Source organism: Janthinobacterium darwini, from assembly GCF_051380905.1.
Classification (GTDB): Bacteria; Pseudomonadota; Gammaproteobacteria; order Burkholderiales; family Burkholderiaceae_D; genus Janthinobacterium.
In genome coordinates this window covers 513778-569918 of the sequence record NZ_JBNYXX010000001.1, presented here as the reverse complement: position 1 = coordinate 569918, position 56141 = coordinate 513778, and the positions used below count along the sequence as shown (strand labels likewise).

Genomic DNA, 56141 nt, shown 5'->3' with positions numbered 1-56141 from the left:
TCGCCGCGCACGGCCTCGACGGCATTGAAGCTGGCGACGATCTGTTCGTCGCTGGCCATCTCGCCCAGCACGCGCGCGCGCTCATTGAAGTCGAGGAAATGCGGCTTGATGTACAGCCCCACTTTGTAGCCAGCACGCAACAGTACGGATTCCAGCATAGCGCAGGTGGAACCCTTGCCATTCGTGCCCGCCACCATGATCACGGGGCAAGTAAAAGCCAGTTGCATGCGCGCCTTGACGGCTTGTACGCGGTCCAGGCCCATGTTGATCTGGGTTTCCGAATGGCGGGTTTCCAGCATGGCGAGCCAGTCCGGCAATGTGGTGAGGAGCTTGAGCATGGGAGACTTCTTGATGAGGAGACAGTGCGCGAGGCGCGGAGATGGTGTGACATGGCAACCAGGCGGGTCCGCAGGACACCGCCCGGCCTGTTACTCTGGCGGATTACGCCAAGACTTCGACGGCCTGGTTTTGCAGCAAGGCCAGCAAGCGGGCGATTTCTTCGCGCATCTTGCGGCGGTCGACGATCATGTCGACGGCGCCCTTGGTGACGAGGAACTCGGCGCGCTGGAAGCCTTCCGGCAATTTTTCGCGCACGGTGTTTTCAATCACGCGCGGGCCGGCAAAGCCGATCAGCGCTTTCGGTTCAGCAATCACCACGTCGCCCATGAAGGCGAACGAGGCGGACACGCCGCCCATGGTCGGGTCGGTCAGCACGCTGATGAATGGCAATTTCTTTTCCGACAACTTGGTCAGCATGGCCGTGGTTTTCGCCATCTGCATGAGCGACAGCAAACCTTCCTGCATGCGCGCGCCACCGGTGGCGGTGATGCAAATGAACGGCACCTTCTGTTCCAGCGCGATTTGTGCGCCGCGCACGAAGCGCTCGCCCACGACGGAACCCATGGAGCCGCCCATGAATTCGAATTCGAAGCACGCCACGACCACTGGCAGGCTCATGATGGCGCCGCCCATGACGACCATCGCATCCGTCTCGCCCGTCGCTTCCATGGCGGATTTCAGGCGGTCCGGGTATTTCTTGCTGTCCTTGAACTTCAGTGTATCGACAGGCAGGATTTCCTGGCCGATTTCATAGCGGCCGCCCGCGTCGAGCAGGCTGTCGAGGCGTTCACGCGCGCGGATGCGCATGTGATGATCGCATTTCGGGCACACGTGCAAATTCGATTCCAGGTCCGTGCGGTACAGCACGGCTTCGCACGATGGGCACTTGACCCACAGGCCTTCCGGCATGGTCTTGCGCGCGGCAGCATCAGAACGCTGTATGCGCGGTGGCAGCAGTTTTTCCAACCAACTCATATTTTCTCCTTGGGCCCTTGTAGGGGTAGCGTCGGTGGACGCCCCCGGCAGACGGTAAACGGCGACACCCCCGTAGGGCGCCACCAAAAATTTTATCTATTGCACAATAACAGGAAAATCAGTGGCCGAAGTGTAGCCGTTTATCGCCGGGCTGTCGAACTTTGCCGTCAACGTATCTTGCGTAAACGGCAAGCTTGCTCAGGCGTCCAGTGCGGCGCGGATGCCTGCCGTAAAGCTGCGCACGGCATCGACGGCGCCACCTGGCGGGGCGTTTTCAATCTCCTGGATGATGCGGCTGCCGATCACGACGGCATCGGCCACCTTGGCAACGGCCTTGGCCGTGGCACCATCGCGGATGCCGAAGCCCACGCCGATGGGTAATTTTACATGCTGGCGGATGGCCGCAAGGCGTTCCGCCACCTGTTCCGTATCAATGTTGCCAGCTCCCGTGACGCCCTTGAGCGACACATAATAGCTGAAGCCGCCGCCAACCTTGGCCACTTGCGCGATGCGCTCTTCGGTCGAGGTGGGCGCCAGCAGGAAAATCAGGTCGAGGCCCGCTGCACGCATGGCGGCCGCGAATTGCTCGCACTCCTCAGGGGGATAGTCGACGACGATGGCGCCATCGGCGCCGGCCGCTTGCGCTGCATCAATAAACGCGGCGCTGCCGATGCGTTCGATGGGGTTGGCGTAGCCCATCAGTACCACGGGCGTCGCCTGGTTCGTTTCACGGAACTGGCGCACATAAGCGAACACATCGTGGATGCCGACATTGAATTTCAAGGCCCGCTCGCAGGCGCGCTGAATGACGGGACCTTCGGCCATGGGGTCGGAAAACGGCACGCCCAGTTCCAGTATGTCGGCGCCGCCCTCGACAAGCGCATGCATCAGGGGCACGGTGGCGTCAGGACCGGGATCGCCGGCGGTGATGAAGGTGACCAGGCCGGTCTTGTTGTTCGATTTTAAGTTGGCAAAGGTGGTGGCGATACGGGACATGGGGAGCTTTCTTTATCAGTGGAGGATGTCGGATTACGCGCTGACGCGCTAATCCGACCTACGCAATACCGGGATTATCAGTTGATTAACTGAAATTCAATCCCATGCGCTCCGCCACGGTATGCATGTCCTTGTCGCCACGGCCCGACAGGTTGGCCAGCACGATCTGGTCTTTCGGCAAGGTGGCCGCCAGCTTGGCCGCGTAGGCCAGCGCGTGCGACGATTCCAGCGCCGGGATGATGCCTTCGATATGGCAGCAGTCGTGGAAGGCCTGCAAGGCCTCGTCATCGGTGATCGACACGTATTGCGCGCGGCCCAAATCCTTCAACCACGCGTGTTCCGGGCCCACGCCGGGATAATCGAGGCCGGCCGAGACGGAATGCGTCTCGATGATCTGGCCGTTTTCATCCTGCAGCAGATAGGTGCGGTTGCCATGCAGCACGCCCGGGAAACCGGCCGCCAACGAGGCCGAGTGCTTGCCCGTATTCAATCCCTCACCGGCCGCTTCCACACCGATCAGTTTGACATCCTTCTGGTCGATATACGGATAAAAGATGCCCATGGCATTCGAGCCGCCGCCGATGCAGGCCACCACGTAATCAGGTTGGCGACCCGTCATTTCCGGCATCTGCACCAGGCATTCCTCGCCGATCACGGACTGGAAATCGCGCACCATCATCGGGTAAGGATGGGGGCCGGCGACGGTGCCGATGATATAAAAGGTGTTTTCGATGTTGGTGACCCAGTCGCGCATGGCTTCGTTCAGCGCATCCTTGAGGGTCTTCGAGCCGGATTCGACGGGCACGACAGTGGCGCCCAGCAATTTCATGCGGTACACATTCTGCGCCTGGCGCTTGACGTCTTCGCTGCCCATGTAGACCACGCATTCGAGGCCGAAGCGGGCACAGATGGTGGCCGTGGCCACGCCGTGCTGTCCGGCGCCCGTCTCGGCGATGATGCGCGGCTTGCCCATGCGCTTGGCCAGCAGGGCCTGGCCGATCACGTTGTTGATCTTGTGCGCGCCCGTGTGGTTCAAGTCTTCGCGCTTGAAATAGATTTGCGCGCCGCCGGCCATTTCGGACCAGCGCTTGGCGTGATAAATGGGCGATGGACGGCCGACGAAATGTTTCAGCTCATAGCGAAATTCTTCGAGGAATTCCGGGTCGGCGCTATAGCGGGCGTAGGCGTCTTTCAGCTCGGCCAGCGCATGGGTGAGCGTTTCGGCAACAAATGCGCCGCCATAAGGGCCGAAATGGCCGCGCAGGTCGGGAAAAGGGTAATCGGTGGCGTGGAACAATGCGGCGGCTGCGCCGGGCGCGGTGGCATGGTCATTCATGGTGGTTTCCTCTGGCAATGATGGCATCGGCATCCTGTACCGCGGCGATGAACGCGCGGACTCGGGATGCGTCCTTGATACCCTTGGACGCTTCGACACCACTGCTGATGTCGACGGCGTAAGGGCGTACGCGCACCACTGCGTCAGTCGCGTTTTGTACGCTCAAGCCACCACTTAAAACGACCCGAGGCGCGAGTTCTTCTGGAATGAGGGACCAATCAAATACCTTTCCTGCACCGCCGTAGGCATCCACATAGGTATCGAGCAAGAGGCTCGAGAACAAGGGACTGGCGGCGCGATAGCGCTGTTCGTATTCTAGCAAATCTTCGCCGCGGGCGTCGGGTTTGACGCGGAACACTTGCGTAAACGGTGTCTGCACGGCGCCAGCGAGGGCGGCGCTGTGCTCCGGCGTCTCGTCGCCATGAAATTGCAGCAGGGACAAGGGCGCAACGGCCTTGGCCGCCCGCACTTCTTCCACGGTGGCATTGACGAACAAACCCACCGTCGTCACGTACGGCGGCATGGCGGCGATCAGGGCCGCCGCTTGCTGCGGCGTGACGTAGCGGGGGCTTTTCGGATAGAACACGAAGCCGATGGCGTCGGCGCCCGCCGCCACGACAGCCTGGATGTCTTCGGCGCGGGTCAGGCCGCAGATCTTGATGCGTGTGCGTGGCATGTTACTCCTTGATGTTATTGCTTGATGCGAAACGTCAGAACCAGGGCAAGGCGCTGCTGCTGTCTTGCGGTAACGCCCATTTCGGGTCGTAATCGATCTGCGCCAGGTACAGGCCGTCCGGCATGAAGGTGGGCGCGGCCGCGTGGCGATCCTTACTTTCCAGCAAATGCCCCAGCCATTCCGGCTTTTCCCGTCCCGTGCCTATATAGACGAGCGAACCGACCAGGTTGCGCACCATGTGGTGCAGGAAGGCATTGGCCGTGATGGTGAAGATGACGCAATCGCCGCGCCGCTCGATGCGGATGTCATGCATCAGCTTGACGGGCGACTTGGCCTGGCATTGCGCGGCGCGGAAGGCCGTAAAATCGTGCCAGCCCAGCAACGGCTGCACGGCCTGGCGCATCAGTTCCACGTCCAGCGGACGGAAAAAGAAGCCGGCACGCCCTTCCACCAGCGGCGAACGGGTGGCGTTGTTGTACAACACATAATGATAGGTGCGCGCGCGGGCGCTGAAGCGGGCGTGGAAGAAATCGTTGACGGTGGGATCGCCTTCGAGTTCTTTGGCCCAGCGCACGGCGATGGATTTCGGCAGGAAGGCGTTGACACCGCGCACCCAGGAATGCACGTCGCGGTTCAATTCCGTATCGAAATGCACCACTTGCTCAAGCGCATGCACGCCCGTATCCGTGCGGCCGGCGCAGGTGGTGGCCAGGCGCACGCGGGCAAACTGCTCCAGCGCGTTTTCCAGCTGGTCCTGCACCGTCTGCCCGTCTTCCTGTTTCTGGTATCCATGCCAGGCCGTGCCGTCATACTGTAGGCCGAGGACGATACGCTTCAATGGCGTTGCTGTCGTAATATTTTGCATCGAAGCATTATACCGGCGCGCAGGCGGCCCTGCCCTCCGACCACACAAGCGCCTGAGACGGCGTTCAGGGCAAGGCGCACGGTCGAAGACAGTACGAATGTACGGCGAGGCCGTGCAACGCAGCCATGGACGTCGTATCGACGCTTAGGTTAGCCGAGCAGCGCGCGCATGGTATTAGCCTTGGCGATCTGCTCTTCGCTGCCACCCTTGATGACCTCATCGATCAGCTCGCGCGCACCTTCCTTGTCGCCGATTTCCTGGTAAGCGATCGCCAGGTCCAGCTTGGTATCCATTTCCATGTGGATGGCCGACAATGGGTCATCCACGCCCACGCTGGCCGTCTTGCCATCGTTGAGATCCAGGTCGATGCCGGACAGGTCAAACTCTTGCGCGGCCGGTATGGCGTCCGGCAAGCTCGCTGGCGTTTGCGCATCGTCAAACCGGCTGTCGCTGGCAGCGTCGGCCGCCGCCACCGTCGCGGCGGCTGGCGCCACGGGCTCGTCGAGGTCGAAATGGGCCAGGTCGACATCCTTCAGAGGGTCAGGCAATGGCGTCACACCGGCGCCTACGCCATTCACGGGGCCGGCTGGCGGCTCCAGGTCGAGGCCGAAATCCATGCTGGCGTCATAGTGCACATCGTGCGCGCCCTGCGTGGCGGACAGCGGCTTGCTTTCCGGTCCCGGCATGGCGATCGGGTCGCTGGTGGAGACGGGCTCGAAATCGAGGCTGTCGAGGTCAAAATCGAGGGGGGCGCGCGCATCGCGGGCGCTCACCGAAGTAACCGGCTCGGCCGGCGCCAGGTCGGCAAGCGCTACGGGCGCAGCCAGATCGTCGGGCAAGTCCATGCTCTGGCCGTGCAAGTCGTCGCCGGCACCCTTGCTCAGGCTGACAACGGCGTCGTCTTCCGTATCGCCATACAGGGGGTTGGAAGGATCGAGCGCCAGGCCCAGTGCAGCCGCTTGCGGCCACTCTTCGCCCTGTCCCCGCGTCAGGCTGTAGAGCTCACTAGCCTGGTCTTCAAACGCGCGTACATCGTTGCGCGCCGAATAGATTTCCAGCAATTTCAGGCGGGCCGCATGGCGCTCGGGGTGGATGCGCAAGGCTTCCTTGAGGATATCTTCCGCCTGGCCATCGCGGCCGTAAGCGATATACACATCCGCTTCGGCGACGGGGTCCGTTTCATTGCCTTCAAGCATGCTGGCACCCGCTACCGCAGCTACGCCGGCAGCGGCGGCGGCACCCGTACCGAACAGCTGGTTGCTCGCCTCGGATTGCTGGTCTTCCGGCGCCAGGCCGGCCGGCGGCGCCACGGGCGCTTCCGGCTCGAATACGGGGGCGGCATCTTCTGCGGGCGGCGGCGTTTCCTTGCGCCGGCGCGCGATTACCAGCGCTGCCACGGCCGCCAGCAAAGCGGCCAGGCTGATGCCGATGGCGCCCAGGTGATCACTGATCTTATCGGCGAGGGTAGGCTCCAGCGGCGACGGTTTCTTGATCAGCGGCACCGGTTTCGCTTTGGGCACGGGAGCTTGCGCTTCAGCCGGCGCGCTGGCAATGGCGCTGGCCGAGGCACTGGCCAATGCGCTGGCAGCGGCCTCGGCCGGCTTGGCGGGGGCGGGAGCGCTCTTGTCGGCCATGGCCTTGCTCTTCACCGCCATCAATTTTTCCAGGTCGCTGACGTTCTTTTCCAGCTCCTTGACGCGCGCGGCCGCTTCATCGACCTGCTTGGCCTTGGCGATCTTGTCTTCCTCGCTGGCGACGGCACTCTTGCCCGCCGACTTGGCTGCCGGCTCCGCCTTCGACAGTTTCAGCTTGTCTTGCGACTCGCTCACGGCCGTCGGTTTTTCCTGCACCTTGGTCGCGCCGATCTTGCCAGCCGTGCTTTGCGTCGCCTGCGCGGCCTTGGCCGGCTTGCTTTGCGACACCTGGCCCGCCAGCTTGTTGCGGTAGGCTTCGAAATCGATGGCGTGCGCCGTCACGACGCCCTTCGCTTCGGCCGCGTCGGTGGCGCGCACGGCATCCGCGCCTGGCACGGCCAGGATGCGCCCGGCCTGCATGCGGTTCATGTTTTCGCCCCTGAAAGCATCGGGATTGGCGCGGTACAGGGCGACAAGCATCATGTCGAGCGAGACGCCCGATGGCTTCAGTTCGCTGGCGATGCGGCTCAGGGTGTCGCCCGCCTTGACCTTGTACTCGCCTGCCGCCTTTTTCGCCAGCGCAGTATCAGCAGTAGCTGCAGCCGGCTTGCTCTTGCCTGGCTGCACTGGCGCCGTCACTTGCGCGCCGCGCGTCTGCCGCGCTTCGGGTGTGTCGAGCACGAATGCATATTCGCGTACCTGGCGCCCGCTCTTGCTGCTCAACTCCAGCAGCAGGTCGACCATGGGTTCGGCCACCGGCTGCGCCGAGCTGATGCGGATGAAAGACTTGCCGTTGCGCATTTCCACGGCAAACGTCAGCGCGTTCAGGGCGGGATTGAATTCCACGTTCGCCTGGCGGTAGGCGTCCGGCGGCGCCAGCTTGGCCAGCAGGCTAGATGCCTCGCCTGGCTTGACGGCCGATAATTCGACCTCGGCGCGCAGCGGCTGGCCGGCGGCGGACAGCACCGTGATCTTGCCCAGCTCGGCCGCGGATACCGCCGGTGACAATAACACCGCGCAGGCAACAGCGCTGCTGAGTGTCTTGATGGCAAGGGAGGCGACCCGGGGACGAGTGTGTACAGGCATAATTGGCGGCATCTTAGTTGACGTGGGAAAACAGTTACTTTTCCAGAGGTATCAACATATCATCATGCCCAGAGCTATGCAAGCTCCGCATGGTTGCGCCTTGACGGGCTCAGGATGGAAAAAAAGCCGGGAAAACAGCCCCGGCTTGATCTTGATCAGCAATTTATTGCCGTTATGCGTCCAGCAGGATACGCAACATGCGGCGCAGCGGCTCGGCCGCGCCCCACAGCAATTGATCGCCCACCGTAAAGGCGGACAGGTATTCGCCGCCCATGCTCATCTTGCGCACGCGGCCGACAGGAATCGTCAGGCTACCCGTGACGGCTGCCGGCGACAGGTCGCGCACGGACGCTTCGCGCGTGTTCGGCACCAGCTTCACCCATTGATTGTTGCTGGCGATGATGTCGTTGATTTCATCGAGAGGCACGTCTTTTTTGAGCTTGATGGTCAGGGCTTGCGAATGGCAGCGCATGGCGCCGATACGCACGCACAGGCCATCGACAGGAATTTCCCTGGTGCCAAAATCGATGCCGCGGCCCAGGATCTTGTTCGTTTCAGCGCCCGCCTTCCACTCTTCCTTCGACTGGCCATTGCCCAGGTCCTTGTCGATCCACGGGATCAGGTTGCCGGCCAGCGGCGCGCCGAATTGCTTGATTTCATCCGGGGAATAGCCGTGCTGGGTGGCCAGCACCTGGCGGTCGATTTCCAGGATGGCGGAAGCGGGGTTTTCCAGCAGCGCCTTGACGGAGCTGTTGATGGTGCCAAATTGCGTCAGCAGCTCGCGCATGTGCTGCGCGCCGCCGCCCGATGCCGCCTGGTACGTCATCGACGTCATCCAGTCGATCAGGTCGTGCTGGAACAGGCCGCCCAGGCCCATCATCATGCACGATACGGTGCAATTGCCGCCGATGTAATTCTTGACGCCTTTGCCCAGCGCATCCTTGATGACGTGCAGGTTGACGGGATCGAGCACGATGACAGCGTCTTTTTCCATGCGCAAGGTCGATGCCGCATCGATCCAGTAACCATTCCAGCCCGCTGCGCGCAGCTGCGGGAAGACAGCGCTCGTGTAGTCGCCGCCCTGGCAGGAAATGATGATGTCGCACTTGGACAGTTCGGCGATGCTGTTGGCATCCTTGAGGATGGTTTCATTTTTCGCCATGGCCGGCGCCGCGCCGCCCGTGTTCGAGGTGGTAAAAAACACCGGTTCGATGTGGGCGAAGTCGCCCTCTTCCTGCATGCGCTGCATCAGGACCGAACCGACCATACCGCGCCAACCTACCAAGCCAACTAATTTCATTACCATTCCTCAAGATGAGACGGCGACTGCCGTCATTAGACTATTTTATCCCAGTGCTTTTACAACTGCATCACCCATCGCCTCGGTACCGACCAAGGTCGTGCCCGCTTCGTGGATATCGGCCGTGCGCAGACCCTGCGCCAGCACTTTCTTCACGGCCGCTTCGACCCGGTCCGCCTGCTCTTCGCGGTTCAGCGAATAGCGCAGCATCATGGCCGCCGACAAGATCGTCGCCAGCGGATTGGCGATGCCCTTGCCCGCGATATCGGGCGCCGAACCGTGCGAGGGCTCGTACAGGCCCTTGTTGTTGGCGTCGAGCGAAGCGGACGGCAGCATGCCGATCGAGCCCGTCAGCATGGCGGCCGCGTCCGACAAGATATCGCCGAACATGTTACCCGTCACCATGACGTCGAATTTCTTCGGCGCCCGCACCAGTTGCATGGCCGCGTTATCGACATACATATGGTCGAGCGCGACATCCGGGTATTCCTTGTGCACGTCGATGACGATGTCTTTCCAGAACTGGAAGGTTTCCAGCACGTTCGCCTTGTCCACACTGGTCAGACGCTTGTCGCGCTTTTGCGCCGCCTGGAAGGCCACATGGGCGATGCGGCGGATTTCACCTTCCGCATAGCGCATGGTGTCGTAGCCTTCGCGCTGGCCCTTGAACGGACCGTCCGGGCACTCGCGCACGCCGCGGGGCTGGCCGAAATAAATGTCACCCGTCAACTCGCGGATGATCAGGATATCCAGGCCGGACACCACTTCCGGCTTCAGGGTCGAGGCGCCCGCCAGCTCCGGGTACAAAATGGCCGGACGCAGGTTGGCGAACAGGCCCAGGTTCTTGCGCAAGCCCAGAATCGCCTGCTCGGGACGGAACTGGCGCTCCAGCTTATCGTACTGATAATCGCCAACGGCGCCGAACAGCACGGCGTCGGCCGCTTTTGCCAGGGCCAGGGTGCCTTCCGGCAAGGGGTGGCCATGGGCCGCATAGCCGGCGCCGCCCACAGGTGCCGTTTCCAGCTCGAATGATTCGCCCAGCACATTCAAGACCTTGACGGCTTGCGCGACGATTTCAGGACCGATGCCGTCGCCGGGTAAGATTGCAATTTTCATGGAATGATCTTTAGATAACGTTGGCGAGCCAAGGCTGATTGGTCAAATGACGCTCTTCGAAGGCGCGGATATCGTCCGCATGGCGCAGGGTCAGGCCGATATCGTCAAGGCCATTCATCAGGCAATATTTGCGGAAGGCATCGATTTCGAACGGATACGAGACGCTACCATTGCTGGTTCTCACGCACTGCTGTTCCAGGTCCACCACCAGCTTGTAGCCGGGGAAAGCCTTGACTTCATTGAACAGGTGCTCGACCTGGCTTTCCGACAGCACGATGGGCAGCAAGCCGTTCTTGTAGCAGTTATTGAAGAAAATGTCGGCAAACGAGGGCGCGATGATGGCGCGGAAGCCATACTGGTCCAGCGCCCACGGCGCGTGTTCGCGCGAAGAGCCGCAGCCGAAATTCTTACGTGTGAGCAAGATAGAAGCCCCCTGGTAACGCGGCTCGTTGAGCACGAAATCAGGGTTCAGCGGACGGCGGCTGTTGTCCTGGCCCGGTTCGCCATGGTCGAGGTAGCGCCATTCGTCGAACAGGTTGGGGCCGAAACCGCTGCGGTGGATCGATTTCAGGAATTGCTTCGGGATAATCGCGTCGGTGTCGACGTTGGCGCGGTCCAACGGCGCTACCAGGCCTTCGTAAATCGTAAATTTATCCATGCTATGTCTACTCGGTAGGACGCGCGGCGCTGTGCGCCGGCACGTCACGGTTTATTTTCCGCCGGCGCCAGTGACGACCTGGCCGACTTTCTGCACATCGCGGCCGATGCCGGAGACGGTGTTGCAGCCAGACAGGATCACGGTGGCGATGAGGAGGGCGAAGAGTTTTTTCATGATGATTTCTTGATAGTAAATAAGGGACAGGGAACGCTAGTGTACGCCAGCGCCGCCCGTCCCTGCCGTCATCGCAAGCCCCGCACGTCGACAAAGTGGCCGGCGATGCCTGCCGCCGCCGCCATCGCGGGCGACACCAGGTGGGTGCGGCCGCCCTGCCCTTGCCGGCCCTCGAAGTTGCGGTTCGAGGTCGAAGCGCAGCGCTCGCCCGGCTCCAGGCGGTCCGCATTCATGGCCAGGCACATGGAACAGCCCGGCTCGCGCCATTCGAAACCGGCATCCTTGAAGATACGGTCCAGCCCTTCGCGCTCGGCCTGGTCCTTGACGAGGCCGGAACCGGGCACCACCAGCGCCAGGGTGACGTTCGAGGCGCGGTACTTGCCGCGCACCACGGCGGCGGCCGCGCGCAAATCCTCGATGCGCGAATTGGTGCAGGAACCGATGAAGACCTTGTCGATGCGGATGTCCTCGATGGCGGTGTTGGGTTTGAGGGCCATGTAGACCAGCGCCTTTTCCATCGCATCGCGCTTGACGCTGTCTTTTTCATGGTCAGGGTCGGGCACGCGGCCATCGATGCCGATCACCATCTCGGGCGACGTGCCCCAGGTCACTTGCGGCACGATGTCAGCGGCGTTGAGGGTAACGACCAGGTCAAAGCGGGCGCCCGGGTCCGAATGCAGGGTGCGCCAGTAGGCCACGGCGCGTTCCCAGTGCGGTCCGGCCGGCGAAAACGGACGGCCCTTGACGTAATTGATGGTGGTGTCATCCACGCCGATGATGCCGGCGCGCGCGCCAGCCTCGATGGCCATGTTGCACACCGTCATGCGACCTTCCATCGACAGGGCGCGGATGGCCGAACCGCCGAACTCGATACAGTAGCCCGTGCCGCCGGCCGTGCCGATCTTGCCGATGATGGCCAGTACGATATCTTTTGCCGTCACGCCAGCCGGCAGGGCGCCGTCGACTTGCACCAGCATGGATTTGGATTTCTTTTGCAGCAAAGTTTGCGTGGCCAGCACATGTTCCACTTCGGACGTGCCGATGCCATGCGCCAGCGCGCCGAAGGCGCCGTGCGTCGACGTGTGCGAGTCGCCGCACACGACCGTCATGCCGGGCAGGGTCGCGCCCTGTTCAGGGCCGATCACGTGCACGATACCCTGGCGCTTGTCGTTCATGTTGAAGTAAGTCAAGCCGTAGTGCCTGGCGTTCTTGTCCAGCGTTTCCACCTGCAGGCGCGAGACCGGATCGGCAATGCCGTCGATGCGGCTGGTGGTGGGCACGTTATGGTCGGCCACGGCCAGGTTGGCGGAAATGCGCCACGGCTGGCGGCCCGCCACGCTGAGGCCATCGAAGGCTTGCGGGCTGGTGACTTCGTGCAGCAGGTGCCGGTCGATGTACAAAATTGTCGTGCCATCATCTTCGGCCCGAACAACGTGGGATTCCCAGAGTTTGTCGTAAAGCGTCTTCATCATGATTTATGCAGCGTTGCCACAGCCTGTAGTAAGTGATCTGTCGTACTGATCGAAGGGATCGGCAATGATTATGCCATATATTGTGCAATGCAGAACCAAAAGCCGCCCCAGCGTGGGATGGGCGATACAAAATTCGGCATGCCTTGCGGATATGGTTAAAAAATTGCTGATACGAAAATCCGCCAAAATGCCGGCGGGGCGAATAAAAATCGAAAAAAGCCGAAAAAAAAGCCCGCTGCAGAGGTCTGCAGCGGGCTGGATGTGAACTGGCCAATGTTTCTAGGCAGCCATGCGCACACTTCCCCTGCAACCATCCATCAGGAAAGATAGGCCCACGACTAGCACCAGCTCGCCTTCGGCCGAGCGAGCGGTACCGGTAATGCCTTCCACGGTGATGGCCGTCATCGGCTTGATCACCAGGTCAGCCGTGCCATCGACGGCTTCCACGGCGAGAATGTACGGCTGTGGCGCAGCGACAACAATGCCCACGCGCTCGCTGCACGATTCGTAGCCCAGGGCGCCGGCCAGCGAACGCACGGGCAATGGACGGCCCTGGTCTTTCAGCACGGGCGCGCCGCCCACTTCCATGAAGGTTTCCGGCAATTCGACGACGCGCTGCACCACCGCCATCGGCAGCGCCAGCGCGGCGCCCGACGTCGACACCAGCATGGTCGGCACGATGGACAGCTCGATTGGCAGGCGGATGGCAAACTTGGTGCCCTTGCCCAGCGAGGACTCGATGTGGATGGCGCCGCGGTTTTTCTCCACGGCCGTCTTGACCACGTCCATGCCCACGCCGCGTCCGGAGACGCTGGAGGCCACTTCCTTGGTCGAGAAGCCCGGCAGGAACACCAGCTGGAAGCATTCGTCGTTGCTCAACTGCGCGTTTTCGCTGATCAAGCCCTTTTGCTGGGCCTTGCTGCGCAGGAAGGCCGGATCCATGCCCTTGCCATCATCCTGCAGCACGATCATGACACTGTTGGCTTCCTGCCAGGCCTTCAGCGAAATATACGATTTGGCGGGCTTGCCGGCAGCCAGGCGCGCTTCCGGCGATTCGACGCCATGGTCGAGCGAATTGCGCAGCATGTGCACGAGCGGATCGTAGAGGCTGTCAACTACCACGCGGTCGACTTCCGTCTCCGCGCCCTCGATGGTCAGCTCGACATCCTTGCCCAGGTCTTTCGCCAGTTCGCGCACCAGGCGCGGGAATTTCTGGAACAATCGGCCCACGGGCTGCATGCGCGTGGCCAGGGTGGCACGCTGCAGTTCGGTCGAGTAGCGCGAAGCGCGTTCCAGGGTTTCCGCCAGGGTCGCCATCAAGGTGGCGGCCTGGCCTTCGAATTTGAATTGCAGCAAGCGCTCGAGCAGCACGGCAGCCTGATTGGCAGCCTGTACCGATTCGCCAGCCACTTCCAGCAGAGCGTCGAGCTTGACGGCGTCGACGCGGATGCTGTCTTCCTTGACGGGCGCGGCATGGCGCACTTCCGGGCGCTCTTCGCGGCGTTCCGCGCCATCCCAGGCTTTGGCGGCCGGCTTGGCGGCAGCGGCAGCAGCAGGCGCGGCGGCCACGACGGCAGGGGCAGCGGCCACGGCGGACACCGGCGCGGCAGCGACCTGGCTGCCCGCCGGCACGACGGCGTTATACATGCCTTCCCAGTCCAGGCCATCGGCACTGGCGGTGGAAACAGCGGCGGCTGGCGCCACCACGACCACTTCGGCAACGGGCGCGGCGGCTTCCGCCACCACTGCGGCGGCCGGCGCGGGTGCGTCCATGCCCTTGCCTTCGATGGCGTTCGTGAGGATGTGTTCCAGCTCTTCCGGCATGGCCGGCAAGCTTTCCGGCGCGGCACCGTTGGCCAGTTCCGTCAGCTGGTCGGCCACGAAACCGGACGCCTGCAGCGCCGCTTCGATGGCGATCGGGGTCACCGGCGCGGCGCCCGTGCGCAAGGCGTCGAACAGGTTTTCCGTCAGATGGCAGGCCGCCACCAGTGCGGGCAGACCCATGAAGCCAGCCCCACCCTTGATGGTGTGGAAGGAACGAAACACGGCATTCAGTGTTTCCTTGTTGTCAGGATCACGCTCGAGGCGCAATAAGTGCTCTTCAACATTAACCGCAAGATCCATCGCCTCAACGACGAAATCCTTGAGCATATCGTCCATTAGAATCCCAAATCCGCAAGAAGGTCGTCTACATTATCCTGGTCCAGCGCCACCGACGGCACGGACGGGCCCTGCATCAGAGGCACCGGCTTCTGCGCCAGTTTTTCGCGCACTTCGGCCGGTGCGTTGTCGCGCAGCAGCTGGGCAAGCTCGTGCTCCACCGTCTTGGTGATGTTGACCACTTTTTTGATCAGCTGGCCCGTGATGTCCTGGAAGTCCTGCGCCATCATGATTTCCAGCAAGCGCGCTTTTTCTGCTTCCGTGGCCTCGGCAACGGCTTGCGCGAACTGGCGCGAATCGCCGGCCAGGGCCTTGAATTCTTCCAGGCTCAGCTTGCCGTCGAACAACGCCGTCCAGCGACTGTCCATGTCCTTGGCTTTCTTCGACAGCACATCTTGCGCCGGCATCCCTTCATCGAGCGTATTCAGGACCTTGTTGGCGGCCTGTTCCGTCAGCGTGGCGACATATTCCAGGCGGTCCTGGGCGTCGACAATCTGCGACGACGCTTCCGTCAATGCCTTGTCGTAGCCCAGTTCGCGCAGCGAATCGTGCAGCAGGCGCACGATGCCACCCAGGCGTTCGAACATCGGCTTGTCGGACTGGTCGACCGGATCGGCCGCTTCGCCAGGCACGCCTGTAGCAGCCGCGGGGGGCGCTTCGGGTGCGGCGGCGACTGGCGCTTCCGCTGCGGCTGACGGCACGGCGGCGCTGGCCGACACCGAGTCGAACAGCGCGTCAAAATCGTCGTCCGCGATCACGGCTGCGGGCGCTGCGGCAGGCGCGGGCTTGGGAGCGGCCGCACTTTGCGCAGATACTTCATCGAATAATGCATCGAAATCATCAGCGGCGTTGGTCATATCCCTGCTTCTCCATAATTTGTCAAAATTCCGCCTGAACTGTGCGTTTTACAGACTGATACCCACAATTTCTCGATTAAGATGATTTGAGGCAATACCGCTGCGATGGTGCGAGTGTAGCAGGGCGCCGCCCTGTTGGTAAATCTCAAAACGCGCTTCCTGGTGCAAAGCAGGTCCACAAGAGCTTTTCCACCAGGAAATAAGTGTTCCTGCTGTTGTATTTTGAAATACTACCATTGGCGTGCGTGCAAGACCACGCGCCAGACAAGAAATCCTGCTTTCGGGTGCCTGCGCAACAGTACCCAATGGCTGTCGTTACGGCTCAAACACGATCTTTCTGCCAATGTTGTCTATACTGAAGGTGCAATAGTATTGATAATTATCAAGTCTTTACATGAATACCATGCTGCCGCCGCGTCTACAATAAGGGGCGTTGCGCGCGCTGAGTCACTGCCAAAGGACCTGCCATGTATAAGAAAATTCTGATCGCCACGGACGGCTCCGCCGTCTCCAACCTGACGGCCTGTGCTGGCGTTGCCTTTGCAGAGCAGATGCAAGCCGATATCCTTGCCGTGTACGTGGCGCCCGAATACCAGTACCCGGTGTACATCGAAATCATTCCACCAAGCTATCCCAGCGAGGAGGAATACCGCATCGCCATGCGCAAGGCGGGCGCCGACCACTGGCAGCCCATCCTCGACGCGGCCGCCAGGCGGGGCCTGGAAGCGACGGGCCTGACGGCCTTTTCCGACAGCCCGGCCCTGAAAATCGTGGAAGTGGCGCAATTGCAGAACTGCGACTTGATCTTCATGGGCTCGCATGGCCGCAGCGGCTGGGGACAATTGCTGCTCGGCAGCGTGACCAACAAAGTGCTGTCGCACTCGAAATTGCCGGTGCTCGTGCATAGGCTGATCAAGGAACCACCCTCCAAATAAGTGGTCACATGGCCACGGGGGCCGCCGCTGCCGGCATAGTAAGTAAAAGGCAAACTTGCGGCCATTTCGGTTAAAATGACAATGTTTCTCGTTTATTAATACCCGGCCGGCCGCCACGAGGCGGCCCGGGCACATTTCACGCCTCCTGATTGCGCGCCTATGATACGTATTGTGATTGCCGACGACCACACCATCATGCGAGAAGGATTGAAGCGCATCCTCGACGGCGCGCCGGACATCGACATCGTGGGCGAAGCCATCGACGGCTTCGAGGTACTCAACCACGTACGCCAGGGCGGCTTCGACCTGTTGCTGCTCGACCTGTCGATGCCGGGCCGCAGCGGCGTCGACCTGATCCGGCAAATCCGCAGCGAAGCGCCCAAGCTGGCCATCCTCATCCTCACCATGCACGAGGAAGAGCAATATGCGGTGCGCGCCATCCGCGCCGGCGCGCAAGGCTATCTGACCAAGGAAAGCGCGGGCACCCAGCTGGTGGGTGCCATCCACAAGGTGGCGTCGGGACGTCCCTACATCAGCGCCGAGGTGGCGGAGCAGCTCGTGCTCAACATCATGATGCCGAATGAAAGCTTGCTGCACAAACAGCTGTCGGACCGCGAGTTCGAAGTCTTTTCCCTGCTGGTGGCAGGCAAGTCGATCACGGAAATCGCCAACAATCTGCATCTGAGCGTGAAAACGGTGAGTACGCACAAGACGCGCATCATGCAAAAGATGGGCATGAGTTCGCTGTCAGAGATGGTCCAGTATGCCGTGGCACACCGTCTGCTGTCTCCCTTCAAGACCTGAACCTGCCCACGCGCGCCAACCCGTAGGAACAATCCTACATCAACTGCCACAGCTCCTACTGCCATATTCAGCCACCGCTGATATTAATTGCAGACGGTTGTTGGCATACTGAAACCAGTCATCAAGTTGCTGGGAAGTTATTTCATCACACAGCAAGTCTTCAGCGAATCGAGATTCACACGCCTGGACGCGCGCCGCCCTTTCCCTGCCCGCCGTCCTGTGCACCTTGTCATTCAACTCTGAACTACCTGTCACCAGGAGATGAACATGCTGTCCACGCAAACGCCTGAAACCCGCGCTGCCGCTCCATCACTGCCCCCCTCCTCTTCAATGGAAGCGGGGCGCCAGCGCCAGGGTCGGCTCTGGTCGAACCTGAAGGAGGTGTGCGACCTGCTGCATATCTCCAGCGCCTGCACCATCGCCGCCGATGAACTGCTGTTCCAGCATGTGCAATTCAAGACTGGCCAGCGCGTGCACACCATCGGCCAGCCCTTCGACACTCTGTACATCGTCAATTCGGGCTTCCTGAAAACCGTACTCATCGACGAATTTGGCAATGAGCAGGTCCTCAGCTTTCCCATGAAGGGCGACATGCTGGGCGTCGACGGCATCCACTCGCGCCAGTACTCCTCGGAAGCAGTGGCCCTGTCCGACTGCGATCTGATCCTGCTGCCGTTCAAGAAATTGACGGCGCTGGGCAGAGTCCACCTGGAACTGGAAAATGTCATGTATGGCGTAATGAGCCGGGAACTGGTGCGCGAGCAAGCGATGATCGGCATGCTGGGCGCCCTCAGCGCAGAAGCCCGCGTGGCGCGCTTCCTCGTCTCGCTGGCCGAGCGCTTCGCGCAGATGGGCTACTCGAGCAAGCTGTTCAACCTGCGCATGACGCGCCATGAAATCGGCAGCTACCTGGGCCTGACCCTGGAAACGGTCAGCCGCACCCTGTCTGCCTTCAATGAAATCGGCCTGATCTCGGTCGACCAGCGCACCATCGGCATCAAGGACCCGGATGCCTTGAAAACCCTGCGCCGCCTGCCGCCCTCGCGCTCACGGGCCAAGCAGCTGGCCTCCGCCAAACTCAAGGCCAACACCACCGCAGCGGCCACCGCCTCCGCGCAATTGCTGGCCACCATTTAACGCCATCCCCACTCCTTCAAGCTTGGCACAGGCTTGACCCGGTCAAGGCGCGCACCGCCTTACCGGGTCTTTTTTGCTGCCGCGCCGCGCCTGCGGCCGCCTTTGCCCAGCGCTAACCTCCTCGCTGCCATCCCATCGTAAAAAAAGCGCGGATTGCACATAAATAAGCCTTGCTTTTCGGGCCACATTCAACAATAATGCAAATACGAATCATTCTCAACTGAGACAAAGAAAGCCCAACATGCAAAGCTCAAAACCAGCCTTGATCCAGGATGCCGCTAGCGCCCACGTCCGTCCTCCCGTCAGCACGGCGCAAGCGGCGCGGCGCATTACCAGCGAAGCGCTGCTGCAGCAGGGCCGCGAAGTGGAAATTGAGCACAGCGGCAAGATCTATCGCCTGCGCGTCACCCAATTGAACAAGCTGATCCTGACTGCCTGAAGCAGCACGGCAGCCAGTCACCATACTCGCCAGCCAGTCGCGCTCCGTGCGCGTAGCCAGCCAAACCACCCGCACAGGAGTGTTTGATGGCGAACGACCGACCTTCCCCGATGTTTCCTTCCCCGCAAGGCCCACAGCCTGAATTGCTGCTGTCGGCCGTGCTGCACCTGATGTCGCACTACCATGCGGGCACTCCATGCGAGAAACTGGCGGGCGTCATCGAACGCCATCTGCAAGTGCTGTCCAGCTCACCCGGCCTGGGTCCCGTGCTGCAAGCGACCTGCCAGCAACTGTCGCAGCAATGGGCCGCCCTGGTGGCGCTGCACCGACCTGCACCGCCGAGACCCACTTTGTTTGAGCGCCTGGTACGCGTGCTGAACGCCAAGCGCCCTGCCTCGCCCCTGCCGCAATAAATCCCCCCCCCACCGCCCAACAGGATATCGCCATGTGTGACAAAGACCAGTCCCTGCCCGTCATCAGCAATTGTGCCCCCGCCGACGTGGAATCGGCCGCCCTCGCTTCGCGTCGCCGCCGGCTGTGGGAACTCTCACACACCTGCCATTGCCCGCTGGTCGGCGTGGGCTTGCCGCTGGGATACCTGCGCAAGCTGGTGGGCAAGATGACGGGCGGGCGCGTGCTGGCCGACGACTACGAAGTCCATGTGGGTGCCGTGACGGAATGTGGCGCGCGCAACCGCCTGTCCGAAGCCCTGCAAAAGGAACTCGAACGCCGCTACGCCCCCGTGATCCTGCGCTTTCGCGGTGCCAAGACGACGCAGCAGGTGGCCGAATTGTGGCGCACGGCCGTCGCCAACGGCGACGTGTCGGGCGCCTTCTGGGCCGGCCTGACGCATCCGCGCTGCGACGCGGAACTGGAAGAGCAGATGTGCCGCGACCTGCACATGATCCAGCACCAGGCGGGCGCCTGCGTGCGGGCCGACATGGGAAAATTTACCGCCTTGCAGGAAGAAAATGCGCGCCTGGCACACGAACTAGCCAAGCTGCAACAGCGCAGCCAGACCGCACTGATGGAAAAAACGGGCGAACTGGAACGCCAGGAAGCCGTGCTACTGCGCGCGCGGGCGGAATCGATCGGCAAGGATAGCGTGATCGAGGGCTTGCGCTTTGACCTGGCGCAATTGCAGGCCGCCATCCCGGCGCTGGAATCGCGCACGCGCCTGGTCGAACGCCTGGCGCAAATGGATGAGCGCGAAAAAGAATTGCGCCAGCAAATCGCGGAATTGAAGCAGGCCCAGCCACGTCCAAGCGCCGCCCTGCCGGCACCGGCACCGAAGCTGGAAGTGCCGATGGGCGGCAAGCTGAAAATGCCGATCCGCCTGGTCGATCAAAGCGTCTTGTGCGTGGGCGGGCGCAGCGGCAATGTCGCCACCTACCGCGCCCTGATCGAGCGGGTCGGCGCGCAGTTCGCCCACCACGACGGCGGCCTGGAAGACAATGCCAACCTGCTCGATTCGAGCCTGGCGGCAGCCGACCTGGTGATTTGCCAGACCGGCTGCATCAGCCACAGCGCCTACTGGCGCGTGAAGGATTACTGCAAGCGCACGGGCAAGCGCTGCGTCTTCATCGACAACCCCAGCATCTCCAGCCTGGCGCGCGGCTTGCAGGAAGTGAGCGGCGAAATGGAACCAGCCACGCTGAACACGGCCGAGTAACAAAGGCGGCGCGGCAAGCGCCGCCGACACGCTCAGGCCTGCAGCTCGCGCGCGATGGCCTCGCGCAAGATCGCATCGTCGACCGTGGTATCGGGCGCAAAACGTCCCACCACCCTGCCATCCTTGCTGATCAAAAACTTCTCGAAATTCCACAGCACGTCGCTGGGCTGCTCCTGCGTGATGCCGTAGCCGGCCAGCTTGGCGCGGAAATCGCTGCCCGGCTTTTCCTGCGCCCGCGGCTGCTCCTGCACCAGGCGCTGGTACAGCGGATGCTGGCCCGGCCCCTTGACGACGATTTTTTCAAACAGGGGAAATTGCACGCCGTAGGTGCCACGGCAAAAGTCGGCGATTTCGGCATTGCTGCCTGGTTCCTGTGCGCCGAATTCATTCGCGGGGAAACCGGCCACCACCAGGCCCTCGGCCTGCTTGTCGGCGTAGAGTTTTTCCAGTCCTTCGTACTGCGGCGTCAAGCCGCAGGCGGAGGCAACGTTGACCACCAGCACTACCTTGCCGCGATACGCGTCCAGGCTGCCAGGTTCGCCATTGATCTGGCGCAAGGGAATGTCGTAAATACTGTCGCTCATGATGCCTCCCTGGATGAATCAGTGAAACAGCCATGATAGCCGCCCGCGCGCGAACGCGCTGGCGGCGCAAGAATCAATACACGTCGCGCCGGTAGCGCCCTGCGGCCGCCAGTGCGTCGAGCGCGGGGCGACCCAGCATCTCTTGCAGGGCCTGGTCGACGCCACCCGCCATGCCGGCGAGGCTGCCGCAGATGTAGATGGCCGCACCCTGCTCCAGCCACAGCCTGACTTCATCGGCATTGCCGCGCAGGCGGTCCTGCACGTACATCCGCTCGGGCTGGTCGCGCGAAAACGCCAGGTCCAGGCGCGGCAGGTCGCCACTGGCGTGCCAACCTTCAATTTCTTCACGGTAATGGAAATCGCGGGCCGCATTGCGTTCGCCAAAGATCAGCCAATTGCGCCGCTGCCCTGCCAGCACGCGGCTTTTCAGGTGGCCGCGCAGGCCGGCGATGCCGCTGCCGTTGCCGATCAGAATCAAAGGCCGTTGGGCATTGTCTTCCAGGCGGAAACGTTTGTGCTGGCGCAAGCGCAGCTGCACCACGTCGCCGACAGCCGCCTGCGCCGTCAGCCAACCAGAGGCCAGTCCCAGGCTGCCGTCGGGATGCGCATGCTGGCGCACCAGCAAGTGCACGCTGCCATCATGCGGAATCGATGCGATCGAATATTCGCGCGGTTGCGCGGGGTCGAGCGGCGCGGCCACCTGCACCAGGTCGCCCGACTGCCAGTCAGGCAAGGCACCCGCCACGGGCGCCAGTTCCACATGGTAGATGGCGCCGCCCGCGCTGCCAGGATTAAGCAAATGCCGGCCCGTCATGCGCCAATCGCCGAAGGCGGGCGCGCTCCAGTCCGGTGCGTCGCTGGTACCGGCCAAATGGCTCAGATGCTGGAACCATTGCTCGATGGCGGCGCTGGCGCTGCGGTCTACCTCGATGCGCTCGAACAGGCGCGCGGCGCCCTGCGCCGCAAGCCAGGCATCGAGCGCGCGGCCGAAGCCGCAAAATTGACTATAGCTGCGGTCGCCCAGGGCAAGCACGGCGTAATGCAATTGCGCCAGCGCCAGCTCGCCCGTCATCAGCCGGCCCATGAAGGCGGCCGCATTGTCGGGCGCATCACCCTCGCCATACGTGCTGACCAGGAACAGGGCCCGTTCCGCCTGTTGCAGATCAACGGCTGCGAGTTCGGCCAGCGCGCACAGGCGCACGGGGATACCGGCCAGCTGCAGGCTCTGCGCCGTTTGCGTGGCCAGTTCCTCGGCATTGCCCGTCTGGCTCGCATACGCCACCAGCCAGGCGGGGCTATTCTCCAGCGCTGCCTTGGCGGCGTCGGACGCGCGGCGCTTGGCGCGCGCGCGCAGCCAGGGCGCCAGACACACGCCCGCGTAGCTGAGGGACAGGGCGGCCAGCAAGGCCAGCCGAGTCGTATCGTGCGTAAAAATCATGGAATTAATGGTTCATTCGTCGAGCATGGCCAGCATCTGGCTGCTCAGCGTTTCGTGGTAGCCATGGCCGTCGCGTTGCAGGAAGCGCGCGGCCAGGCCCTGCTCTTCGGCCAGCGCCATGCCGGCATCCACGCCCAGTACGGTCAGGGCCGTCGACCAGGCGTCGGCTGCCATGCACTCGGCGTGCACGACGGTGACGGAAGCGAGTTGATTGGCGATTGGCATGCCGCTGCGCGGATCAATGGTGTGCGAGAAACGAACTGTGCCGTCTTCAAAGAAACGCCGGTAGTCGCCCGAAGTGGCCACGGACAAGCCGTGCAGCGCCAGCAGCATTTCTGCCGGATGCTGTGTATTATCGGCACTATCGGCGGCGCCATCGACCTGTTCCAGCACCACCCACCACGGCTGGCCGTCCGGCTTGCTGCCGGCGCCGCGCAGCTCGCCGCCCACTTCCACCAGGTAATGGTGGATACCCTGGCCGTCCAGGTAGCGGGCCAGGCGGTCCACGCCATAGCCCTTGGCCACGGCGGACAAATCCAGTTGCAAGCCGCCCGGCTGGCGCGCGCGGCGGGCCGGCAAGTCCAGCTCCAGGCGGCGGCGCTGGCGCTGCGACAGCAACAGGGCCACGGTATCGTCTTTCGGCGGCAGGAAGCCGGGCTCATCGTAGCGGTTGCGGGGACCGAAGCCCCACAGGTTGACGAGGGCGCCAGCGCAAGGGTCGTACGCGCCGCCGGATACCTGCGACACATGCATCGCAAACCCCAGCACCTCGCAAAAGGCGGCGGGCAGGCTGTGCCAGCTACCAGGCTCGGCCCGGTTGAAGCGGCCCAGGTCGGACTCGTCGCTCCAGTGGCTCATTTGCGCCACGACCAGGTCCAGCTGCTGCTGCAAGCCCTGCTGCAAGTCGGCGCTGCCCACGCGCCCCGGCATGGCGGCCTCCAGCAGGCGCACCGACCAGCTGGTACCCATGGACAGGCCGCGCAAGTCCCGGACCACGGCGCCCGGCGGCGCGGCCTGATCGGAAATATGCTGGGGCAGCAGGACCCGGCGCATTGGCACTCTCGTTGCTGAAAATGCGCCGCTTACTGCGGCAGCACTTCCACCGTGGCCGCGTAGGTCATGCGGCGTTCCGGCATCGCCGGCGGCTGGCCGGCCACGGCCGGTGCGGCCGCTGGCCAGGTGCTGCTCAGGTAATACATGCCTGCCGCCGGCACCGTAAACGTGATTTCGCCCTTGGCATCGGTGCTCTGGCGAATTTCCCCCAGCACGCCACGGTAGCGCACGCCACCGGGCACGAGGCTGAACGCCTGGTTGGCCGCCGGCTTGCCGTCGACCAGGAAGCGCCACGTGGCTTTCTCGCCCGCACGCAAGTCATTCGGATGGGTCACCGGCACGAATTCCAGGCCCACGCCCGTGGGTTTGAACACTTCCGTGCTGGTTTCGCCATTGCTGAAGAAGGTTTCCAGGCGGCTTGCCGTGCGTGTGACTTTCACGTCCTGCGCATCGGCCGGCATGTCTTTCTTGAAGGTTTCCTCATTGCCACGGAAACGTTTCTGTTCACCATTTTGCTTGTAGCTGGCCATCACGTTTTGCGACACGATGGCCGCTTTATACGTGCCCGGCTTTTCCATCTTCACGTCGAAGACACTGCGCAAGCGGCCCGTGACGGTGTTCGCCGGCGTCACTTTCGCGCCATCCGGACCGATGACTTGCAGCGCGTCCAGGCGCAGCGGCTGGTGGTCGATCTCGAACAGGCCATCGGAGACGGCCGCATCCACCGTCACCCAGGCATCCTTGCTTTCCACCATCGTGCTCGAAGGCACCATCCAGCCGCGGTGGGCGTGGGCGTTCATGGCCAGGCCGGCAAGGGCCAGGGCGATCAGCGGTTTATTGAGTTGCTTCAACATGGTAGAGGCGCCTTAAGGTTTGAGTTGGACGACGACATTGCCGAGTTCTTCCTTGCCTTTGGCAGGAACGGACTGGGCCGATTTCAGCGGCCACTGGAACGGCACGCGCACCAGTTCGCGTCCGCCCGCTTCGCGCGCCGCTTCCACCACCACCTGGTATTCGCCGGCCGGCAGCTTGTCGAGCAAGGCCTTGGCGCCCGGGAAGGTCAGGGTATGTTCGCCTGGCGCGCGCGTGGCGCCGCTGACGCCGTCTACGGGCATGGAAAGATCGCGGCCGCTCTTGCGCCACCATTGGCGCATATCCTTCAGCCATTTTTCTCCCGCCTTGTCCTTCTTTTTCACGTCATACAGCACAGTCAGGTTGCCGACGACCTTTTGATCGGCCGTTTCCAGCCACGCCGCCACGTACGGACGGTGATATTCCGCTACGTTCAATTGCGGGATTTCAAGCTTGAGGGCCAGGTCAGCCGCCATCGCCGAAGTGCCGATCAGGGGAAGGCCAAGCGCCAGGGAGTAGCGTAATTTCATGGTGTGCCTGTAAAAAGAAAAGTAAAAACGATCAGTGAATAAACAGCAAGGCGATCGCGCAAGGTATCAAGATACCGAGGCCAACCATCGGCCAGGTAAATGGGCGGTTGGCAGCGTGGAATTTCAAAATCAATAAACCCGTCAGGCAAAACACGATGCAGGCGCCGGCAAAAATATCGATGAACCAGTTCCAGGCCACGCCCGTGTTGCGGCCCTTGTGCACATCGTTGAGCCAGGATACCCAACCCCGGTCCGTCAACTCATATTCGGCAGCGCCGTCTTCCAGGCCGATGCGCACCCAGGCATCGCCGCCCGCCTTGGGCAACGGCAGGTAGACTTCATCGACGCTCCATTCGGCTGGACGGCCGCCCGCATTGAGCGACCATTGCTGCTTCAACCAGGTTTCGGCGGCGGCTGGCATGGGCGCGTTGGCACCATCATGCTGGGCAGCATACGCGGCCAGTTCGGTGACCAATGGCGCCGGCAGCTGCGCCTTCTGGCGCGTGATCGACGGCTTGGCTTCGATCTGGCTGGCGTGGTTCAGGGTGATGCCGGTGATAGAGAACAGAAACATGCCCAACAGGCAAAGTGCCGAGCTAATCCAGTGCCATTGATGCAAATTCTTCAGCCAGACGGCGCGGCCGGCATTGTTTCTGGCCTTGTCTGCGGTGCCCGCCTTACCCATCGAGGGCTCCCGGCAAGGAGCGAGCCAGGTGGCGCGACAAGTCAGTGTGCTTCATTCCCATCCTTCAATCAAAGTTCATGCTCATGGCTTCAAACAAATGATAATGATTATCATTTATTAAGTCAATACATGGGCGCACCGGCCGGGCCAGCGTTTTGTAACAGCTTTGAAACAAAGCACCCCCCACTACGTAAGCTGCCGCACAGAGCCATATGCAGCATCCACCTATGCTGGTGTTCAGGACAACCATCAAGGGAGCACCCCATGCAATCGTATTCCAGCGAACAACTGGCCAGCATCGCGGCCAGGATCAAGGACGTCAAATTCGGCATGCTGACCACCAGCGACGACATGCGCACCCTCACCAGCCGGCCTTTGACGCAGCAGCAGGTGGATAACGACGGGCAGATCTGGTTTTTTGTCTCGGACGAGGCTGCTTATACGCGCGATTTACTGAACAATCCGCAAGTCAATGTCAGCTTTGTCGACACCGGCGACAGCGTGTACGTATCCGTCTGCGGCCATGCACAGCTGCTGAAGGACCGCGCCAAGGCGGAGGAATTGTGGAATCCGCTGATAAAAGCCTGGTTCCCGGGTGGGCTCGACGATCCGAAACTGTCGCTGATCAAGGTGACCATCCAGTCGGCCGAATATTGGGATAGCAGCGCCAGCAAAATGATGCAATTCTATGAAATGGCCAAGGCCGCCATCACGGGCGAGCCGCCGAAAGACCTGGGTGAACACGGCCGGGTCGACCTGTAGCACGCCCCAATATTTTACCCGGGTGATATTGACTTTTAGTTTAACCCGGGTAAAATTGCCTGCCTAATGACTCATTGGAGGCAAGACATGCACGCACCCACCCAGCTCACCGCCTTTGCGGGTCCACACAAAGTTGCCTCCGGCACATTGCATGCCATAGCGCATACATTGAAGGAACTGGTGACGCGCGATCCCGCTGCGCAAATCCTGATATTCGACGATACGAGCGGCAGTCAGGTGGACCTGAACCTGCACGGCAGCCTGACCGAGGTGCTGCAGCGCCTACCACGCGAACCCGCGCCGGCACCGAGAGAAGACGCACCACCACCCGCGCGCACGGCAGGCCGCCCGAAGCTCGGCGTGGTGGCGCGCGAAATCACCCTGCTGCCCCGTCACTGGGAATGGCTGGCGACCCAGCCGGGCGGCGCCTCCGTGGCCTTGCGCAAGCTGGTGGAACACGCGCAGCGGGGCAACAGGGCGCACGATGAACAACGCCAGGCGCGCGAAGCGGCCTATAAAGTCATGAGCGCGCTGGCCGGCGATGCGCCGGGATTCGAAGAAGCCAGCCGCGCCCTGTTCGCCGGCAAGCAGCCAGCATTTCTTGGCTGCATACAGGAATGGCCATCCGACGTGCGCGAACACGTCTTGCAGCTGGCCCAAGGTGGATGGTCAGGAAGTCAAGAACGATAGGCGACCCTATCAGACGCCCGTGCTGCCCGTGGTGTCAGGCGCATCGTCAGCGCTCTGCCGGTTCTGCCCGGCGGCGCCGGACTGACGATGGGGCAAGCGGTCAGCGCGCCGTACTTCGCCGATGGAAAACAGATCGTCGCCGATATCGAGGCCTTGCTCGCTATCGACCAGCACAAAGCTCTCGGCCGATTCGGCCGTGCTTTGCTTGCTGCCTACCGTGGACGGCGTGCCACCCTGGCTATTGCCGCGCTGCGGCGTAGTGGAGTTGCCCATCATCTTCTCCCTGATCGTGAATGCGAGTTGGTCGCGGATTGACTGCACCTTGGCCGTGGCCGGCGCAGCTATTTCATCATAGTCCATGCCTGCTGCATTGCATCAAAATTTTGCTACTGCGGAGTAGCGCCGCGACTGGCCAGCGGGAATGCGCGATTCCCGCTGGCCAGACCTGCCTTGCTACCGCTGCCGCCTACTTGTTGCGCGAACCGGACGAGCCCGCCCCAGAACCTGGACCTGCGCTTTGCTTGTTGCCACTGTCGCGCTTGCTATCCTGCTTCATGCCGGGATTCTCACGCCCACCGCTGGAGCTGGCGGCACTTTGCCGGCTGGCATCGTTTTTGTGGCTCTGGCTGCCCGCGCGGCGCGCTTCTTCCGACGTGAATTCATGGGCCGTGCCCTTTTCATGCGCGGCACGTCCGCCTTCGCTGGCGATTTCGCGCTGCTGGGCGGGGTCCATGGAAGCGAAGCCACGTTTGCTGGTATCGCTTTGCTTGTTGCCAGCGCTGCTGCCGCTGCTACTGGTTTTATTACTCTGCTGTTTATTGTCGCTTGATGTGGCCATGATGATCTCCTTGATCGATGGAATGAGAAAACAGTGCAAACTATGCAATTCTTCCCCTTCGCACGGCAAGGGAACCATCATCTTAGTGCGCACATGGGGCGCAAGAAATAGGAGGATGGCAGGAGCGCATGTAGGATGAGTCCCGCCCACGGTAGCGCAGTTACTTTCAGTTTTCCACCAAAAGTACCAGACACTCAGCAGTTAGCGGGTAGCGGGAAAATCGCCGCGTCCGCCGTCACATACACGCGCTCGCCAGCGGCTGGCTGCACCGCATGGCCGCCCGTAAAGGCGCCAAACGATGGCAAAATGGCACGCTGCCGGCCCAGCAGGAAACATGGCAGGCGCAAGCCCTTCCTGTCCGCACGCAAGTGAAGCACGGGATGCACGTGACCAGCCAGCACATAGCCAGGCGCGACGGTGTCCGGGTGATGGCAGAAGGAAAGATTGCCCACGCTGTGCGGTTCGTCCACCAGGCTGATACCCAGTGCGCTGGCCGGATCGCCCGCATGCGCATCGTGGTTGCCACGCACCACCGTCAGGCGCACGTCCGGATGGCGCGTGCGCCAGGCCAGCATGGCCGCCACGGTGGCGTCCGCATGCGCGGCGCGCGCGTGCAGGAAGTCGCCGAGAAAGACGATTTCCTCGCAAACATGGCTGGCCAGCAAGGCGTCCAGCGCCAGCAGGTTTTGCGTGGTGGTGCCGCGCGGCACGGGCACGCCCAGCGCGCGAAACGCGGCCGCCTTGCCGAAATGGATGTCGGCGATAATCAGCATCTTGCGCGCCGGCCAATACACGGCCTTGTCCGCCAGCAGCCACACCAGCTCGCCAGCCAGTTCCACCACGCAATGCGCTGCGCGCTGGCCATTCATGCGGCCGCCTTTTCCAGCGCGCTCACCAGGCGCGCCACCCGGTCCGACAGTTTTTCCGTCGTCAGCTGTTCGCGGAAACGCTCGACCATGAGACCGAAGGCAAACGGCGAGGCGCGCTCCAAAGGCTGCAGGCTGATGCGCCGGCCGTGCAGCTCGCGCAAGGTGGCGCGCAAGCGCGTCAGTTCCAGTTCCTGCTCCAGCACTTCGCGCTGCGCCTGCGTGAGCAGCAAATTGGCCGCGTCGTGCTTGCGGAACACTTCAAAGAACAGCGAGGACGAGGCCTGCAACTGGCGCGCGCTTTTCGGCTGGCCCGGATAGCCCTGGAATACGAGGCCGGCGATGCGGGCGATTTCACGGAAGCGCCGCTGCGACAATTCCGTCGCGTTCAGGCTGGCCAGCACGTCCTCGAGCAAGTTGTCCGTGCTGAACAGGGCAAGATCGGCGCCGCTGTCGGCAGTCAACAGTGGCGCAAAATCAATGTCGTCCCCGCCCAGCAATTCAAAGCCGTAATCGTTGACGGCGATCGACAAGGTTGCCGGCTGCACGCGCGCGATGCGGTAGGCCAGCAGGGAAGCGAGGCCGAGGTGCACCGAGCGGCCCGCAAACGGATACACGAACAGATGCTGGCCTTCGCGGCTGGACAAGGTTTCCATCAGCAGACTGGCGCGCGTGGGCAGGCTGGACCATGTCTGCTGGATGGCCAGCAGCGGCGCCAGCGCGCGCATTTCCGGCCCGCTGGCACGGCCTTCCTGCGCCAGCTGCAACTGGTCCAGCACGGCATGCGCCAATTCCGACGACAGCGGCATCTTGCCGCCCTGCCAGCGCGGCACGGCGCCCCGGCTGCCTGTTGCGCGCCGCACATACGCCGTCATCTCGTGCACGCGCACGAATTCCAGGATGCGCCCGCCAAACAAAAAATGGTCGCCCTGCTTCAGGCGCGCAATGAACGATTCCTCGATGCTGCCGATGCGGGCGCCGCCGAGGAACTTGACCTGGATCGCCGCCTCCGACACGATGGTGCCGATGCTCATGCGGTGGCGCCGCGCCAGGGCTGCATCCGGCACGCGGTACACACCGTCCTCATCGGGCAGCACTCTCCGGTATTCCGGATACACGGTCAGGCTTTGCCCGCCGCGGGCGACGAAATCGAGCGCCCATTGCCACTCGTCTGGCGTCAGGTGGCGATACGACCAGGCGCCGCACACTTCGTCGTACAGGGCCGGCGACTCGAAGCCGCCGCCCAGGGCGATCGTCACCAGGTGCTGCACCAGCACGTCGAGCGGCTTGTCCGGCACGGGGCGTGCTTCCAGGTGGCCCTGCGCCAAGGCAGCGCGGGCAGCGGCCGCTTCCAGCAATTCCAGGCTGTTGGTGGGCACCAGGGTGACGCGCGAAATACGTCCCGGCGCGTGGCCGCTGCGCCCGGCCCGCTGCACCAGGCGCGCGATGCCCTTCGCGCTGCCCACCTGCAGCACCCGCTCGACGGGCAGGAAATCGACGCCCAGGTCCAGGCTGGACGTGCATACGACGGCTTTCAGTTCGCCCGTTTTCAAATGCTGCTCGACCCACTCGCGCACTTCGCGGTCCAGCGAACCGTGGTGCAGGGCGATCAATCCCGCCCAGTCCGGCCGCGCATCGAGCAGGTGCTGGTACCACAGCTCGGCCTGCGAACGCGTATTTGTAAACACAAGGGTGGTGGCGCTGGCCTCGATCTCGGCAATCAAAGGCTGCAGCATCTGGATGCCCAAATGCCCGCCCCAGGGAAAGCGCGTGGGGTTCACAGGAATCAGGCTGTCGACGAGGATGCGCTTCTTGACTTTACCTTCCACCAGCACGCCGGCGTTTTCCTCGCCCAGCAAGACATCCTGCGCCTGCTGCAAATTGCCCAGGGTGGCCGACAAGCCCCACGTCATCAGGTTTTCCTGCCAGCGGCGCAAGCGGGCCAGCGCCAGCTGCACCTGCACGCCGCGCTTGCTGCCCATCAATTCATGCCACTCGTCGACGATCACGGTTTCCAGCAGGCTGAAGCGTTCTTGGGCGTCCATCTGGCTCAGCATCAGGGACAGGCTTTCCGGCGTGGTGACGAGCACCTCGGGCCAGGCTTTCGCCTGGCGCGCCCGCTGGGCGGCGCTGGTATCTCCCGTGCGCGCCTCGATGCGCCAGCCGGGAGCAAGATCCGCGCCCGATGCTTGCAATGCGCGCACGGTGTCGGCCGCCAGCGCCCTCATGGGCGTGATCCACAGCACGCGCAAACCCTGTTTTCGACTCTTGCGCTCCATCCGCCCCGCGCGTAGCAAGGCGCCGAACCAGACGGCATACGTCTTGCCGGACCCCGTGCTGGCATGCAGCAGGCCGGAGCGACCCTGTGCGGCGGTGCGCCAGACGGCGCGCTGGAAGGGAAAGATCGTCCAGCCGCGCCCGGCAAACCAGGCATCGATGCGCTGCGCCAGCGTGCTTTTGCTCATCGCTTGCTCATGCAGCGGTCGCCAGCATGGCCTTCAGGGTGGCCAGGGTATCCGCGTCGGCGATGGCCTTGTCTACACGCCGGCGCAGGATGCGGGGAAAGCGCACGGCGATGCCCGCCTTGTGGCGGCTGGAGGCGGCGATGCCTTCGAAACCGATCTCGAACACCATGGTTGGCTGCACGCTGCGCACGGGGCCGAATTTTTCTATGGTGGTCTTGCGGATGGCCGCGTCGACTTGGCCGATTTCCGCATCCGTCAGGCCCGAGTACGCCTTGGCGAAGGGCACCAGCTTGCGTTCCTCGCCATGCTCGCCATCCCACACGGCGAACGTGTAGTCCGTGTACAGCGACGCGCGCCGGCCGTGGCCCGCCTGGGCGTAGATCAACACGGCGTCGATGGCATACGGGGCTATCTTCCATTTCCACCAGGTGCCCACGTTTTTCGTGCGGCCCACGCCATATGCGGCCGAGACGGCCTTGAGCATCAAGCCTTCCACGCCGCGCGCCCGCGATTCGCTGCGGATGGCCGCCAGCGCGTCCCAGCTTGCCGCGGCGATGCGCGGCGACAGACGCAGCGTCGGCGCACCCACCTGCGCCACCAAGGTTTCCAGCAACGCACGCCGTTCCAACTGGGGCAGCTGGCGGACATCCACGCCATCCATTTCCAGCACATCGTAGGCGACCAGCACGGCCGGCAATTCGGCCAGCAGCTTGGCAGGCAGCGTCTTGCGGCCCATGCGTTGTTGCAAATCGGAAAATGGTGCCGGCACGTCGCCCGCCTGCCAGATGAGGATTTCGCCATCGAGCACCGTACCCTCCGGCAAGGCCAGCTGCGCCAATTCGGGAAACCGCTCCGTGATCAATTCTTCGCCGCGCGACCACAGCCAGTTGACGCCATCGCGGCGCAGCAGCTGCGCGCGCATGCCGTCGTATTTCCATTCGACCAGCCAGTCGGCAAGGTCGCCCAGTGTCTCCGGTGGCGCCTGCAAGGGGTGTGCCAGGAAGAAGGGGTAAGGCTGGCCGCCGCGCAACGCATGTTCGTCATCCGACTGCGCGCCGGTCAGCTTGAGGAAGCCCGCGCCCGTGGGGCTGACCTTGCCATCGGTCCAGCCCATCAGGCGCTGCGCGATCAGCTTGCTGTCCACGGCGGCGATGCTGGCGAGCGCGCGCGTCACCAGCAGTTTTGAGACTCCCACGCGAAAGCCGCCGCCGATCAGCTTGATCAATAGAAAACGTTCGCGCGTTTCCAGCTCGTCCCAGTACGCCAGCAGGGCCGCGCGGATGGTCTCGGGCGCCGCGCCGCGCAAGGGCGCGATGCGCTGCTCGACCCACTCGGCCAGGCCGATGTCGCTGCGCCTGGCGGGCGCGGGCAGGATCAGGGCGATGGTTTCGGCCAGGTCGCCCACGGCGTGGTAGGCCTCGTCGAACAGCCAGGCGTCGAGGCCCGCGCGTTCGGTCGCGTATTCGCGCAGTAACTTGGTGGGCACGGCCTGGCGCGGCTTGCCGCCGGCCAGGAAGTACACGGCCCAGGCCGCATTCTCGGGTGATGCGTCCCGAAAATAGGCTTGCAGCGCCGCCAGCTTGCGGCTGGTGGACGTGGTTTCATCGAGTTCCGCGTACAGCCGGGCAAATTCACGCATGGGTGACGTCCTCCGCCGCCGTGGAAGCACCAGGCGCACTGTCATCGGCTTCGTCATCGCCATACTCCGTCTCAAAGCCGCCCGCCTGCCAGCCATTCTGCTGCAGCCAGCGCACCATCACGGGTATCGAGCCGTGCGTGACGATGATGCGTTCGGCCTGCGTGGCCTGGATGGCTTGCATCAGGCCTGGCCAGTCGGCATGGTCGGACAGCACGAAACCCCGGTCCACGCCGCGCCGCCGGCGCGCTCCGCGCAGCAGCATCCAGCCGCTGGCGAACGCATCGCTGTAGTCGCCGAAGCGCTTCATCCACGGCGAGCCGGCGGCCGACGGCGGCGCGATCACCATGGCCATCTTCAAGGCCGCCTTGTCGTTGGCATCGCCCACCATCACGGTGGCCGGCAAGGCCACACCGGACTCGCGGTAGACCTGCGTCAATGCCTGCGCCGCGCCATGGCAGATAATGGGACCGATGGTGGCGTCCAGACCCGCCAGGATGCGCTGCGCCTTGCCAAAGGCATAGCAGAACAGCACGCTGGTGCGTCCTTCGGCCGCATTCCTGCGCCACCACTGGTTGATGTCGTCATGGATTTCCTGCGGCGCCTGCCAGCGGTAGATGGGCAGGCCGAAGGTTGATTCCGTGATAAACGTATCGCAGCGCACGGGCTCGAACGGTGCGCAGGTAGGATCGGGCTGCAGCTTGTAGTCGCCGGACGCCACCCAGACCTGGCCGCCGTGCTGCATGCGCACCTGGGCAGAACCGAGCACGTGGCCTGCGGGATGCAGCGAAACCTGCACGCCGTGGTGTTCGATGGTCTCGCCATACGCGAGACCCTGGATGGAAACGGCGCCCAGGCGCGCCTGCAGCACCTTGACGCCGTCGCTGGCGCACAGGTAATGCCGGTGGCCCACGCGCGCATGGTCGGCATGCGCATGCGTGATGATGGCGCGCTCGACAGGGCGCCACGGGTCGATGTAGAACTGCCCCGGCACGCAATACAAGCCTTCCTTGCGCACCACTACCATGTCCGCCATGCCCAGCTCCCTACGTTAAAAAAAAACCGCGTTGGAATGGGCTGATTCTAGCGCTCTTTCGCTCGATCACTGTTCGACAGCGCACAATGGATTCAAGCCGGCGCGACAAACTCGGCCATGAAGGTGCGCGTGGTGTTTTCCGGAAACGCAATCGTGACCTGGTCGCCCGCCACCAACAGGACGGTGCCGACCTGGTAACGGGGCACGCGCACGCGGCTGCCCACGGCGAGCAGGGGAGACGTCGACTGCGCCTGAGCAGGCGCTGGCGGCAACTCGTCCAGGGTGATGGGTGCGGCCAGCGCGGGCGGCGACTGGCAATTATCGCAAGTGCAACAGCGTTTGAAATCATCCGCATCACCAAAATACTCGAGCAGCAATTTCCAGCGGCAAAAGCCGCTTTGTGCATACGCCACCATCTGCTCGAGCGCCTGCCTGTCGCGCTCCTGCTTGTCGACATAGATGTGCGCCAGTTGAGCGTATGACAGCGACTTGGCCGTGGGCGCTTTCAGGCTGTAGCCCAGCTTGCGGTCCTGGCGCAGCAACTTGCCGTCTTTCAACAGTTTCAGGCAGACCTTCAAGTGGCCATCGGAAAACTCCGGCAAGCCCGATGCCAGCGCAGCAAAAGCGAAGGTGGCCGGCAGCTCTTGCGCTGCCGCGACGATGGCGGCCAGTTCGCCTTCCGTGGGATAGTGCTTGGCCAGGAAGAATTGCTGGACCCGCTTGTCTTGCTGGAAGTACAGCAAGGTACAGTCGGCGGGCAAGCCATCTCGCCCCGCCCGGCCCGATTCCTGGTAGTACGCTTCCAGGTTGGCCGGCACCTGCAAATGGATCACGAAGCGCGTGTCGGGCTTGTCGATGCCCATGCCGAAGGCGTTGGTGGCCACCATGATGCGGCGTTCGCCGCCCATGAACAAGTCCTGGTGGAGCTGGCGCTCGCGCGCCGCCAGCTTGCCGTGGTAGCACGTGACGCTCTCGCCCACATCCTCCAGCCGCGCCGTCAGATCCTCGACGGCCTTGACGGTGGCCGCATACACGATGCCCACGCCGGGTGTCTCGCGCAGCAGACGCAAGACTTCATCCTGTTTTTCTCCGGCATTGGTGACCTGGATCACGCGGTAGCGCAAATTGGCGCGGTAGATGCCCGTATTGATGATCTGCAGCTTGCGCGCTTCCAGTTGCGCGTCGATATCGGCCATCACTTCCCCTGTGGCCGTGGCCGTCAACGCCAGCACGGGCGGGCGGCCCAGCGCGCGCAGGACGGCGGCAATTTCCAGGTAGGCGGGACGGAAGTCGTGGCCCCACCGGGAAATGCAATGGGCTTCATCGATGACGACCAGGCTGGGCGGCGCGGCGCCCAGCAGGGACAGGAAGGCGGGATTGGTGAGACGTTCCGGTGTGCAAAAGATGATGAGCCGGCCACCCTGGGCTATGCGGGCGATGGCGGCATCGTCCTCGGCGCGCGACAGGCTGCTGTTGAGCTGCACGGCCGTGATGCCCAACTGCTGCAGCTTTTCCAGCTGGTCTTTCATCAGCGAGATCAGCGGCGACACCACCAGGGTCGCGCCGGGCAACAGCGCGGCGGGCAGCTGGTAGCACAGCGATTTGCCGCTGCCGGTGGGCATGATGGCCAGGGTGTCCCGCCCGGCCAGCACGCTGTCGATCACTTCCTGCTGGCCCGCGCGCAGCCGCGCCACGCCAAATACGGAGCGCAGCAGGCGCTGGATCTTGCGCTGCCGGGCGCTGCCCGACTCTTGCGTTGCGGAAGTGGTGCTCGTCATCATGGTCCGGTCCCTGACATGCCGGCGCCAGCCGCCAGCTTGCCCTCACTTTATGGCCGGGCCCGGCGCACCGCCATAGGACGGCTGCTACAGCCCGCGTAGGACTTCAGGAAGCGAACAGGATGGCCCAGAAGACCATCAGCAAGCCGGCAATCGACACGCACCACACCAGCGTGCGCACGACGGGCACGCCAAACGCGTACAGGGGCAGGTAGAGCACGCGGGCGGCAAGGTACAAGGCCGCGCCGTACAGTGTCAGCGCGCTTTCCTGCGCCGTGACATGGGCGATCAGCACGGCGGCAGCAAACAGGGGCAGGGTTTCAAACAGGTTCGCCTGGGCCCGCTGCAAGCGGCCCGTGATCTTGCCCACGGGAGGCCCGTCGCCGTCGCGCGCGCTCACGTTATACGCCGTGCCGGTTTCGCGCGTGCGGAACAGCGCGGGCAGCAGGATTTGCACCAGCGCCAGCACCAGAGTACAGCCCAGCATGGTCAGTTCAGGAGTCATGTGTGTCTCTGCAGGTAAGACAGGCAGGCCGTGCCCGTCAGGGTTGGTCGAGTGCTGCTTGTAATTCCGTCAAATCATAGGGTTTGCGCAAGACACTGGCGGAAAAGCCCAATTCATCCATTGACTCCTTGCCATAGCCCGTGGAAAAGATGATGCGCATGCCCGGCTTATCGCGCAGCACCATGCGTGCCAGCGCGATGCCGGACATGCCGGGCAAGCTGACATCGGTAAACAGGATATCGAAGTCTTGCTCGTTGAGCAATTCCCACGCCGCCTCGCCATCGGAGACGCCGCTGACCGTGTGGCCCAGCATGCCCACCAGCTCGCACACCATCAGCTGGGAATCGAGATTGTCTTCCACCACGAGTATTTTCATCGATGTCGGCATGTCACCCTGCGGTACCAAAGCGTGGCCCGTCAAATCGAGCCCTGGCGTGCCGCTCCCCAGCACGCTGGCCGCCGTGCTGCCGTTTGCCGCAGAGCTGGCCACCGGCGCGCCGGACCGTTCAAACTGGCGCGCACGCATTTGCTGCTGGCGGTTGGCCAGCACATGGCGCAGCTTGCGCGCCAGCTCTTCGCGCCGGTAAGGCTTGCTGAGCAATTCCACCCCCGCGTCGAGCCTGCCCTCGTGCACGATGATGTCTTGCGCATAGCCCGAGGTGAACAATACGGCGATGTCGGGCTGCAACTCGCGCGCCTGGCGCGCCATTTCCGTGCTGCTGACGGGACCCGGCATGATCACGTCCGTAAACAGCAAGTCGATCTGCGCACCGCTGTGCAGCACGGCCAGCGCGCTTTCGCCATCCTCGGCTTTCAGCACCGTATAGCCGAGCGCGCCCAGCATGTCGACCACGGTGGTGCGCACGCCCACGTCGTCTTCCACCACCAGCACCGTTTCCGTGCCGCCCGTGACGACGCCGCTCAATTCCAGTTCCTCGTCCGCTTCGGCCATGAGGGAGCGGGGCAAATAGATTTTGACTCCCGTGCCCACGCCAGGTTCACTGTAAATGCGAATATGGCCGCGGCTTTGCGTGACGAAACCATATGCCATCGACAGGCCCAGGCCCGTGCCCGCGCCTTCCGGCTTGGTGGTAAAAAACGGCTCGAACGCGCGCTGCAGCACGGGACCGCTCATGCCGCGGCCTGTGTCCGTCACCGACAACATCACGTACTGGCCCGCCGGTACGTCAACAAGCTTGTGTACATACTGTTCGTCGAGCACCACATTGCCCAGCTCGATGGTCAGCTTGCCCACGCCATCCATGGCGTCGCGCGCATTGATGGCCAGGTTGAGGATGACGTTCTCGATCTGGCTGCGGTCGACCAGGGTATTCCACAGCCCGCCGCCGCCCACCAGCACGATGTCGATCGCTTCGCCCAGGGCGCGCCGCAGCAGCGCATCCATGTTGCGCACCACGCGCGCCAGGTCGGCCACCACGGGTTTCAAAGGTTGACGCCGCGCAAACGCCAACAGGTGCGACGACAGCTTGGCACCCCGCTCGACGGCGGCAATCGCCGTGTCCAGGCGCTGGCGCATCAAGCCATCCGTGCCCGTCAGGTGCTGCAGCAAATGCAAATTACCGGAGATGATTTGCAGCACATTGTTGAAATCGTGCGCGATGCCGCCCGTCAACTGGCCCACGGCTTCCATCTTTTGCGCCTGGCGCAAGGCATCTTCCGCCTTGGTGCGCTCACCCACTTCCTGTTCGACACGGTGTTCCAGCGTTTCGTTCAACTCATGCAACGCCTTTTCCACGCGGCGCCGGTCCGTGATGTCCGTCTTGACGGCGATCAAGGAGCGCGTTTGCCCCTGCTCGTCCAGCAGGCGGCTGACATTGCTCGACACCCACACTTGCGAGCCGTCGGGCTTCAAATAGCGCTTTTCCAGCGAGAACGACTCGCCCGTTTCCACCAGGCGCTGGAACAGCACGCTGTTGCCAGGCACGTCCGCCGGATGCATGATGTCGTTCATGTTTAGGCTCAGCAGCTCTTCTGCGGAACGCCCCAGCATGCGGCACAGGGCCCCGTTGACGCGCTGGAAACTGCCATCGAGGCCCAGCTCGGACAAGCCCACGGAGGCCTGGCCGAAAATGGCCGACATGCGCTCCTGGCTGGCGTTGAGTTCATCCTCGATCTGGCGCCGCTCCGTCACGTCGAACGACACGCCCACGTAGCGGCGCTGGCCCGGCACGCGGCCAGCCACCACCTCGCCCTGGCGCGCAATCCAGCGCAACGCACCATCGGCAGGGCGGCGGATGCGATATTCCACGTATTCGAGAGGATTGGGCGCCAGATCAAGCTTGCTGGGTCCGACCTTTTGCTGGTCGCGCGCATCGACCAGGCTCACCAGCAGGCGTTCCGTCACTTCCTCCTCGTCGGCAAGGCCCCACAGGCGGCGGAAGGTAGGCGACACCAGCATCGCGCCCGTCTCGGGGAACCATTCGAAGGTACCGATGCCGCCCGCCTGCTGGGCCAGGCGCAGCCGTTCCTCGGCTTCCATGCGCTCGGTGACATCGATGCCCTCGACGAGGATGCCCGTCACCACGCCCTCGTCATCCTTGATGGGCTGGTAGATGAAATCGATCTGGCGCTGGCCCGTGCGCCCGTCCGCCGTCTGCAAATCCACCTTCACCTGCCGCCCTTCGTAGGGCTCGCCCGTGCGGTAGACCTGGTCGAGCAGTTCGATGAAGCCCTGCGACTTGACTTCGGGCAAGGCCGATTCGACGGTTTTTCCCAGCAGGTCCAGTTCGAGGCGCCCCACCAGGCGCAGATAATGTTCATTCGCCAATTCAAACACGTGCTGCGGCCCGCGTAGCAGGGCCATGAAACTGGGCGCCTGCTGGAACAGGGCGCGCAGCAGCGCGCGCTCCTCGCCCAGGCGGCGGTTGGCCGCGCGCACGGCCTCGCTCTCCTTCTGCAAGGTGGTGTTGAGTTGGCCCAGCTCGGCAGTGGCCAGCTTCAGCTGGCGCCCCTCTTCCATGCGCGCCGTCAATTCCAGCGCCGTGCACAGCACGCCGTCCACCTGGCCCTCGGCGCCATGCACGGGCGCATAAAACAGGTCGAAGCAAACATCCGTCGCTTTTCCATCACGCAACAGCGGCAAACAGCGCTCGCGGTGCACCTGCGTCTCGCCACGCAGTCCCGCTTCGAGGATGCGCGCGTTCCAGTCCCAGATTTCGGGCCAGACGGCGGGCACCGTGCCGCCCAGCGCCGCCGGATGGCGCTCCCCGGCGATCTGGATGTAGTCGTCGTTGTAAATCATGACGTGCTGCGGCCCCCACATCAGCACCATCGCCATCGGCGAATTGAGCATGATGTCGACGCTGGTGCGCAAATTGGCCGGCCAGTCTTCAAGCGCGCCCAGGCTGGTGGCGGACCAGTCATGCTGGCGCACCAGCTCGCCCATACTGCCGCCGCCGCGCGGCCAGGCTGGCGCGCTCATGTGGCCAGTCCCGCTTGCACGCGCACCTGGCACTGGCGCGGGATGCGCACCGTCGCCACCGTGCCCTGCGTGGCCGTCGAACTGAGCTCGACAGTGCCACCATGCGCCTTGACGAACATGTTCACCGTGTACAGGCCCAGTCCCAGGCCCTGCCCCGTCCTGCGCTTCTCGCCCGCTTGCTGGAACGGTTCGAACAGGGTCGGCAGCAAGGCGGCGGGAATCACGCCACGATTGGCAATGCGCAACTCAATACTGTCGGCGGCGCGCCCATCTATCGACAGCTGCACCGGCGTGCCCGCCTCGCCATGGGTGAGGGCATTGCACAAGAGATTCGAAATGACTTGCGATAGCAAGCCGGCATCGCATTGGCCGTGCAGCTCGCCAACACTGCTGACTTCGACAAGCGGGGCCTGGCCGGCCGTCTCGAATTCCTCGACGATGGCGCGCGCCAGCACCTGGTAGTCGTGCGTGCTGCTGCGCAACTCCATCGTGCCGGAACGGATGCGCGCCAGGTCCAGCAGCTGGTCGACCATGCGCGCCATGCGCTTGGCGCTGCTTTCGATGCGCTGCGCCGTGACGATGACCTTCGGGTGGTCGCTCATCATCGGCAACAACATGGCGCCATTCATTACCACCGACAGGGGGGTGCGCAAGTCGTGGCCCAGCACGGCCGTGAACAGTTCATTGAGGTGCAGCGCATGCTTGAGTTCGTCGAGCTGGGCCGACAATTCGCGTTTCTGCTGGTACAGCTGCACCAGCACCGCCACCTTGCTTTGCAAGGCTTTCACGTCGATGGGCTTGTACAGGAAATCGACGGCACCCGCCTCGTAGCCACGGAAACTGTAGCTCGGTTCGCGCGATGCGGCCGTGAGGAAAATCAAGGGTATGCCGCGCGTGCGTTCGCTGCCGCGTATCAGTTCGGCCAATTCAAAACCATCCATCTGCGGCATTTGCACGTCGATCAGGGCAAGTGCAACTTCATGCGTCAACAGCAATTCCAGCGCCTGCGCGCCCGAATCTGCTTTCAGGATGACAATACCGGGCCTTGCCAGCACGGCTTCGGCGGCGACCAGGTTTTGCGCAATGTCGTCAACGACGAGGATATGGATAGGGGCGGTCACGGAATCATCTTCAGGCATCGCAACGGCAAGATGCCATCGTGTTTCGATATAGACATCAACATTGTTTCACTTTTCACATATATTACACGCACTGCTCCACTCCCACTCACTTGTGTTCGCCATCAACGAGCAAGGCCAGGCTGGCGGCCATCTGCGGCAAATCGAGCACCCGGTCGGCGCCGGCCCGCTTGAGCGCGGCGGCCGGCATGATGCCACAACTGGCCCGCTGCGGATCTTGCACCCAGGCGCTGCCGCCCAGCTGCCGCACGCGCGCCAGTCCCGCCGCGCCATCGGCCGAAGCACCCGTCAGGATGATGGCCAGCATGGCGCGCCGGTAGGCATAGGCAGCCGTTTCCAGCAAGACATCGATGGACGGGCGCGAAAAATACACGGGTTCTTCCTGCGACAGGGAAAAACAGCCATCGGGTTCGATTTGCAGGTGGTAGTCGGGCGGGGCAAAATACACAGTGCCGCCTTGCAGGGGCTCCTTGTCTTGCGCTTCGCGCAAGGGCAGCGCACAGCGCTCCGCATACAGCTGTGGCAAGCGGCTGGAGCGGCCGGGCGCCAGGTGCAGCACCACCACCACGGCCGCGCCGCAGGTGGCGGGCAAGGCGCGCAGCACGGTGCCCAGCGCTTCCACGCCACCGGCCGAGGCACCTATGGCGATCAGGCGCAGGCCGGCAGGGGGTGGCGCCACTTCGCAGGTCGGCAACATATCAGGCACGCTGGAAGATGCGTTCAGCCGGGCTCAGCTCGTTGAAGCTGGACGCATGGCGGCTAAAGTGCAGGCTTTCCTTCATGCCCAGGCCCAGGAAACCCCGGTTCACCAGCGCTTCGTGGAACAGGCCCAGGCTGCGGTCTTGCAAGTCTTTATTGAAGTAAATCATGACGTTGCGGCAGGAAACCATGTGCACCTCCGAAAAAACGCTGTCCGTCGCCAGGCTATGGTCGGCAAAGACGAACTGGCGCCGCAGGCGCCGGTCAAAGATGGCGCCCTTGTAGGCTGCCGTGTAATAGTCGGACAGGGAGCGCTTGCCGCCCGCCATCTGGTAATTTTCGCTGAACTGGGCGATACGCTCGACCGGATAGATACCCGCTTCGGCAGCGGCCAGCGCCTCGACATTGATATCGGTCGCATAAATCATGCTGCGCTCCAACAAGCCTTCCTCTTCCAGCAAGATGGCCAGCGACCAGACCTCTTCGCCGCTGCTGCAACCGGCCACCCAGATCTTGATGGAGGGATAGGTGTGCAGGACGGGCACGACTTTTTCGCGCAAGGCGCGGAAATACGCGGGATCACGGAACATCTCGCTCACTTGCACCGTAAAAAACTGCAGCATCTGCGCAAACATGGCCGGCTCGTGCAAGATGCGGTCCTGCAACTGCGACAGGCTGGCACAGCCGAAGCGCTCCATGGCCTGGCGCATGCGCCGGCGCAACGACGCCACCGAATAATCGCGGAAATCGTGCTGATATCTCAACAAGATTCCTTCAAGCAATAACTTCAGTTCGATATCGAAAATATCATCGTCTAGCAATTTGACATCCACCCTTCTATGCATGCTGCATCCCCTGCCGCGCACCACTTCGCGGGTACACGAGGCCAGCCGAAATGCTAGCAGATCGCCAGCGATTATCCCGCAGGCAAAGTGTCAGTTTGGTACGCTGGCGTACACTCCCGCGCCTTTTTTCAAGCATCCACGCCCTTCATGCCCTCGTCCGTATAACGTGCGCCCGCCGCCATGCCCAAGGGAAAGGCGGCGTTCATCGCCGCCAGTTCGGCCCCGTCCAGCTGCACGGCCAGCGCGCCGAGGTTGTCGTGCAGATAGGCGGTGCGCTTGGTGCCGGGAATGGGGATGATGTCGTCCCCCTGGGCCAGCAGCCAGGCCAGCGCCAGCTGGGCCGGCGTGCAGCCTTTTGCGTACGCGAGGTCCCTGACCTGCGCGACGATGGCCTGGTTGCGCGCCAGGTTGTCGGCGGCAAAGCGGGGATTACACTGGCGAAAGTCGCCTGCATCGAGACTGGCCGCATCGACAATGGCGCCCGTCAGGAAACCGCGCCCCAGCGGGCTGTAGGCAAAAAAACTGGCGCCCACGTCGCGGCAGGCGGCCAGTACGCCCTGCTCCGGCTCGCGCGTCCACAGCGAGTATTCGCTCTGCACTGCGGCCACGGGGCAAATCGCCGCTGCGCGCCGCAAGGTGGCGGCGCTCACTTCGCACAGGCCCACGGCGCGAATCTTGCCCTCTTGCCGCAGTTGCGCCAGCGCCCCCATCGAGTCTTCCAGCGGGGTATCGAGGTTCAGCCGGTGCAGATAGAACAGATCGATGGCCTCCACGCCCAGGCGCGCCAGCGACGCTACGCACGCCCGACGAATATAGGCGGGCGAGTTGTCCACGCGGCGCGCATAACTGCCCGCCTCGCGCGCCAGGCCGCACTTGGTGGCGACCAGGGCTTGCCCGCGGTGCTTGCTCAAAAAACGTCCCAGCAACTGCTCATTGTGGCCAAAGCCGTAGGCATCGGCCGTGTCGAACAGGGTCACGCCCGCCGCCAGGGCCGCTTCCAGCGTGGCCAGTGACTGCGCCTCGTCCGTGGCGCCATAGAATTCCGACATGCCCATGCAGCCCAGGCCAAGTGCCGAGCTGCTCAAGCCGCTATTGCCGATGCGTCGTTGTTGCATGTTGATCTCCCTCAAGTGTCAAGGCAGCCAGTCTGCGCCGCGCAGGCCCTGCAAGGGAATGCGCAATTTCGTGATACCTTTCTGGTATGAGAGCCCTCGATACCCATGCCCTGACCCTGTTTTGCGCCGTCGCGCGCTGCCTGAACTTCCGCCAGGCGGCGGAACAGCTGCACATGACCCAGCCGCCCCTGTCGCGCGCCATCAGGCTGCTGGAAGACCGGCTGGGCACGCGATTGTTCGAGCGCGACACCCAGGGCGTGGCCCTGACGCCGGCGGGCCGCACCCTGCTGCCGCAGGCGCTGCACATCCTCGATCTGCTTGATATCGCGCAAACGTCGCTGCGGCAAGACAGCGCTCCCGCACGCCTGCGCCTGGGCCTGACCAGCTCGGTGGAAGCGGGCCTGTTCCGCCCTCTGCTGGCGGCATTGGGCAAACAATTGGGCACCATGCGTCTGGAACTGACGGCGGCGCCCTCGCCGCGCCTGGTGGCTGCCGTGCGCAAGGGCCAGCTCGATGCGGCCCTGCTCGCCCTGCCCAGCGCCACCTTCGAGCTGGCCGTGCAGCCGCTGGCGCGCCAGCCCATGATGCTGGCCCTGCCCGCCGGCCACCGCCTGGCGAAGAAGCGCAAGGTCAGCCTGGACGACATCGCGGCAGAATCGATTTACTGGTTCGAACGGGCGCGCCAACCCGCCTTTTTCGACCATTGCCAGGAAATTTTTCGCCGGCATGGCTTCGCGCCCGCCTTCGTGCGCGAAGCCGTGGACCACCATGTGCTGCTCAGCGACGTGGCGGCCGGCAAGGGCATGGCGTTGCTGGCCGACTCGTTCCGCGCGCTGCGCCTCGCTGGCGTGGCCTACCGGCAATTGGTGGAGGGAGAGGAATTGGCGGCCGGCATCGGCCTGGCCTGGCGACAGGAACACGTCCATGCGGCCCTGCCCCTGCTGCGCCAGCTGGCGCTGGAGCATTTGAAAAAGTGAGGGCTGCACGCGGATGCGCCAGACGCGCTACCATGACGCCTTCCCCATTTTGTGCGCCACCACGACCATGACGTTTACCATCAGCGACGCCGCCTACGGCACCGATACCCCCGAAGCCAAACTAGCCATGTATGCGGACCTGCGCTCGCAGCTGCAAGGGTTGCTGTCGGGCGAAACCGATTTCATCGCCAATACGGCCAACTTCAGCGCGCTGGTCTTCAACACGATGCCGGGCCTCAACTGGGCCGGCTTTTATTTCCTCACGGGTGAGGAACTGGTGCTGGGGCCGTTCCAGGGCAAGCCGGCCTGCATCCGTATCAAAAAGGGCCGCGGCGTGTGCGGCACCACCGTGGTCGAAGGCAAGTCCATCGTCGTGCAGGATGTGCACGCGTTTCCCGGCCACATCGCCTGCGACGTCAATTCCCGCTCGGAACTGGTGGTGCCCGTCTTTGCGAACGACCAGATCATCGGCGTGTTCGACCTTGACAGCCCGTTGACGGGACGCTTTGACGATGTCGACGCGCAAGGCGTCGAATCGCTGGTGCGCGTGCTCGAAGCGGCGATCGTCGCCGGGTGAATAGCTAGTTGCTTGCCTTGACGGCGATGAATTCGCCCTTGCCGACAGTCGCCAGGCACGTCGTGTAGCGGCTGTCGGCGCGGATGGCGTCAAGGAAGCCCGCCATGTCCGCGTAATGCGAACTGGCGTTGTCGACGACCAGCATGCCGCCGGCCGCCAGCGCGCGGTCCAGCTGCGGCCACCATAGGGCGTATTGCTGGCGCGCGGAATCGAGAAAGATGAAATCATATGCGCCATCGAGCGCATCGCGCAGCACGTCGCCCGCGTCGGCCAGCAACTGTTTGACCACGCCCTGCAATTGCGCGCGCACAAAGTTGGCATGCGCCATGTCGAACTTGTCCTGCGCCTTTTCCACCGTTACCACGCTGCCACCCAGCGAACGCGCCGCGCGCGCCAGCCACAGGGTCGAGTAACCGTTCGAGGTGCCGATTTCCAGCACCCGGCGCGCACCACGCGCGTGCACCAGCACGGCCAGCAGCTCGCCCGTGTCGCGCGTGATGTTGAGCATGCGCCTGGCGCGCTCCCCGTGCAAGGCGTCGTTGCTGCTACCGAATGCTTCGAGCTCGCTCAACAGAGTGTCGATGCCATGCATGCTGCCTCCTTGTTCAAAGCATCAGCATAGCAAAAAAACTAGACGCTGGCGCGGCGGCGCAGGGGGCGTTTCAGGGTTTGCACCATCACCACGCCCAGCAAGGTCACGCCGCCGCCGATCACGTCGTAGCTGTGCAGGGTTTCCCCCAGGAACAGCATGGCGATGATCACCGTGAACACGGGCAACAGATTCATCAATGTCGTGGCGCGGCTGGGACCCAGCTTGGCCAGGCCATGCATCCACAAAAACGGCGCGATGATGGAGGCTGGGATGCCGGCAAACAGCACCAGCGGCAAGCCGGCGCTGGTGACGGGCGGCGCGGACTGGCTCAGGTAATACACGAACAGCACGGGCACGGCGCACCAGACCTGGATCAGCAGCGAATGCCAGTTATCCATGGGAATCTTCCAGCGCTTGAGCAGCACGCCGTAACCGGCATACGACAGGCAGGCCAGCAGCATCAGGGCATCGCCCGTGGCCGCGCCATGGGAGATCAGGGCTGCCGGGTCGCCATGGCTGAGCAGATAGCCGAGTCCCAGCAGCGACACCAGGCCGCCAAACACGCCGCCCACGGTGGGCGCCTCTTTCAACAGCAGCACGGACAGGCCCACGGCCAGCAGCGGCATCATGGACGCCAATATGCCCATATTGGTGGCCGTCGTCGTTTGCGCAGCGATATACGCGAGGCACTGGTACATGACCATGCCCAGCATGCCCAACACAAATAGTTTCCCAAGATACGGTTGCACCACGGCCCGCTGCTTCCACACGGCGCGGCCAAAGACCCCCGCCAGCAGCACGCCGGCCAGCAGCCAGCGATAAAACGAGATAGCGGCCGGGTCGATCACGCCCACGGCCAGCTTGCTGACGATGGTATTGATGGCCCAGATCAGCACGGCGATCACGGGAAGCAGATAATGCTTGGCTTGCATGCGAGAAACTCCATTATTCAATGACTGCCATTTTCGCATGGTCCGATTCCATGGATATAATGCATACCGGACAAACGATGCGATGAACAGGACAATATGGCCAGCAACCAGCATTTCCCCGCCGTTTCCGACACCCTGCCCTACCCCGTATACTTTCGCCTCGACGATTATCACGCGCACCAGCAATTCGATTACCAGAGCCATCCCTGGGGCCAGCTCACGTATTGCTCCACGGGCGTGATGGAAATCATGGTGGCGGGCCAGCGCTACCTGTCGCCGCCCCAGTACGCCGTATGGATACCGCCCGAGACCTTGCACGACGGCTATATTCGCCAGGATGTGGTGTTTCACTCGGCCTACATCGATGCCAGCCTGTGCGCGCAACTGCCGGCGCAGCCGTGCGCGCTGGTGCTGAGTCCCTTGCTGAAAGCCATCCTCGGCGACTTTGCCGCACGGGGCGTCACCACGCCCGCCACTCTGGCCGACCAGCGCCTGGCGCAAGTGCTGGTCGACCAGTTGCAGCTGGCGCCGTGCAGCCGCAACTATCTGCCGGGCAGCGACGAGCCCGTCATCGCGGCGCTGCTGGCGGCCCTGCAGGCAGATCCCGGCAGTAACCGCTCACTGGCCGAGTGGGCCGCGCGATTGCATGTCACCGAGCGCACGCTGGCGCGCCGCTGCCAGCGCGAACTGGGCATGCCGTTCGGCGAATGGCGCCAGCGCCAGCGTTTCCTGGCTGCCCTGCCCCTGCTGGAACAGGGAGAAACCGTGCAGACCATCGCGCTGGAACTGGGCTACAGCACGGCTTCCGCCTTCATCGCCATGTTTCGCCGCCAGAGCGGCGGCACGCCGGACCAGTTCCGCCGCGGCCTGCGCTGAAAAAGCGCGTCCGCTTTGTCATGGTTTGTCATATGGGGATGCTAAAATTAAAACATCTTTCCAGAGAGCAAAAGGACGCGCATGAACCCCAGCACCGAGACGGCCACCGATACCCAAGGCAGCGAGGACATGCCCCAGGCATCAGCAACGGCCGTGACGGCGCCAGCACCCACCCGCCTGGACAAGGAGGAGATTCCCACCGTCCTGGGCAAGCTGCGCACCCTGGTGCAGGACAAGACGCGTTTCGAGCCGCAGGACATCACCCCCTTGAGCGAGGAAGATGTGCTGCAGGATTTTTCCTTGCAAGCGAACTACGCGCTCGAAGCGCGCTTCGAGCAGCGCGTCATCAATGGCTATTTCACTCCATCGGGCAATGACTGCCACTGTGCTTCCCACGAGGTGGGAGCACTCGCCCACGCGCAGGAAAAGGAACGCCTGCGCCGCGCGGCGGCAAAGCTCGACAATGCCTTGCGCCAGGCGGGCCAGGCCTACAATGGCGTCGAGGCGGGCGTCTACCTGCCGCATGCCGTCAAGTACTGGCACCTGGACACCTGCAGCAACTGCCATGGAAAAGGCCGCATCAGCTGCCATACCTGCCACGGTTTGACCACGGAAACCTGCTGGAGCTGCCACGGCGGGCGCACCGTCAGCTGTGACGGCTATGGCTGCTACGGCAGCGGCAAGGTGTCTTGCTCGTATTGCAGCGGCAGCGGCACCGTTTCCGAGCAAGTCACCGATTACGTGACGGTGCAAGTGCCCACTACCACCTACAGCAACGGCAGCTCGCACACCAGCTACCACAGCGAAACGCGCACGCAATACCGCACCGAGCATCGCAATTGCTATCATTGCAGCTACGGCAAGGTCACGTGCAATAGCTGCCACGGTTCCGGCAACATCAATTGCGGCACCTGCCGCGCCAGCGGCAGCGTGACTTGCCGTACCTGCAGCGGCGTGGGCGACTTGCGCTGCAATCCCTGCGACGGTTCCGCCAAGGTGGGCAAGGCGGCCTGGGTCGACGTGCACGTGGCGCCCGGCTACAGCGTCAGCCTGCCCAAGCAGGCCCCCGACGATGCGCGCCGCATCCGCGACAAGGAGAGCGTGCACTCACTGGCGGCCATTGCCAGCAGCATGGCCCTGGCGAAAGTGAGCATTTACAACGAAGACCAGCCGCAGGAAGTCGACGCACTGTACGGGGGCAAGCTGCGCATCGTGCGCCTGGATGCATCTTGCAACGCAGAAAAACATCACCTGGTGGCGTATGGCACGGACTTGCGCTGGCTGACGCTGGACGACATCGTGGAAAAGTTGCTGCGCGGCGACCTCAAGGCCCTCAGCGACGCGCTGGCCGGCAGCGCCGACGACGGCCTGTTCTCGGCCCACGTGCAAGGGCTATTGACGCCACTGCGCGACGTGGCCGCCTCGGAACTGAATGCGGATGTGATCGAGTCTGTCCTCAGCGGCGACGCGGACCACGCGCACGTCGATGTCGTCTCCGCCGAGTACGCGCAGAATGTGCGCACCTGCGTGCTGGGCGCCCTGCGCCAGGTCTACACGCGCCTGGCGAAGCAGTTCTGGTGGAAAAGCGCGCTGGTCGCCTTGGCCGCCGCCATCGCCACCTGGTACTTCGCCGGGCGCGGTGCCGCCGCCGTCGCAGGCTTGCTCGTCACGGGCGCCGGCTACTGGCTGTTCAACCGCAAGGTAAAAAACGTGCTGAGCGAAGCGCTGGGCGGCCAGCAGCAAGCCGAACGCGCCATGGGCATCGCCGGCAAGGGCCGCCGCAACCAGCTGGCGCAAGTGCTGATCCTCGCCCCCGCCAGCCTGGCCGTGCTGGCCGCCAGCTATGGCTTGCCCGTGCGCGTGCGCCCCGCTCCGCCGCCGCAGCAGGCGGCCATGGCGTCGGCGCCCGTCGCACCCCATGCGCCGGCCGCCGTGCCGCAGGACGCAAGCAGCGCCAAGGCCGTCAAGCTGTATGAAAATGGCGACAAGGTGCAGGCGCTGGCCATGCTGGATAGCCTGGTCGGCAAGGGCGATGCGGGCGCGTATGGTTTATATGGCTGGATGCTGCTGATGGGCGAAGGCAAGCCCGGCCCCGTTACAGCGCCAACGGCGCAGCAACGCGAAGCGCGGCAGGTAGCCGCCAAGCCCCTGATCGGCAAGGGCCTGGTGAAGAACGACAGCTATGCGCTGACGGCGAAAGGCGTGATGCTGGCCGAAGGCTGGCAGGAAGCGCGCAACATGGCGCGCGGGCTGGACCTGCTGAAACAGGCCGCGAACAAGGGCAATGCGCAAGCCATGCATTTGCTGGGCCTGTACAACGTGCGCGGCTACCAGATTCCCGTCAACCACAAGGAAGCGCGCAAATGGTTCACCCTGGCCGCCGACAAGGGCAGCGCAGGCGATATCTACAACCTGGGGTTAATGGATTGGGAAGGCGCGGGCTTGAAACGCCCCGACCGGGCCAGCGCCATGCAGCGCTGGAAGATCGCCGCCGCCATGGGCGAGGAGCGCGCGATCAAGGCGGTAGCCCAGGGACAGCCTTAAGGAGCACCTGAGAAAAAGCCCATGGCGTTGTTGCATTGCCTGGCCGTACGTTCGTACTGCCTGCGGCAACGCGCCTAGCCCTGAGCATTTTTCAGGCGCTCCAACAGAATGGCGGCAAGAACCGCCGCTTCCGATTTTTATGCTGCCGCCAGCGCCCGCAAGGCCATCGGGTTCGGCGTCGGCTCGCCGATTCTCGTCAGCAGGTTGCGGTCCGTGTGGTGGAACGGTTCATCCTTGCCACGGATCAGCATGGCCGTATCTTCGTCGTAGCCCCAGGTGCCATCGGCGTGGAAATCGACCTTGATGCGGTATTCGACGGTGGTGAACGCGTGTTCAAGGAAGGGGTTCGAACAGATTCCGTAGGCCGTCGAACCGCGCTTGGCCACCAGTTCGAAACTGGTGGCGTCCACTGTCGTCGTGCCGGACGCCATGGCGATCTGGCCGCGCGTGCCCGTCCTGATGCCGGCCATGCCGGTCAAGACTCCCAGGTTGTGTGCACGCCGGCGGACGGCTCGGTATAGATATCTTCGGGAAAATCGCTCTTGCGTCAATCTTTAAAATGGGGCTACCGTATTTGCTGCCATTGCAAGACGCAGGCTACCGTCAGGGGAAGAGCGCGATGTGGCCCTCGATGAACAGCAAGGCTGCTGTCGCCAGCGCAGGACGCTGCGCTTCAAACACGGCTGCATCGTGCGTCTGCAGCAGGTTGGCGGCCACCTCGGGCAGCTCCAATGCACCGGCGATGAACGCCGCCACCGCTTCGACATTCGCGTACAGGGCGCTGTCGTAGCCTTCCCAGTCCACATAGGCCAGCCACTCGGCCAGCATCACCACGCCGGCGACAGGCGGCGACAGGGCCGCGATGCGCCCGGCGCGCAGCACACTGTCCGTGCCGATCTGCTCCTGCTGCTGCACGGCCAGCACCACGTGCTGCAGCGCGTCTTCCGGGTCGCGCCGGTACTTGTTCAGCAGGCGCTGCGTCAGCGTGTAGCGCTCGGCGTCGATGCCGCGCAAGGCAGCCGCCACCTCGTCATCATGCAGTGCCAGGTGGCGCGCCGCGCAAGCCGCATCCACGCCGGCTTTCGCGGCGACGATCTCGATGAGCTGCTGCCGGCGCGCGTCATCCATGCCTACACCAGCGGGTCGGTCAAACCGGTCAGGGTGAAGATTTCAAAGCCCGTTTCCGTCACGGCCAGCGAGTGCTCGAACTGCGCCGACAGCGAACGGTCTTTCGTCACCGTCGTCCATTTGTCCGGCAAGACCTTGACCTGGTAGCTGCCCACGTTAAGCATCGGCTCGATGGTAAAGATCATGCCCGGTTCGAGCACGATGCCCGTGCCGGCGCGGCCATAGTGCAGCACCTGCGGCGTGTCGTGGAAGACCTGGCCTACGCCATGGCCGCAGAAGTCGCGCACGGAGGAAAAGCCCTGCGCCTTGGCCACCGCCTCGATGGCGGCGCCCACGTCGCCCAAGGTCGCACCAGGGCGCACGGTGTGGATGCCGGCCATCATGGCTTCATACGCCGTGTTGACGAGGCGGTTGGCCAGGATGGAGACGGCGCCCACCTTGAAGGTGCGGCTGGTGTCGCCAAACCAGCCCTGGAACTTCGGCGTCACGTCGATATTGAGGATGTCGCCCACTTTCAGGATTTTCGTTTCCGACGGGATGCCGTGCGTGACCACGTGGTTGACGGAGATGCAGCTGGCGTGCTTGTAGCCGTGGTAATCGATGGTGCCGGGGATGGCGCCGGCGGCGCGCATGAATTCTTCGCACAGGGCGTCGAGCTTGGCCGTCGACACGCCAGGTTTGACAAACGGCGTAATGTAGTCGAGCGTGTCGGCGGCGATGCGGCCGGCCGCGCGCATGCCGATGAAACCTTCTTCGTCATGCAGGGGGATTTTCTTGCCGTGTTCAAGCTGGGTGGAATAGCGCATGGATTTCTTCTTTGTTAGTGTGATGTGGTGTGTGAGGCCCAGCCGCGCACAGCATCGTGCGAGGCGCGCAGCATGGCGTCGACGCTGGCCGGTATCGGCCGCTCCTGGGTCAGGTAAGGCTTGACGACGGCCACGGGGGCGTCGATCAGCACGAACTTGAGCAGCATATGGTCCAGGTCCAGCTCCGTGGTGGCGGGCATGGCTTCGGCGCAGCGGACAAAGCAGGCGTCGAGCGCAGCCTGCTCTTCCTCGACGGCGGCGGCCAGCTCCTCGCTGAGGCCACCGTTGAAATCGGGACTGTCCGCGCATTGCAGCAGGAAGCGCGCATACACGGGCTTGCGCCGGCACCAGTCCAGCAAGCCATGCACGCCGGCCCAGGTGTCGCCGCCGAGCCAGCGGCTGGCCACTTCCTCGCGAAAATCGCTTTTCACGCGCAGCCAGGCGCGCGCCAGGATGGCGTTGCGCGAGTCGAAGCGGTGATACACGGAGCCGATGGGCGCGCCGGCCTTGACGGCGATGGCGGCCATCGACACGGCGCCCACGCCGCACTGGGCGGCGACGGCAATCGCGCTGTCGATAAAGTTATTTTCGTTGAATTTTGCAAGTCTGACCATTCAAATAGAATACAGATTCTATTTGAATCCGTCAAGCGGCCCAAGATGCACCCACAAGAGTTGCCGCGCTGCCTTACAATGATATGCACGAACCGCTACAAGGAGAATCAGCTTGCTTACGCCCCCCTTCATCGCCTCCTCACGCTTCGACGATCCACGCCTGGCATTGGAACAAGTGCAAGCCATTTACCGCAGCAGCATCGAACACTTGCGCGATGCGCTGCAGCGTTTTGTCGCCGGCGAAGACATGCACGAGCGCGTGCGCGCCTGCTACCCCTTCGTGCGCATCCAGACGGACACCGTGGCGCGCGCCGACTCGCCGCTGGCTTACGGCTTTGTCGCCGGTCCCGGCGTGTTTGAAACCACGCTGACGCGCCCCGACCTGTTCGGCGACTATTACCTCGACCAGTTCACCCTGCTGCTGAAAAATCATAACAGCGGCCAGAAGGTGCACCTGGAAGTGGGCGTGAGCGCCCAGCCGATCCCCGTGCACTTCTCGTTCGCCGAGCATGACCATATCGAAGGCAATATGGATGCGGGCCGCCGCCTGGCCATGCGCGACCTGTTCGACCTGCCCGACCTGTCGGCCATGGACGACGGCATCGCCAACGGCACGCACGAACCGGCGCATGGCGAAGCGCAGCCGCTGGCCCTGTTCACGGGTCCGCGCGTCGATTACTCGCTGCAGCGCCTGCGCCACTACAGCGGCACCTCGCCGCAGCATTTCCAGAACTTCGTCCTGTTTACCAATTACCAGTTCTACATCGACGAATTCATCCGCCTGGGGCACGCCATGATGGACCGTGCGCCCGACGCGCAAGCGCCGTCGGACGACGACGGCTACATCGCCTTTGTCGAACCGGGCAACGTGGTCACGCGCCGCGTGGGACAGACGGTGGAAAGCGAGGATGCGCTGGGCGCCGCGCCGCCACGTCTGCCGCAGATGCCGGCCTATCATTTGCTGCGCGCCGACGGCAGCGGCATCACCATGGTCAATATCGGCGTGGGACCGGCCAATGCCAAGACCATCACCGACCACATCGCCGTGCTGCGCCCGCACGCCTGGCTGATGCTGGGCCATTGCGCGGGCTTGCGCACCACGCAAAGCCTGGGCGACTACGTGCTAGCGCATGCCTATGTGCGCGAAGACCATGTGCTCGACGAAGACTTGCCGCTGTGGGTGCCGATACCGCCGCTCGCGGAGATCCAGCAGGCGCTGCAAACGGCCGTGGCGGAAATCACCCAGCTGACGGGTCATGACTTGAAACACATCATGCGCACGGGGACCGTGGCCAGCACGGACAATCGCAACTGGGAACTGCTGCCGCAGCGCACGCCGGAGCGCCGTTTCAGCCAGAGCCGCGCCATCGCACTGGACATGGAAAGCGCGACGATTGCCGCCAACGGCTTCCGCTTCCGCGTCCCGTACGGCACCCTGCTGTGCGTCAGCGACAAGCCGCTGCACGGCGAAATCAAGTTGCCCGGCATGGCCAACCACTTCTACCGCGAACGGGTAGACCAGCATCTGCGCATCGGCATCCGCGCCGTGGAACTGCTGCGCCGCCAGGGCGTGGACAGGCTGCACAGCCGCAAACTGCGCAGCTTTGCAGAGGTGGCGTTCCAATAAAAAAACGGCGCCTGCAGTTACTGCAGGCGCCGCTCTTCCTTCCCTTGCGCTTCAGTTGCCGCCGCTTACAGGAAGCGGTCGAGTATCTTCCGCGTCGTCTTGTCGATATTGAACATGTCGCGTATCAAAAAGTGGATGCCGTGGTTGTCGGCGATCAGCAGCGACGTGGCGCCGATGCGGCGGATGTCTTCCTCCCCCTTGAGCACGAACTGCGTCTCGCCCCGGTCCGTATCGACATGCCAGGTGCACGGCGTGGCGAAGCTGGAAACGCTTTTCACGCGCGCGATCTCGGGCATGAATTCGCGCCCTTCCAGCTCTTCCTGCAGCAGGCTGCGCGCCGGCTCGGGCAAGTCGTCGAGGCGATCGATCCACGCCACTTCCTTGCCATTGCCCAGCACCAGCGAAATGCCTTCGTCGGGCGACTGGATGGGGAAGGCGCGCACGGGCGCCACGCCTTCAAAGACCTGGCCGTCCGCGTCCGTCATCACCAGCTTGCCGAAAGTGTCGCGGCTTAATGTAAAAGTTGTACTGGCCATGCTTATTCCTTGTCATCCAGGGCGAGTTCGTTGTTGCGCGCCTGTGCTTCGTAGAGGCGGAAATAGGCGCCCTCTTTCGCCATCAGTTCATCGTGACTGCCCACTTCGACGACCTGACCGCGGTCCAGCACCACCAGGCGGTCGGCCCGGTGCAGGGTCGACAGACGGTGGGCGATGGCGATCGTCGTGCGGCCCTGCACCAGGTTGTCCAGCGCTTTCTGGATTTCTTTTTCCGTTTCCGAATCGACCGACGATGTCGCTTCATCCATGATCAGGATGCGCGGGTCGATCAGCAGGGCGCGAGCGATCGAAATGCGCTGGCGCTCGCCGCCGGACAGGCCCTGGCCACGTTCGCCCACCATCGAATCGTAGCCTTGCGGCAGGCGCAGGATGAATTCGTGGGCATGCGCGGCGCGCGCTGCGGCGATGATGTCCTGGCGCGACGCGTGCGGCTTGCCGTAGGCGATATTTTCCGCGATGGTGCCGAAGAACAGGAATGGTTCCTGCAGCACCAGGCCGATATTGCGGCGGTAGTCGGACACGGCGAACGAACGGATATCGACGCCGTCGAGCAAAATCGCGCCTTCCGACACGTCATAGAAGCGGCAGATCAGATTGACCAGGGTACTCTTGCCCGAACCGCTGTGGCCCACCAGGCCGATCATCTCGCCCGCCTTGATGTTCAGGGTGATGCCGCGGTTGACGGCCCGGTTGCCGTAGCGGAAACCGACTTCGCGCAAATCAATCCTGCCTTCGATCTTATCCAGTTTCACCGGTTGCGCCGGTTCCGGCACGCTCGACACGTGGTCGAGGATGTCGAAGATGCGCTTGGCGGCGGACGCCGATTTCTGCGTCACGGAGACGATGCGGCTCATGGAATCGAGGCGGCCATAGAAGCGCGTGCTGTAGGCGATGAAGGCGGTCAGCACGCCGACGGTGATTTCGCCGCGCGACAATTGCCAGATGCCGAAGCACCAGATGACCAGCAAGCCCATCTCCGTCAGGAAGGACACGGTGGGCGAGAACAGCGACCAGACTTTATTGAGCTTGTCGTTGACGGCCAGGTTGTGCGCGTTGGCGTCGCGGAAGCGGGCCGCTTCGCGTTTTTCCTGCGCAAACGCTTTTACTACACGGATGCCGGGGATAGTATCGGCCAGCACGTTGGTCACTTCGCTCCACACGCGGTCGATCTTTTCAAAGCCCGTGCGCAGGCGGTCGCGCACCAGGTGGATCATCCAGGCGATGAAGGGCAAGGGCGCCAGGGTCATGATGGCCAGCCAGGGGTTCATCGACCACAGGATCACACCCGTCATGATGATCATCAGCACGTCGGAGGCAAAATC

Annotated in this window: 53 protein-coding genes and 1 pseudogene (2 of these 54 only partly in view); 13 read left to right on the top strand and 41 right to left on the bottom strand. The window is 63.3% G+C overall.

What is annotated here, in order from left to right:
• The 14 genes from folC to ACQ4WZ_RS02495 form a co-directional block, all read right to left on the bottom strand.
• Window positions 1-338 carry the 5' end (the start) of a bifunctional tetrahydrofolate synthase/dihydrofolate synthase gene (folC, locus tag ACQ4WZ_RS02560; protein ID WP_436572501.1) on the bottom strand. It extends 961 nt beyond the left edge of the window, so the window shows 338 of its 1299 coding nt (coding positions 1-338); it begins with the start codon at window positions 336-338; the stop codon falls past the left edge of the window.
• Window positions 339-441: 103 nt separating this feature from the next.
• A complete protein-coding gene (gene accD / locus ACQ4WZ_RS02555) occupies window positions 442-1314 on the bottom strand; it encodes an acetyl-CoA carboxylase, carboxyltransferase subunit beta (RefSeq protein ID WP_010400390.1) in 873 nt (290 codons plus the stop codon).
• Window positions 1315-1512: 198 nt separating this feature from the next.
• Window positions 1513-2310, bottom strand: a complete 798-nt coding sequence (gene trpA, locus ACQ4WZ_RS02550; RefSeq protein WP_436572500.1) for a tryptophan synthase subunit alpha — start codon at window positions 2308-2310, stop codon at window positions 1513-1515.
• An 85-nt stretch (window positions 2311-2395) separates the two neighbouring features.
• Window positions 2396-3646 (bottom strand): tryptophan synthase subunit beta, encoded by a 1251-nt coding sequence (gene trpB / locus ACQ4WZ_RS02545; protein WP_436573851.1) that lies wholly within the window; start codon window positions 3644-3646, stop codon window positions 2396-2398.
• Window positions 3639-4322: a phosphoribosylanthranilate isomerase gene (locus ACQ4WZ_RS02540; RefSeq protein ID WP_101482263.1), complete on the bottom strand. Its 684-nt coding sequence runs from the start codon at window positions 4320-4322 to the stop codon at window positions 3639-3641. Before ACQ4WZ_RS02540 ends, trpB begins: the two co-directional genes overlap by 8 nt.
• A gap of 34 nt (window positions 4323-4356) precedes the next feature.
• Entirely contained in the window at window positions 4357-5160 is an 804-nt protein-coding gene (gene truA / locus ACQ4WZ_RS02535) for a tRNA pseudouridine(38-40) synthase TruA (protein ID WP_092606456.1), read from the bottom strand.
• Between the two features lie 176 nt (window positions 5161-5336).
• Window positions 5337-7907 (bottom strand): motility hub landmark protein FimV, encoded by a 2571-nt coding sequence (locus ACQ4WZ_RS02530; RefSeq protein WP_436572499.1) that lies wholly within the window; start codon window positions 7905-7907, stop codon window positions 5337-5339.
• A gap of 172 nt (window positions 7908-8079) precedes the next feature.
• On the bottom strand, window positions 8080-9207 hold the full coding sequence (gene asd, locus ACQ4WZ_RS02525; protein ID WP_436572498.1) for an aspartate-semialdehyde dehydrogenase: 1128 nt from the start codon (window positions 9205-9207) through the stop codon (window positions 8080-8082).
• 45 nt (window positions 9208-9252) lie between these two features.
• Window positions 9253-10323 carry a 3-isopropylmalate dehydrogenase gene (gene leuB / locus ACQ4WZ_RS02520; protein WP_101482265.1) on the bottom strand — a complete coding sequence of 357 codons (1071 nt, stop codon included), beginning with the start codon at window positions 10321-10323 and terminating at the stop codon, window positions 9253-9255.
• A gap of 10 nt (window positions 10324-10333) precedes the next feature.
• Window positions 10334-10981 (bottom strand): 3-isopropylmalate dehydratase small subunit, encoded by a 648-nt coding sequence (gene leuD / locus ACQ4WZ_RS02515; RefSeq protein WP_101482266.1) that lies wholly within the window; start codon window positions 10979-10981, stop codon window positions 10334-10336.
• Between the two features lie 51 nt (window positions 10982-11032).
• On the bottom strand, window positions 11033-11155 hold the full coding sequence (locus ACQ4WZ_RS02510; RefSeq protein ID WP_010400408.1) for an entericidin A/B family lipoprotein: 123 nt from the start codon (window positions 11153-11155) through the stop codon (window positions 11033-11035).
• Window positions 11156-11223: 68 nt separating this feature from the next.
• Entirely contained in the window at window positions 11224-12627 is a 1404-nt protein-coding gene (leuC, locus tag ACQ4WZ_RS02505; protein ID WP_436572497.1) for a 3-isopropylmalate dehydratase large subunit, read from the bottom strand.
• Window positions 12628-12906: 279 nt separating this feature from the next.
• The gene (locus ACQ4WZ_RS02500) at window positions 12907-14787 is read right to left on the bottom strand and encodes a chemotaxis protein CheA (RefSeq protein WP_436572496.1); all 1881 of its coding nucleotides are present in this window, start codon (window positions 14785-14787) and stop codon (window positions 12907-12909) included.
• A complete protein-coding gene (locus ACQ4WZ_RS02495) occupies window positions 14787-15644 on the bottom strand; it encodes a protein phosphatase CheZ (RefSeq protein ID WP_101482269.1) in 858 nt (285 codons plus the stop codon). The genes ACQ4WZ_RS02500 and ACQ4WZ_RS02495 overlap by 1 nt, the downstream gene beginning before the upstream one ends.
• 467 nt (window positions 15645-16111) lie before the next feature.
• Between ACQ4WZ_RS02495 and ACQ4WZ_RS02490 the strand changes: the two genes are divergently transcribed.
• The 6 genes from ACQ4WZ_RS02490 to ACQ4WZ_RS02465 all read left to right on the top strand — a co-directional run bounded on the left by ACQ4WZ_RS02490 (window position 16112) and on the right by ACQ4WZ_RS02465 (window position 20631).
• Window positions 16112-16579 (top strand): universal stress protein, encoded by a 468-nt coding sequence (locus ACQ4WZ_RS02490; protein ID WP_101482270.1) that lies wholly within the window; start codon window positions 16112-16114, stop codon window positions 16577-16579.
• Window positions 16580-16738: 159 nt separating this feature from the next.
• Window positions 16739-17383, top strand: coding sequence for a response regulator (locus tag ACQ4WZ_RS02485; RefSeq protein ID WP_034750556.1), 645 nt, complete (start codon window positions 16739-16741; stop codon window positions 17381-17383).
• Between the two features lie 330 nt (window positions 17384-17713).
• Window positions 17714-18520 (top strand): Crp/Fnr family transcriptional regulator, encoded by an 807-nt coding sequence (locus ACQ4WZ_RS02480; protein WP_101482271.1) that lies wholly within the window; start codon window positions 17714-17716, stop codon window positions 18518-18520.
• A 241-nt stretch (window positions 18521-18761) separates the two neighbouring features.
• Window positions 18762-18959, top strand: a complete 198-nt coding sequence (gene hemP / locus ACQ4WZ_RS02475) for a hemin uptake protein HemP (RefSeq protein WP_101482272.1) — start codon at window positions 18762-18764, stop codon at window positions 18957-18959.
• A gap of 86 nt (window positions 18960-19045) precedes the next feature.
• Entirely contained in the window at window positions 19046-19372 is a 327-nt protein-coding gene (locus ACQ4WZ_RS02470) for a hypothetical protein (protein ID WP_436572495.1), read from the top strand.
• Window positions 19373-19404: 32 nt separating this feature from the next.
• Window positions 19405-20631 (top strand): DUF2325 domain-containing protein, encoded by a 1227-nt coding sequence (locus ACQ4WZ_RS02465; RefSeq protein WP_101482274.1) that lies wholly within the window; start codon window positions 19405-19407, stop codon window positions 20629-20631.
• A 32-nt stretch (window positions 20632-20663) separates the two neighbouring features.
• On the opposite strand, the gene ACQ4WZ_RS02460 is transcribed toward ACQ4WZ_RS02465, so the two are convergent.
• The 6 genes from ACQ4WZ_RS02460 to ACQ4WZ_RS02435 all read right to left on the bottom strand — a co-directional run bounded on the left by ACQ4WZ_RS02460 (window position 20664) and on the right by ACQ4WZ_RS02435 (window position 25773).
• Window positions 20664-21215, bottom strand: a complete 552-nt coding sequence (locus ACQ4WZ_RS02460; RefSeq protein WP_133989932.1) for a glutathione peroxidase — start codon at window positions 21213-21215, stop codon at window positions 20664-20666.
• Window positions 21216-21288: 73 nt separating this feature from the next.
• Window positions 21289-22653 carry a sulfite reductase subunit alpha gene (locus ACQ4WZ_RS02455; protein WP_436572494.1) on the bottom strand — a complete coding sequence of 455 codons (1365 nt, stop codon included), beginning with the start codon at window positions 22651-22653 and terminating at the stop codon, window positions 21289-21291.
• 12 nt (window positions 22654-22665) lie between these two features.
• On the bottom strand, window positions 22666-23706 hold the full coding sequence (locus ACQ4WZ_RS02450) for an FAD:protein FMN transferase (protein WP_436572493.1): 1041 nt from the start codon (window positions 23704-23706) through the stop codon (window positions 22666-22668).
• Window positions 23707-23735: 29 nt separating this feature from the next.
• A complete protein-coding gene (locus tag ACQ4WZ_RS02445) occupies window positions 23736-24560 on the bottom strand; it encodes a DUF4198 domain-containing protein (protein ID WP_101482278.1) in 825 nt (274 codons plus the stop codon).
• Between the two features lie 12 nt (window positions 24561-24572).
• Window positions 24573-25088 carry a DUF2271 domain-containing protein gene (locus ACQ4WZ_RS02440; protein ID WP_133989927.1) on the bottom strand — a complete coding sequence of 172 codons (516 nt, stop codon included), beginning with the start codon at window positions 25086-25088 and terminating at the stop codon, window positions 24573-24575.
• Window positions 25089-25119: 31 nt separating this feature from the next.
• Window positions 25120-25773 (bottom strand): PepSY-associated TM helix domain-containing protein, encoded by a 654-nt coding sequence (locus ACQ4WZ_RS02435; protein WP_133989925.1) that lies wholly within the window; start codon window positions 25771-25773, stop codon window positions 25120-25122.
• Window positions 25774-26037: 264 nt separating this feature from the next.
• Here ACQ4WZ_RS02435 and ACQ4WZ_RS02430 point away from each other — a divergent pair, with 264 nt between their 5' ends.
• Together ACQ4WZ_RS02430 and ACQ4WZ_RS02425 are read left to right on the top strand one after the other, a co-directional pair.
• Window positions 26038-26535, top strand: coding sequence for a pyridoxamine 5'-phosphate oxidase family protein (locus ACQ4WZ_RS02430; protein ID WP_436572492.1), 498 nt, complete (start codon window positions 26038-26040; stop codon window positions 26533-26535).
• Window positions 26536-26622: 87 nt separating this feature from the next.
• Window positions 26623-27225 (top strand): DUF2239 family protein, encoded by a 603-nt coding sequence (locus ACQ4WZ_RS02425; protein ID WP_436572491.1) that lies wholly within the window; start codon window positions 26623-26625, stop codon window positions 27223-27225.
• Window positions 27226-27234: 9 nt separating this feature from the next.
• On the opposite strand, the gene ACQ4WZ_RS02420 is transcribed toward ACQ4WZ_RS02425, so the two are convergent.
• The 13 genes from ACQ4WZ_RS02420 to ACQ4WZ_RS02360 form a co-directional block, all read right to left on the bottom strand.
• Window positions 27235-27585, bottom strand: coding sequence for a hypothetical protein (locus tag ACQ4WZ_RS02420; protein WP_436572490.1), 351 nt, complete (start codon window positions 27583-27585; stop codon window positions 27235-27237).
• A gap of 106 nt (window positions 27586-27691) precedes the next feature.
• Window positions 27692-28063 carry a KGG domain-containing protein gene (locus ACQ4WZ_RS02415; RefSeq protein ID WP_133989917.1) on the bottom strand — a complete coding sequence of 124 codons (372 nt, stop codon included), beginning with the start codon at window positions 28061-28063 and terminating at the stop codon, window positions 27692-27694.
• 194 nt (window positions 28064-28257) lie between these two features.
• A complete protein-coding gene (gene pdeM, locus ACQ4WZ_RS02410; RefSeq protein WP_436572489.1) occupies window positions 28258-28932 on the bottom strand; it encodes a ligase-associated DNA damage response endonuclease PdeM in 675 nt (224 codons plus the stop codon).
• Complete coding sequence (locus ACQ4WZ_RS02405) at window positions 28929-31394, bottom strand: ligase-associated DNA damage response DEXH box helicase (protein ID WP_436572488.1); 2466 nt, start codon at window positions 31392-31394, stop codon at window positions 28929-28931. The genes pdeM and ACQ4WZ_RS02405 overlap by 4 nt, the downstream gene beginning before the upstream one ends.
• A gap of 7 nt (window positions 31395-31401) precedes the next feature.
• Entirely contained in the window at window positions 31402-33033 is a 1632-nt protein-coding gene (locus tag ACQ4WZ_RS02400; RefSeq protein WP_133989911.1) for an ATP-dependent DNA ligase, read from the bottom strand.
• Complete coding sequence (locus ACQ4WZ_RS02395; RefSeq protein WP_101482288.1) at window positions 33026-34066, bottom strand: ligase-associated DNA damage response exonuclease; 1041 nt, start codon at window positions 34064-34066, stop codon at window positions 33026-33028. The genes ACQ4WZ_RS02400 and ACQ4WZ_RS02395 overlap by 8 nt, the downstream gene beginning before the upstream one ends.
• Window positions 34067-34158: 92 nt before the next feature.
• The gene (locus tag ACQ4WZ_RS02390) at window positions 34159-35847 is read right to left on the bottom strand and encodes a RecQ family ATP-dependent DNA helicase (protein ID WP_436572487.1); all 1689 of its coding nucleotides are present in this window, start codon (window positions 35845-35847) and stop codon (window positions 34159-34161) included.
• Between the two features lie 103 nt (window positions 35848-35950).
• Window positions 35951-36349: an MAPEG family protein gene (locus tag ACQ4WZ_RS02385; RefSeq protein WP_101482289.1), complete on the bottom strand. Its 399-nt coding sequence runs from the start codon at window positions 36347-36349 to the stop codon at window positions 35951-35953.
• Window positions 36350-36386: 37 nt separating this feature from the next.
• Entirely contained in the window at window positions 36387-39791 is a 3405-nt protein-coding gene (locus tag ACQ4WZ_RS02380) for a hybrid sensor histidine kinase/response regulator (protein WP_436572486.1), read from the bottom strand.
• Window positions 39788-40912 (bottom strand): hybrid sensor histidine kinase/response regulator, encoded by a 1125-nt coding sequence (locus ACQ4WZ_RS02375; protein ID WP_133989907.1) that lies wholly within the window; start codon window positions 40910-40912, stop codon window positions 39788-39790. The genes ACQ4WZ_RS02380 and ACQ4WZ_RS02375 overlap by 4 nt, the downstream gene beginning before the upstream one ends.
• A 106-nt stretch (window positions 40913-41018) precedes the next feature.
• Window positions 41019-41627 carry a chemotaxis protein CheB gene (locus tag ACQ4WZ_RS02370; RefSeq protein ID WP_436573850.1) on the bottom strand — a complete coding sequence of 203 codons (609 nt, stop codon included), beginning with the start codon at window positions 41625-41627 and terminating at the stop codon, window positions 41019-41021.
• 1 nt (window position 41628) lies between these two features.
• Window positions 41629-42474 (bottom strand): CheR family methyltransferase, encoded by an 846-nt coding sequence (locus tag ACQ4WZ_RS02365; protein ID WP_166674712.1) that lies wholly within the window; start codon window positions 42472-42474, stop codon window positions 41629-41631.
• Between the two features lie 128 nt (window positions 42475-42602).
• Window positions 42603-43589: an aldo/keto reductase gene (locus ACQ4WZ_RS02360; RefSeq protein ID WP_436572485.1), complete on the bottom strand. Its 987-nt coding sequence runs from the start codon at window positions 43587-43589 to the stop codon at window positions 42603-42605.
• An 86-nt stretch (window positions 43590-43675) separates the two neighbouring features.
• Between ACQ4WZ_RS02360 and ACQ4WZ_RS02355 the strand changes: the two genes are divergently transcribed.
• A complete protein-coding gene (locus ACQ4WZ_RS02355) occupies window positions 43676-44566 on the top strand; it encodes a LysR family transcriptional regulator (RefSeq protein ID WP_436572484.1) in 891 nt (296 codons plus the stop codon).
• A gap of 67 nt (window positions 44567-44633) precedes the next feature.
• A complete protein-coding gene (locus tag ACQ4WZ_RS02350) occupies window positions 44634-45143 on the top strand; it encodes a GAF domain-containing protein (protein ID WP_436573849.1) in 510 nt (169 codons plus the stop codon).
• 4 nt (window positions 45144-45147) lie between these two features.
• Here the strand turns inward: ACQ4WZ_RS02350 and ACQ4WZ_RS02345 are convergent, their stop codons facing one another.
• Together ACQ4WZ_RS02345 and ACQ4WZ_RS02340 are read right to left on the bottom strand one after the other, a co-directional pair.
• The gene (locus ACQ4WZ_RS02345) at window positions 45148-45735 is read right to left on the bottom strand and encodes an O-methyltransferase (RefSeq protein WP_436572483.1); all 588 of its coding nucleotides are present in this window, start codon (window positions 45733-45735) and stop codon (window positions 45148-45150) included.
• Between the two features lie 38 nt (window positions 45736-45773).
• The gene (locus ACQ4WZ_RS02340) at window positions 45774-46667 is read right to left on the bottom strand and encodes a DMT family transporter (RefSeq protein ID WP_436572482.1); all 894 of its coding nucleotides are present in this window, start codon (window positions 46665-46667) and stop codon (window positions 45774-45776) included.
• Window positions 46668-46763: 96 nt separating this feature from the next.
• Between ACQ4WZ_RS02340 and ACQ4WZ_RS02335 the strand changes: the two genes are divergently transcribed.
• Together ACQ4WZ_RS02335 and ACQ4WZ_RS02330 are read left to right on the top strand one after the other, a co-directional pair.
• A complete protein-coding gene (locus tag ACQ4WZ_RS02335; protein ID WP_101482295.1) occupies window positions 46764-47543 on the top strand; it encodes an AraC family transcriptional regulator in 780 nt (259 codons plus the stop codon).
• A gap of 81 nt (window positions 47544-47624) precedes the next feature.
• On the top strand, window positions 47625-50087 hold the full coding sequence (locus ACQ4WZ_RS02330) for a tetratricopeptide repeat protein (RefSeq protein ID WP_436572481.1): 2463 nt from the start codon (window positions 47625-47627) through the stop codon (window positions 50085-50087).
• A gap of 137 nt (window positions 50088-50224) precedes the next feature.
• Here the strand turns inward: ACQ4WZ_RS02330 and ACQ4WZ_RS02325 are convergent.
• The 4 genes and pseudogenes from ACQ4WZ_RS02325 to ACQ4WZ_RS02310 form a co-directional block, all read right to left on the bottom strand.
• Window positions 50225-50533, bottom strand: a pseudogene (locus tag ACQ4WZ_RS02325) (FABP family protein); the annotation flags it as partial.
• 157 nt (window positions 50534-50690) lie between these two features.
• Window positions 50691-51215: a hypothetical protein gene (locus ACQ4WZ_RS02320; protein WP_436572480.1), complete on the bottom strand. Its 525-nt coding sequence runs from the start codon at window positions 51213-51215 to the stop codon at window positions 50691-50693.
• 2 nt (window positions 51216-51217) lie between these two features.
• Complete coding sequence (gene map, locus ACQ4WZ_RS02315) at window positions 51218-52021, bottom strand: type I methionyl aminopeptidase (protein WP_101482298.1); 804 nt, start codon at window positions 52019-52021, stop codon at window positions 51218-51220.
• Between the two features lie 14 nt (window positions 52022-52035).
• Window positions 52036-52635, bottom strand: coding sequence for a TetR/AcrR family transcriptional regulator (locus ACQ4WZ_RS02310; RefSeq protein WP_101482299.1), 600 nt, complete (start codon window positions 52633-52635; stop codon window positions 52036-52038).
• 112 nt (window positions 52636-52747) lie between these two features.
• Between ACQ4WZ_RS02310 and ACQ4WZ_RS02305 the strand changes: the two genes are divergently transcribed.
• Window positions 52748-54262 carry an AMP nucleosidase gene (locus ACQ4WZ_RS02305; RefSeq protein ID WP_101482300.1) on the top strand — a complete coding sequence of 505 codons (1515 nt, stop codon included), beginning with the start codon at window positions 52748-52750 and terminating at the stop codon, window positions 54260-54262.
• 65 nt (window positions 54263-54327) lie between these two features.
• On the opposite strand, the gene ACQ4WZ_RS02300 is transcribed toward ACQ4WZ_RS02305, so the two are convergent.
• Window positions 54328-54798 carry a cyanophycin metabolism-associated DUF1854 family protein gene (locus ACQ4WZ_RS02300; protein ID WP_101482301.1) on the bottom strand — a complete coding sequence of 157 codons (471 nt, stop codon included), beginning with the start codon at window positions 54796-54798 and terminating at the stop codon, window positions 54328-54330.
• A 2-nt stretch (window positions 54799-54800) separates the two neighbouring features.
• Window positions 54801-56141, bottom strand: partial view of a cyanophycin metabolism-associated ABC transporter gene (locus ACQ4WZ_RS02295; protein WP_101482302.1) — the 3' portion only. Its footprint extends 930 nt past the window's final position; only the last 1341 of its 2271 coding nucleotides appear in the window; the start codon falls outside the window, past its right edge — the gene reads right to left on this strand; the stop codon is at window positions 54801-54803.

What these genes read in the sequence shown, in the direction of transcription:
- leuB (WP_101482265.1), bottom strand. Translation starts at nt 10,323, where the DNA reads ATGAAAATTGCAATCTTACCCGGCGACGGCATCGGTCCTGAAATCGTC.
- ACQ4WZ_RS02540 (WP_101482263.1), bottom strand. Translation starts at nt 4,322, where the DNA reads ATGCCACGCACACGCATCAAGATCTGCGGCCTGACCCGCGCCGAAGAC.
- ACQ4WZ_RS02365 (WP_166674712.1), bottom strand. Translation starts at nt 42,474, where the DNA reads ATGCATAGAAGGGTGGATGTCAAATTGCTAGACGATGATATTTTCGAT.
- ACQ4WZ_RS02380 (WP_436572486.1), bottom strand. Translation starts at nt 39,791, where the DNA reads ATGAGCGCGCCAGCCTGGCCGCGCGGCGGCGGCAGTATGGGCGAGCTG.
- ACQ4WZ_RS02300 (WP_101482301.1), bottom strand. Translation starts at nt 54,798, where the DNA reads ATGGCCAGTACAACTTTTACATTAAGCCGCGACACTTTCGGCAAGCTG.
- ACQ4WZ_RS02480 (WP_101482271.1), top strand. Translation starts at nt 17,714, where the DNA reads ATGGAAGCGGGGCGCCAGCGCCAGGGTCGGCTCTGGTCGAACCTGAAG.
- ACQ4WZ_RS02355 (WP_436572484.1), top strand. Translation starts at nt 43,676, where the DNA reads ATGAGAGCCCTCGATACCCATGCCCTGACCCTGTTTTGCGCCGTCGCG.
- trpB (WP_436573851.1), bottom strand. Translation starts at nt 3,646, where the DNA reads ATGAATGACCATGCCACCGCGCCCGGCGCAGCCGCCGCATTGTTCCAC.
- ACQ4WZ_RS02450 (WP_436572493.1), bottom strand. Translation starts at nt 23,706, where the DNA reads ATGCGCCGGGTCCTGCTGCCCCAGCATATTTCCGATCAGGCCGCGCCG.
- ACQ4WZ_RS02420 (WP_436572490.1), bottom strand. Translation starts at nt 27,585, where the DNA reads ATGGACTATGATGAAATAGCTGCGCCGGCCACGGCCAAGGTGCAGTCA.
- ACQ4WZ_RS02330 (WP_436572481.1), top strand. Translation starts at nt 47,625, where the DNA reads ATGAACCCCAGCACCGAGACGGCCACCGATACCCAAGGCAGCGAGGAC.
- leuC (WP_436572497.1), bottom strand. Translation starts at nt 12,627, where the DNA reads ATGATGAAGACGCTTTACGACAAACTCTGGGAATCCCACGTTGTTCGG.
- ACQ4WZ_RS02405 (WP_436572488.1), bottom strand. Translation starts at nt 31,394, where the DNA reads ATGAGCAAAAGCACGCTGGCGCAGCGCATCGATGCCTGGTTTGCCGGG.
- ACQ4WZ_RS02370 (WP_436573850.1), bottom strand. Translation starts at nt 41,627, where the DNA reads ATGTTGCCGACCTGCGAAGTGGCGCCACCCCCTGCCGGCCTGCGCCTG.
- ACQ4WZ_RS02335 (WP_101482295.1), top strand. Translation starts at nt 46,764, where the DNA reads ATGGCCAGCAACCAGCATTTCCCCGCCGTTTCCGACACCCTGCCCTAC.
- leuD (WP_101482266.1), bottom strand. Translation starts at nt 10,981, where the DNA reads ATGGATAAATTTACGATTTACGAAGGCCTGGTAGCGCCGTTGGACCGC.
- ACQ4WZ_RS02445 (WP_101482278.1), bottom strand. Translation starts at nt 24,560, where the DNA reads ATGTTGAAGCAACTCAATAAACCGCTGATCGCCCTGGCCCTTGCCGGC.
- trpA (WP_436572500.1), bottom strand. Translation starts at nt 2,310, where the DNA reads ATGTCCCGTATCGCCACCACCTTTGCCAACTTAAAATCGAACAACAAG.
- accD (WP_010400390.1), bottom strand. Translation starts at nt 1,314, where the DNA reads ATGAGTTGGTTGGAAAAACTGCTGCCACCGCGCATACAGCGTTCTGAT.
- ACQ4WZ_RS02460 (WP_133989932.1), bottom strand. Translation starts at nt 21,215, where the DNA reads ATGAGCGACAGTATTTACGACATTCCCTTGCGCCAGATCAATGGCGAA.
- ACQ4WZ_RS02490 (WP_101482270.1), top strand. Translation starts at nt 16,112, where the DNA reads ATGTATAAGAAAATTCTGATCGCCACGGACGGCTCCGCCGTCTCCAAC.
- ACQ4WZ_RS02385 (WP_101482289.1), bottom strand. Translation starts at nt 36,349, where the DNA reads ATGACTCCTGAACTGACCATGCTGGGCTGTACTCTGGTGCTGGCGCTG.
- map (WP_101482298.1), bottom strand. Translation starts at nt 52,021, where the DNA reads ATGCGCTATTCCACCCAGCTTGAACACGGCAAGAAAATCCCCCTGCAT.
- ACQ4WZ_RS02465 (WP_101482274.1), top strand. Translation starts at nt 19,405, where the DNA reads ATGTGTGACAAAGACCAGTCCCTGCCCGTCATCAGCAATTGTGCCCCC.
- ACQ4WZ_RS02435 (WP_133989925.1), bottom strand. Translation starts at nt 25,773, where the DNA reads ATGGGTAAGGCGGGCACCGCAGACAAGGCCAGAAACAATGCCGGCCGC.
- ACQ4WZ_RS02510 (WP_010400408.1), bottom strand. Translation starts at nt 11,155, where the DNA reads ATGAAAAAACTCTTCGCCCTCCTCATCGCCACCGTGATCCTGTCTGGC.
- ACQ4WZ_RS02495 (WP_101482269.1), bottom strand. Translation starts at nt 15,644, where the DNA reads ATGACCAACGCCGCTGATGATTTCGATGCATTATTCGATGAAGTATCT.
- pdeM (WP_436572489.1), bottom strand. Translation starts at nt 28,932, where the DNA reads ATGAATGGCCAGCGCGCAGCGCATTGCGTGGTGGAACTGGCTGGCGAG.
- ACQ4WZ_RS02395 (WP_101482288.1), bottom strand. Translation starts at nt 34,066, where the DNA reads ATGGCGGACATGGTAGTGGTGCGCAAGGAAGGCTTGTATTGCGTGCCG.
- ACQ4WZ_RS02390 (WP_436572487.1), bottom strand. Translation starts at nt 35,847, where the DNA reads ATGATGACGAGCACCACTTCCGCAACGCAAGAGTCGGGCAGCGCCCGG.
- ACQ4WZ_RS02345 (WP_436572483.1), bottom strand. Translation starts at nt 45,735, where the DNA reads ATGCATGGCATCGACACTCTGTTGAGCGAGCTCGAAGCATTCGGTAGC.
- ACQ4WZ_RS02455 (WP_436572494.1), bottom strand. Translation starts at nt 22,653, where the DNA reads ATGATTTTTACGCACGATACGACTCGGCTGGCCTTGCTGGCCGCCCTG.
- ACQ4WZ_RS02425 (WP_436572491.1), top strand. Translation starts at nt 26,623, where the DNA reads ATGCACGCACCCACCCAGCTCACCGCCTTTGCGGGTCCACACAAAGTT.
- ACQ4WZ_RS02310 (WP_101482299.1), bottom strand. Translation starts at nt 52,635, where the DNA reads ATGGTCAGACTTGCAAAATTCAACGAAAATAACTTTATCGACAGCGCG.
- ACQ4WZ_RS02400 (WP_133989911.1), bottom strand. Translation starts at nt 33,033, where the DNA reads ATGCGTGAATTTGCCCGGCTGTACGCGGAACTCGATGAAACCACGTCC.
- ACQ4WZ_RS02415 (WP_133989917.1), bottom strand. Translation starts at nt 28,063, where the DNA reads ATGGCCACATCAAGCGACAATAAACAGCAGAGTAATAAAACCAGTAGC.
- ACQ4WZ_RS02360 (WP_436572485.1), bottom strand. Translation starts at nt 43,589, where the DNA reads ATGCAACAACGACGCATCGGCAATAGCGGCTTGAGCAGCTCGGCACTT.
- ACQ4WZ_RS02430 (WP_436572492.1), top strand. Translation starts at nt 26,038, where the DNA reads ATGCAATCGTATTCCAGCGAACAACTGGCCAGCATCGCGGCCAGGATC.
- ACQ4WZ_RS02340 (WP_436572482.1), bottom strand. Translation starts at nt 46,667, where the DNA reads ATGCAAGCCAAGCATTATCTGCTTCCCGTGATCGCCGTGCTGATCTGG.
- ACQ4WZ_RS02530 (WP_436572499.1), bottom strand. Translation starts at nt 7,907, where the DNA reads ATGCCTGTACACACTCGTCCCCGGGTCGCCTCCCTTGCCATCAAGACA.
- ACQ4WZ_RS02470 (WP_436572495.1), top strand. Translation starts at nt 19,046, where the DNA reads ATGGCGAACGACCGACCTTCCCCGATGTTTCCTTCCCCGCAAGGCCCA.
- ACQ4WZ_RS02500 (WP_436572496.1), bottom strand. Translation starts at nt 14,787, where the DNA reads ATGGACGATATGCTCAAGGATTTCGTCGTTGAGGCGATGGATCTTGCG.
- ACQ4WZ_RS02320 (WP_436572480.1), bottom strand. Translation starts at nt 51,215, where the DNA reads ATGGATGACGCGCGCCGGCAGCAGCTCATCGAGATCGTCGCCGCGAAA.
- ACQ4WZ_RS02440 (WP_133989927.1), bottom strand. Translation starts at nt 25,088, where the DNA reads ATGAAATTACGCTACTCCCTGGCGCTTGGCCTTCCCCTGATCGGCACT.
- ACQ4WZ_RS02485 (WP_034750556.1), top strand. Translation starts at nt 16,739, where the DNA reads ATGATACGTATTGTGATTGCCGACGACCACACCATCATGCGAGAAGGA.
- asd (WP_436572498.1), bottom strand. Translation starts at nt 9,207, where the DNA reads ATGAAATTAGTTGGCTTGGTAGGTTGGCGCGGTATGGTCGGTTCGGTC.
- ACQ4WZ_RS02350 (WP_436573849.1), top strand. Translation starts at nt 44,634, where the DNA reads ATGACGTTTACCATCAGCGACGCCGCCTACGGCACCGATACCCCCGAA.
- hemP (WP_101482272.1), top strand. Translation starts at nt 18,762, where the DNA reads ATGCAAAGCTCAAAACCAGCCTTGATCCAGGATGCCGCTAGCGCCCAC.